This window comes from Granulicella sp. L60 (assembly GCF_009765825.1).
Taxonomy (GTDB): domain Bacteria; phylum Acidobacteriota; class Terriglobia; order Terriglobales; family Acidobacteriaceae; genus Edaphobacter.
Genome location: NZ_LMUR01000018.1, coordinates 100020 through 157690, shown reverse-complemented (window position 1 = coordinate 157690; position 57671 = coordinate 100020). Strand labels below are relative to the sequence as shown.

The window sequence follows — 57671 nt, the reverse complement described above, 5'->3', positions numbered from 1 at the left end:
CTTCCCATGCATCCCCGCCACGGCGATCCCGTACTTCAGCCGCATCAACTCCGCCAGCATCTCCGCCCGCTGGATCACCGGAATCTTCCGCGCCTTTGCCTCCACCACCTCCGGATTGTCCTTCGCCACCGCCGAACTCGTCACCACCACATCGCTCGCCGCCGCGTTACTCGCCGCATGGCCCTCAAAGATCCGCGCCCCCATCCCCAGCAGCCGATCCGTCACCGCACTCCGTCTCAGGTCGCTGCCCGAGACCGAGTACCCCATCGTCAGCAGAATCTCCGCGATCCCGCTCATCCCAATGCCGCCGATCCCAATAAAATGAATCCGCTGCGACGGCGCAAACAAAAAGTGCCCTGGCACAAACATACGTACGTCTCTCTTCTCTTCGATCTCTTTAGATAAACTTCTCGGAAACTCCCAGCACAAAACCCGTCCAGCCGCGCCAGAACGAGTCAAAACGCTAATCGGAACGATAATCTTCCACTTTATCAGCCAAACCACCCACTCGCAGACACCCGAAACAGACCGCTCATGCCCCAAAATTCCCGTCACCGCGCAGGCAACCACCTGCAAGCCCGAAATCACCAGCTACCATCCACCTTCGTGCAACAATTAGGCCGCACCCGTGTCTAATCAACTGAGCTCCTGATTGGGCAGAAAAAGTCCCGCAGAGAACAGCCCCCAGGAACTCATCCTCACTCTCCTCGAACTCCGGGCAACAAAGCAGAACCGGACAAACGAAGGCTGAGCAGGAAGGTCACTTTATGACGTCCCCCTTCAAAAACTCGATCGGCACCGCAGCCATCGTCTCCTCTCTTCTGCTTGCTTCTCTCTTCGCCCAGGCGCAGAACCAGAACCCCGGCGGCGAGAACAACGGCCAGTACGTCTCGCCGCCCGCGCCCGCATCCGACCCCAACGCCAGCCAGTACGGAGCCCCCACCGGAGATCCCAACGCCGGTCAATACGGTCAACCGGGCCAGCCCGGACAGTATGGCCAGCAGCAAGGCCAGCCTGGCCAATACGGAGCGCCCACCGGCGACCCCAACGCCGGCCAGTACGGCCCACCCCCCGCAGGCCAATACGGCCAGCAGGACGGAGCCTACCCCATGCAGAATGGCGCCCCCAGCGGCATCCAGCAGCCCCCCCCACCCATCCCTGACTACGATCAGCCACCCGCCCCCGCCGACGGTGACATCTGGACCCCCGGCTACTGGGCATGGTCCGGCGAAGGCTACGAGTGGGTCCCCGGCGCATGGGTCACCGCACCCTACTCCGGAGCCCTCTACACCCCCGGCTACTGGGGCTACAACGACGGCTACTTCTGGAACGCCGGCTACTGGGGCCCGGTCGTCGGCTACTACGGCGGCATCAACTACGGCTTCGGCTACTTCGGCATCGGCTTCTACGGCGGATACTGGGGCGGCGGACGCTTCTGGTACAACCGCGCCTACTGCAACCTGGGATTCCACGGCGGCTACGGCTATAACCGCTCCTACAGCGGCTACTCCGGACGTCCCGGCGGCGCAAGCTTCGTCCATGCCAACAGCTACGCCGGAAACCACGGCTACGGCGGCGCAGGCGGCTACAACAGCGTTCGCGGCTCAGCCATCAACGGCCGCAGCTACGCCCAAAACAACGTAGCCCACGCCTCCTATAACGGAGCGAACGGAGCGGCCCACTACAACGGATCCAGCAACTACAACGCAAGCAACTCCGGCACCCGCAGCTACGCCCAGCCAAGCCAGGGTGGCCAGTCTCACTACAGCGCCCCCAGCGGCAACTACGGCGGCGCACACCCCAGCAGCGCTCCCAGCGCCCCGGCAGGCGGAGGCGGCTACCACGGCGGCGGTGGAAGCGCCGGCGCAGGCGCATCCCACGGCGGCGGCGGTAGCGGTGGCGGACACCGCTAACCCACCACCAACTAACCACCATGAACCAGCAAAAAGACACAAAAAGGGCTGAGGATCTCTCCTCAGCCCTTTCCTCATAATTACCCACCCGCTCCCACCGACCCCACAGCTCAAACCACAGCTACAACCATCCCTCACAGTCGCAGATGCCGCTGCTGCTGCCATTTGCCATTGCAGTTGTAATTGCCGTTGCCGTTGCAATTGTTTGTTCTCTTGTTTGTCATCCCGCAGGGGATCTGCGGTTGTTGCCGTTGCCGTTATCGCTGCCGCTGCCGTTGCCTGTCCTTTTGTTTGTCATCCCGCAGAATCTGCTGTTGCATTTGCCCTTAAGGTACAGCGAGGCTTTAGCCTCGCGTCTAAAACCCCTCCACTCTGCCGAAGGCCGAAGCGAAGGCAAAGCCGAAGCGACTAAATATTGCCTTTGTTGTTGCAATTGCCCTTTGTCGTTGCGGTTGCGGTTCTTTGCCTTCTGGTTTGTCATCCCACAGGGATCTGCTGTTGCCTTTGCCCTTGAGATAGAGCGAGGCTTCAGCCTCGCGTCTAAACCCAACCCCCAAGCCCCTCCACTCTACCGAAGGCCGGAGCAAAAGGCGAAGCCGAAGCGACTACATATTGCCTTCGCCGTTGCCTGTCCTCCTCAAACCCGCCCAAACCCTGTCAACCCCCAAACCCACCAAAACCCGCGCCAAACGCGAACATTAGCATTGCGTACTAGTTACCTTCCATCCGCTAGAATAGAACTAGAGATAAAAAAGCCCCGGCAAACGCCGGGGCTTTCCCATTAACCACCTAACCCATTTAGAAAGAAATATTTACCCGAAACCCCTTTGATATGAATATTTTACAAACGCCGAAAATCGCAAGCCAATGAAAATAAATCGCTTAGCCACACCCACCCCCCAGGGGGAGGGATACCCCCAAAAACCCTCCACTCAACCCCCACCAATCCCCCGAACCATCTCCCCAATCACCCTTACCGCCTCCGGATGCGCCAGCTCCCGAGCCCTCTGCCCCATCTCCACCAGCCTCCCCGGACGCAGCAAAAGCACCGACAAGTCCCCAAGCAGCAACTCCTCCATCCCCTCATCCGAATCCTGCACCCGCAACTCCGCCGCCCCAGCCCGTGCGAAGACCTCCGCATTCTTCATCTGGTGATCGTCCGCAGCCCCCGGAAAAGGCACCAGCACCGCCGGCCTCCCCGCCGCCGCCAGCTCCGCTACCGTACTCGCGCCGCTCCGACACAGAATCAGGTCGGCATCCGCGAATCGCCTCGGCATATCGTCCAGATACGCCGCCACTGTCCAACGAGAGGCATCCGCACCGCTCACCCGATACGCCTCCTCGGTCGACTCCGCCTGTCCCTTGCCCGTCTGGTGCAGAATCGTCAACCCAGGAACATACTCCAGCAACCGCCGCACCACCCGCGGCATCACCTGGTTGAACACCCGCGCACCCTGACTCCCGCCAAACACCAGCAACCGCCGAGGCATCGCCCGTCCCCCCTCAGCAGAAACATCAGCAGACAATAGCCCAATCTCAAAGAACTCCTGCCGCACCGGAATCCCAGTCACCCGAGCCCCACGAAAGTAGCTCGTCGTCTCCTCGAAGTTCACCGCCGCAGCCGTCACCCATCGACCCACCAGACGGTTCGCCAGCCCCGGCACCGCATTCGGCTCAAACGCCAGCGTCGGAACCCGCAACAAAATAGCCGCCATCATCGCCGGTCCCGAAGCATACCCGCCAACTCCCACCACAACATCCGGCCTGAAACTCCGCACCAGCTCCACGCACCGCATCACGCCCAACGGAAGATCCGCCACCGTCCGTAGCCGCGTCGCCAGGCTCACATTCTTCAACTGCCCCACCCGAATCAACTCCAGCGGAAACCCAGCCTCGGGCACCAGCCTCGTCTCCAACCCACGCGCCGTGCCTACAAAACGCACCTCGGCCCCATGCGCATCCCGCAGCTCCCGCGCAATCGCCAGCGCCGGAATCACATGGCCGCCCGTCCCGCCACCCGCAATCAGAACCCGCAATCCCGCCACTTCAATCGATCTCTCGCGTAATGTTCAGCAACACACCCATACCCGCCAGCGTAATAAAGATCGAAGTCCCACCATCCGAGATAAACGGCAGCGGAATTCCCTTCGTCGGCAGCAACGCCAGCACCACGCTCATGTTGAAAAAAGCCTGAATCAAGATCGCACTCGTCAGACCGAACGCGAGAAACCGCGCAAACGGATCGGTCGAAAGGAACGCCGCGCGAAACCCTCGATAACCCAGCGCCACAAACAGTCCAACCACCACCAGCGCGCCAATCAGTCCAAGCTCCTCGCAGATATTCGCGAAGATGAAGTCCGTCTGAACCTCAGGCAGATAGAACAGCTTCTGCCGTCCCTCCATCAGCCCCAGCCCGCGAATCCCACCCGTTCCGACCGCAATCAGCGACTGCAGGATATGGAATCCAGTTCCCCTCGGATCCGCCTCCGGATTGACGAACGCCAGCATCCGGTCCCGCCGGAACTTCACATGGAACAGCATGTAATACATCACCGGCGAAGCCAGCGCAGCGCCGATCGCGAAGTAGCGCGTCCGTGCCCCCGCCAGATACAGCATTAACGCCGTCACCGCCATGCACACCATGGCCGTGCCCAGGTCCGGTTCCTTCAAAATCAAAGCCGCAAACACCAGCGGCACAGCAAACGCCCTCAGAATCGTGCCCTTCCAATCGTCCATCAGGTGAATCCGCGTCTGCAAAAAGTAAGCCAGAAAGAGTACGAGCACCGGCTTAGCCAGCTCCGAAGGCTGCAGCGTCACACCCGCCAGACGAATCCAGCGATGCGCTCCGTTCATACCGCTCATCGCAAACACGCCGATCAACAGCAGCGTCGTCACCGCGACGACCGGAAACACCACCCGAGGATTGTTATAGTTGCGGTAGTCCACCCGCATCAGCCCAACCATCGTCACCAGTCCAAGCACCGCCAGCAGCGCCTGCCTCATCACGTAGGAGTACGGAGATCCCATACTCGCCTGCGCCATCACCGCCGAAGCCGAAAACACCATCACCAGCCCAAACAGCACCAGCAGCAACACCACTCCGAAGAGCCACTTGTCCACCCCTACTCTCTTCGCCATGTCGTCACTTCCCGCTTCTCTGCTGCCTGCTTAATGGAGTTCGTTCACCAACTGCCGAAATACCTGGCCGCGCTGCTCATAGTTCTCAAACTGATCGAAGCTCGAGCACGCCGGAGATAGCAGCACAACATCGCCAATCGTCGCGCCCTTCGCAGCCTCTGCAACGGCCGTCTGCAGCGTCTCCGCTGCAACTATCTTTACGACTCCCTGCAGCTGTCGCCCAATCTTTTCCGCAGCCGAACCAATGGTGTAAACAACCTTCACCCGCTCCCGCAGCAGCGCAGCCATCAATCCGTAGTCCGAGTCCTTGTCCTTCCCTCCAAGAATCAGGTGAATGCCTCCCGCAAACGAAGCCACCGCCTTCATAGCCGCATCGACGTTGGTAGCCTTCGAGTCGTTATAAAACTCGACACCATTCACCACCTTCACCAGCTCCAACCGATGCTCCACCGCCTTGAAGCTCGCGACCGAAGCGCGGATACTCTCCGCCGGAACTTTCGCGAGCCTCGCCGCGCACACCGCCGCAAGCACATTCTCGATGTTGTGCGCGCCCTTCAAATGCACCTCAGACACCGGCAGCACAGGCTCCGTAACTCCATTCTCCTTCTCCACCCACACGATCACGCCGTCCCGCACAAACGTTCCTCGCCGAACCGCCTTCGTGCCGCTGAACCAGAACACATCGCTCTTCGCCCTGGCCGCACACATCTGCGTCACGCGATCGTCCGCGTTCAATACCAGGAAGTCTCCCGGCCCCTGCCTCGCGAAGATCCTCTCCTTCGCCGCCACATAGCTCTCAAAGCTATGATGCCGATCGAGATGGTCCGGCGTAATATTCAGAATCGCCGCGATGCGTGGATGAAACTCTTCCACCGTCTCCAGCTGAAAGCTCGATACTTCCAGCACATTCACCGTCTCCGGAGTACTCTTCGCCACCAGTTCAATCACTGGCAGCCCAATATTCCCGCCCACCTGCGTCGGTACACCTGCATCGGCAAAGATCTTCCCCAGCAGGGAAGTCGTCGTCGTCTTTCCATTCGCTCCCGTGATCGCCACCACCTGTCCCCGCAGATATCGGCTCGCCAACTCCAGCTCTCCAATCACGGGCAGCCCGAACGCAACCACCTGCTTCACCTCGGGCGTATCCATCGGCACGCCCGGCGACACCACAATCAGGTCCTGCCGCCGAAACGTCAGCAGCCCATGGCCGCCGGACTCCACCATGATCCCAGCTTCAAGCAACGCAGGAATCTCCTTCGCCAATGCCACCGCGCTGCGCGTATCACTCACCGTCACCCGCGCACCCTGCGCACGCAGAAACATCGCGGCGGATAAGCCAGACTTCCCCAGCCCCACCACCAGCACCCGTTTGTTCTTCAAATCCATCATCCCTTCACCCTCTCATCGCAGCTTCAAGGTAGTCAACGCAAACAGGGCAAATACCAGTGCCAAAATCCAGAACCGCGCAATCACCTTCGACTCCGACCAACCCATCAGTTCAAAGTGATGGTGCAGCGGAGCCATCTTGAAGATTCGTTTCCCATTGCGCAGCTTATAGCTTCCCACCTGCAGCATCACGCTCAAGGCCTCAAGAATAAATACTCCACCAATAAACGGCAGCAGCAGCTCCTGCTTGATCACCACCGCCACCGTCCCAATCGCCCCTCCCAGCGCAAGGCTCCCCACATCCCCCATAAAGATCTCCGCCGGATGAGCGTTATACCAAAGGAACCCAATGCTCGCTCCCACCATCGACCCGCAAAATACCGTCAGCTCGCTCACCATCGGCATACGCTGCAGCTCCAGATAATCGGAGAACACCACGTGGCCGCTTACATAGGTCAGCACCGTCAACGCGCCGGCCGCAATAATCGTGCACCCAATCGCGAGCCCATCCAGTCCATCCGTCAGATTCACAGCATTACTCGCGCCAGCGATCACCACCATCACGAAGACGATGAACGGCACAAACACCAGCCAGTGCATATGCGGAATATGCCCCATCCACTCCCACACCAGGTCCGGCCGAAAGCGCTTCGCAAACGGAACCATCAAGCGTGTCGAATAAGCGCCCCGCATATCCATCACCACCAGCGCAACCGCCACCGCGCCGCTCGCCACAAACTGCAAACCCAGCTTCGCCCTGGCCGTCAGCCCCTGATTCTGCCGATGCACCACCTTGATGTAATCGTCCGCAAATCCAATCGCCCCAAACGCCAGTGTCGACAGCATCACCAGCCACACATAGGGATTCGACAGATCCGACCACAGCAGCGTCGGCACCAGAATCGAGATGCAGATCAGCACCCCGCCCATCGTGGGCGTCCCACTCTTCTTTTGGTGTGACTCCGGACCCTCCTCACGAATGTACTGCCCGATCTGAAACTCACGCAGCTTCTCAATCACGTAAGGCCCGATCAGCAGACCGATCAACAGTGCCGTCAGGCTGGCAAACACAGTACGAAACGTGAGATAGCGGAAGATGCGGAACAGTCGAAAATAAGGAAAAAGCTTTTGATAAAGCAGCCAATAGAGCAAAACGTCTCCGCCTTGTCCCCCGCAGCTTACGTCAGATTTTTGCCGCGGGATCAGGGGCTATCTTAACAGCCCCCTGCTTATTTCTCTGTGGTTATCTCAACAGCGAACCAACCCGAGCTACCGTATACCCGCGAACTCTACGTCACAGCCCACTCTCGAGCGCGAAGCAGAGCGCATCTGCCGCCATCGCAAGCTCAAAGGCCAGATGAATATCATCGTCGATATCCTCCGCCTGCCGCAGCAACTCCTCTGTCACAGGAAACAGATCCTTGCCCTTTCCCCGTTCCCCATCCTTGACAGCCTCCAGCCTGCCGCCAACCTCTGCGACCAGACGCGCAAGCCGCTCCTGCCCCGGTTCCGACACCTTTTGCCTGTGCTTCGCCCGAGCCTCGTACAACCCGCCCATCGCCAGATGTTCCGCCGCCTTCAGCACGCCGATCGCCCGCAGAATAAACCGCTCTCCCTCATCCCCATCGGAGGCCTTGCGATACAACTTTACCCCGCGCCCCAGCAGATCCCGCAGGTCCTCTCCCGTTCCCTTCTCCATCAGCGAGATCACCGCCGAAGCCCGCTGCATATGATGAAACGCCGTCATCAATCCAAGCTGATCTGCACGTATGGATCCCACACCGGATTGCTTCTTCCCCACATGCTTCGCAGCCTTGGCGACATGCTTCTTAGCCGCGTGTTTCGCCACGTGCTTTTTCGCAACATGCTTAGCCGCCTTCTTCGCATGCTTCTTCGGCGCCGATCCGGCCTTCTCAATCGCCTCGCCTCTGCCCGCCAACTCTTTCTTTCCGCTGCGTACGATGTCGTTTGCCATAGCTATCTAGGACGCCTCCTTCACACAAAACGTTATCGAGTAACCTCACCAACCAACGTCAAAGCACGCTCCAGCCGAACTCCGCGAGACGCCTTCAACAACACCGCGTCCCCAGCACGCACATTCTCAAGCAACCATTCTCCTGCCTCCATGGCATCTTGCACAAATAGCGCCTCCGTCCCACCCACCCGCGCCGCGCTCACAAACGACTCCGCCACACCCCGCACCCCCACCACCACATCCACCCCACGCTCCGCCATCCTAGCCCCACAGGCCCGATGCAGCGCGTCCGCTCCATCACCAAGCTCCAGCATCTCTCCCGCCACAACGATGTGCCGCTCTGCCGGCATCGCCATCAGTGCGTCCACCATCGCATCCAGCGCCTGCGGATTCGAATTGTAACAATCGTTAATCAGCACCGCTCCACGCCACTCCAGCACCTCGCCACGCTTATCGCCTGCCCGCAGCCCGCCCAACGCCGTCGCGCACTCGGCCAGCCCCATCTCACTCTGCAGACCTACCGCAATCGCCGCCAGCGCATTCGGAACGTTATGCCGACCCAACATCTGCAACTGCACGCTGGCCCGCTCTCCATGCACCTCCACAGTAAAGATCAGACCTTCAGCACCCATCTCCGCAATATGAACCGCCCGCACCTCAGCGCCCGCACCCATGCCATAAAACACCCTACGCACTTCAAGCCCCGTCCCAAATAACGAAACATGCGGATCGTCAAAGTTCAACACCGCAAATCCATCCACCGGCAATGCCTTAATCAACTCACGCTTAGCCCGCGCAATCCCCTCAACTCCATCCGGGAAAAACTCCAGATGCACCGCTGCAACGTTCGTCACCACCCCCCAGTCCGGATCCGCAATCTTAGCCAACGCCGCAATCTCCCCGGCATGGTTCATGCCCATCTCGATCACCGCAACCTCATGCTCTCGCTCCAGCTTCAACAGTTGCAGCGGCAGACCAAACCCGTTATTCAAATTCCCCGCGGACTTCAGCACCTTGAACTTCGAACCCAGAACCTGCGCCACCGCCTCCTTCGTGGTCGTCTTACCCGCAGATCCAGTCACGCCGATCACCCGCCCACCCCACTCCCGCCGCACCGCATGCGCCAACTGCTGCAACGCACGCAACACGCAGTCTTCCCCATCGGCCACCCGCAGCAGCCGAGTCTCATCCACCTCCGACGGCACCACCCAGCGATTGCTCACCACCGCAGCCACCGCACCATTCGCCAACGCCGCCTGCACATACTCATGCCCGTCGAACCGCTCACCTCGCACCGCGAAGAACAGCTCTCCCGCACCAATCGTCCGCGAATCGATCGCATATCCAATCGCCTCGGCCGTCGTATCGAACTCACCATCCGCATGAATCCAATCCGCAATCCGCCCTAATGCCAGCTTCATTCCAAACCCTCATTCTTCCCTTGCTACAAATCCCGATACTCAAACATCGCTTCAGCACACGTGCATCTGCGTCTCAATCTACTCCAACTCGCGCAGCACCCCGGCAGCCACCGCAACATCATCAAACGGCACCGTTCCATCCCGCGAAATCTGCACCTTCTCATGTCCCTTGCCCGCAAGCAGCACAATATCTCCAGCCCGCGCCGCACGAATCGCAATCGCAATCGCCCCTGCCCGATCCTCCTCCACAATGCAGTCCGTTCCCGTCTCGCGCACCCCTACCAGCGCTTCCTCAATAATCGTCATCGGATCTTCGCTCCGTGGATTATCGCTCGTCAGCACCACCAGATCGCATCCCTCACCCGCAGCCCGGCCCATCCGCGGACGCTTCGTCTTATCCCGATCGCCACCGCACCCGAACAAAGTAATCACCCTGCCGCCACGCCCCTCCACCAACTCCCGCGCCAACGCAATCAAATTCCGCAGAGCATCCTCGGTATGCGCATAGTCCACCACCACCGTCACACCGTTCGTCGAAGGCACCACCTCGAACCGCCCCGGCACCTGCATCCCCGCAGCTGCACCAGCGACAATCTCCTCCAGCGTCAGACCCCGCGCAAGCGCCGCACACGACGCCGCCAGCAGGTTGTACACATTCACACGCCCCGTCAACGACGAGCGAATCAGCGCGTCCCCATGCGGTGTCTTGAAGATAAACTGCGTTTCACCCGCACCCAGCCTCACCTCCTCCGCCCTGTACTCCCCACTCTCCAACCCATACGCCATCATCTGAGATCGCAGCCGCATATCCAACAGCCGCCTTCCATACCCATCATCTCCATTGATCACAGCCACGCGCGGCGGCGCAGCTCCCACCCCTTCAAACAGCCTCGCCTTCGCCAGAAAATACCGCTCCATCGTCCCATGAAAATCAAGATGATCCTGCGTAAGATTCGTAAACATCGCGACATCCACAGGAATCCCCCACACCCGCTCCTGCTCCAGCGCATGCGACGACATCTCCATCACCGCCTCCGTCGCGCCCGCCCTCACGCCATCGGCAAAGATCTCCAGCACATCGCGCGACTCCGGCGTCGTATGCGGAGACACCCGCACCTCCATCCCCACATGCGTCTCAATCGTTCCAATCAGCACCGAAGTTCTTCCCACACTGCGCAACAGTGCCTCCAGCAGAAAGGCCGTCGTCGTCTTCCCATTCGTCCCCGTCACCGCACTCAGCGCTAGCCTCCGCTCAGGATGCCCCATCACCGTGGCGCTCACCTCAGCCAGCGCACGCCGCCCATGCGTCACCAACGCAGCCGGCAGATCCGGCCACTCCCTCCTCAGGCGCTCATACGCCTCCCGCGAGTCCGTCACCACCGCCGCCGCACCCTGCGCCACTCCAGCCTCTAGATAGCGATTTCCATCCGTCGTCTCACCCCGCATCGCGACAAACACATCACCACGCCCCACCCGGCGCGAATCGTACTGCACACCCGCAACCTCAACCGGCGCGCCAACGCACTCGATCGCGCTCAACTCCGCACATACTTTCTTCCAATTCATATCTGTGATGCTAGCTGAGAGTGCACCCTCCCGCATTCGAATGCCTACCGGGAGAACCGCACGACAACCTCGGTCCCCGCAGGCACCATCGTCCCCGCTGCAGGCACCTGCTCCCTCGCCAGTCCACTCCCTACCACCTGCACACGCAACCCAGCCGCGTCAGCCCGTTCCACGACGCCGCGCAACCCAGCGCCTTCAAACGATGGCACCGGCACATGCAGTCCCGCATCCACCACCACCCCCGAATCCGTCTTCTGTACCGCAGGCAGAGGCTTCGGCTTCAGCAAACTCGCAGAAGCGCTATCGTCACTCGACATCGCCCCTCCGCTCGTCTTGAACGCCGCCAACACCTTCGCCGGAAGCATATCCATCACACTGTTCTTCTTCTCCGCCGACATCACAGGAGCCGCCTTCACAGGAGCCGCCGCCCTCTCCTCGTCAACCGCAGCCGTCGCCCCAGGCGGAGTATTCGCGGAGGCCCGCAGCGGATCATCCGCAGGCAGATTATTCACATCGTCGAACATCGCCGTCAGGTCCGCCGTACTCTCGGATGGACCATCGCTCGCCAGATCCTTCTTCGCAACCAGCATCTCTTTGGCCGTCTTCACCGGCTGATCGTGCGGCACACCAAGATACTCCAGCACCTGCTGCGCCACATCCGCAAACACCGGAGCGCTCGTCGCACCGCCGTAGTGCTGCACCTCGCCGCCAGCCGTAGGCGTATCAATCACCACAGCAACCGAGATAGCCGGATTACTCACCGGCGCAAATCCCGCAAAGCTCGCCACCAGCTTCGTATGTGAATAAGTATGAGTCGCCGGATCGATCTTCTGCGCCGTTCCCGTCTTACCCGCAGAACTATAACCATTCAGCGCTGCCGACTTACCCGTACCCTCGGTAACAATACCCTTCATCATCATCCGCATCTTCGCGGAGGTCATCTCCGAGATCACCCTGTGCGCCCCGTCCGGCAACGTCGTCGGCAACTCGTTCGAAGGACGAAACGCCGCTGGCTTCAATCGAGGATCGCCCTTCATCTCATCTGTCGATTGCAGCAGCACATGCGGCGGCATGTACACGCCTCCGTTCGCAATCGTCGATACCATCGACACCAGCTGCACCGGCGTAACGCCTATCTCCTGTCCGATCGCCATGGAGAGGATACTCGTCGCCCCCCACCTCTTCGGATTGCGCAGCAACCCACGCGTCTCGCTCGGCAACTCAATCCCCGAGCGCTCGCCAAAGCCAAACCCCTTCATGTAGTCATAGAACTTTTGATTCCCCAACTTCAACGCCATCTTCGCCGCGCCCACGTCGCTCGAGTGCTCCAACGCGTACTGCACCGTCACCACTCCAAAGTGGTCGCTCCTGTCATCGTGGAGCGTACGTCCGAACATCGTCATCGCCCCATTCTGGCAGTCCACCAAATCCGTCGGCTGCACGCCCGCCGCATCCAGCGCCGCAGAGTACGTCACCAGCTTGAACGTCGATCCCGGCTCATACACATCGCTCACCGCCAGGTTCGTCAGCGACCCCGCATCCATATGACGGGAGTCGTTCGGATTGAAGCGCGGCGAAACGGCCAGTGCCAGAACCTGTCCCGTATGCGGGTCCTGCACCACCACCGTCCCGTGCAGCGCCTTCATCTTCTCGACCTGCGCATCCAGCGCGCGCTCGGCGATGTACTGAATATTCGCGTCGATCGACAGCACCAGATTCTCGCCCGGCATCGGCTGACTCTCTTCGCTGCCCAGCACGTGCCGCTTTGCATCGAGCGCCGTCAGCATATGCCCAGGCTCTCCATGCATATCCTCATCAAACTGCCGCTCCAACCCACCCAGCCCAATATCGTCCGTACCCACATACCCCAGCACCTGCGCCGCTAGGTCGTTGTTCGGATAGAACCGCTTGAACTCCTTCTGAAAATAAACACCCTTCAGATTCAGCTCGCGCAGCCGGTCAGCCATCTGCGGCTCGATCTTCCGCGCCACCCACGCAAAGTTTCTCGAAGCGTTGAACCGCGCCAGCATCTGCTGCTGCGACGTAAAGTTATCCCTCGGATCAGCATGAACAATCTCGGCCAGAATCTCCGCCGTACTCGCGCGGTTCTCTCCAAGCTCCGACGGCACCGCGTACACGCTATCCACCTGCACCGTCACCGCAAGCTCGCGCAGGTTGCGGTCGTACAGCATGCCCCTCCGCGGAGCCACCTCAAACGTCCTCTGCTGCTGCATCGCCGCCCGATGAACGAAATCCGAATGACGCACCACCTGCAGCCACCCCAGCCGCATCGCGATCACTACCGTCCACGCACAAAAGAAAAGCGCCACGTACGCAAAACGGATCCTCCGAATCGGAGCGGTCAACGTCTGCCGTGGCGCCTTATCCATTTCCATCCCTGCTTATCTGTATTGTTGCTGCTGATTTTTCCGCTCAGACTCTCCGTCGGACCCTGTAACTAAAACTTTAGCTTACTGAACGATCTGCAACCCCGGAACGCTAGCCTGCGCGACCACCGGAGCGTTCGGATCGCCGCCCTCAGGCCGCACCACCTGCCCAGGCTGAGGCGCATCCAGCCCAAGCTGCTTCGCAATCTTGTCGATCCGGCCCGGATCCGTCAGTTGGGCCTCCGACAGCCGAAGCTGCCGATTCGCCTCACGCAGCTGCTCCACCTGCTGCTTCTGCGCCTCAACGTGATAGCCAATCTCAATCGCCGAAAAGTGCTGCCACACATAGACCATCACCAGCACAAACAACACGCTCATCACCGCGGTAAACGTGCGCATCTCGCGACGGCGCTCCGGATCGTCCGCCTTCACAATGCGGCTGTTATCAATGTGCTTGGTGAAAAAAACCTCGGGAGTCGGGCCACGACGAGCACGCCGCTGCGCCTCGTACAGCTCGCGATTCCTCACCGCCAGCGACTCCGTACGGCTTCGCGGCTGCACCCGCGAGCCCATCATCTCCATCTGCTCTCCTGCCATCGCCGAAGCTGCCATCGCGCACCTCACTTCTCTTAACCTGCTCAGAGATCACCTGAGCGAAACTTGTGCCACTCTCCTCGAAGCGTACGAACCGGGCCGGGGTCGCTATGGGAGGAGGGGACTTGTAGTTCAAAGTTGTCTTTCGCCTGAAAGAAGGTGGGACAACCCCGGCCCGATCACTTGTTCTCTCTCTGTACTTGCCTGCGCAACCCAAAGAGAATCTTGTACCTAAACTTTTTCTGCCGCCCGCATCTTTGCACTTCGCGATCGCGGGTTTCTCATCTGTTCCTGCTCCGCCGCAACCACCGGCTTCTTCGTCAAAACCTCAAATACCTTCGCGTCCTTCGCCGCCTTGAACGCATCCTTGACCAGCCGGTCTTCCAAAGAGTGGAAGCTGATCAACACCAGCCTTCCTCCCGGCTTCAGCAGAGACCCCGCGCTCTTCAGCAGCGATTGAATCTCTCCCAACTCGTTATTCACTCGAATCCGAAGCGCCTGGAAAGTTCGTGTTGCCGGGTGAATCTTCTCGCCTTTCATTGGTGGGGCCTCGGCCGATACGATTCGAGCCAACTCTGCTGTAGTCGTAATCGGCCGGGCCCTAACAATGGCTCTGGCGATTCTCCGCGACCTCCTTTCCTCTCCGAATTCGTAAATCAGGTCGGCGAGTTCGTTCTCGTCTTCCTGATTTACCACTTGCTCGGCCGTCTCCCCGCTGCGCGTATCCATCCGCATATCTAACGGGCCATCGGTCCGAAAACTAAATCCTCTGTGCGCCTCGTCCAGCTGCAGGCTGCTCACGCCAAAGTCCGCAAGCAAACCATCCAGGCTCCCCGGCTCAATTACGCTTGCCGCCTCGGAGAACGCCTTGGCGATATACACCACCTCCGGCATCTCCGCTCCAAGCTCAGCCTTCAACTCTTCAAGCCTTGCTTTAGCCTTCGCCATCGCCTCCGGGTCCCGGTCAAAGCCAATCAACTTGCCCCTGCCACCCAGCCTCTTCGCTATCTCAGAAGAGTGCCCCGCCAGACCCAGCGTCGCGTCAACCACCACGCCGCCCGGCCGCACATTCAGATACTCCAAAACTTCGTCTAAAAGAACCGGCACATGTTGCGGACTCTTCATCTCACCGCCTCTGTGCTGCCCCTGGGGGCCTCCGTGCACTTGCTAAGCAACAATCTTTGTCTTCTCTGCGAACGCCATCAGATCAGCGTCCGTCAGCTCAACCGCTCCACTGGCCTTCTTCATCTCGGCGTCGAACAGCTCTGCATTCACAACCTCCAGCAGCGTCTGCGACCCCAGAACATTCACATCGCCCGTCACCTTCGCCAACTCCCGCAGCTTCTGCGGAATCAGCAACCGGCCCTGCGCGTCCATCTCTGCCATCTGTCCGTAGAAGTTCGTTACGTCCTGAAACTTCTTCCGAACCGGATCCATCGGGGACATCTTCGCCAGCGATGCCTCGATCTGCTCCCACTCCTTCAACGGGTAAACCTGCGCCCGCTTCCCATCCATGCTCGTTATGTAGAACTGCGGCCCATACAACTCATCCACCCGGCGCTTGAACTCAGCCGGCATCTTCAGCCGACCCTTTTCGTCCACGCGTGTTGGGTGATTTCCGCGAAACATAACAACCTCGATACCCTGCCCGACTCAACCTTGGTTCAAAACCGCTTCCGCGTCGTAAAATCTTGCATCAGGAGTTCATATTGCTCCAAAAAACTCCAAAATCTTCTACTTCGCTCCACCAGCATCGCCGAGCGCCCTCACCCTGTAAAGGGTTATTTTGTGCAACTAATGTGCAATTCCCATATTGGATTGTGGAAAACTCAGCAAGTTGGGCAATCAAGATCGATAGCCACAACCTGTAGTGTTAGCGGATCTGGTTCATAGCTTCTGGGCTACTTGCAGCATCCGAATCTATCTGCTAAAGCGAAACAAAGGCGAAAGTGTCAATTCGCCCCCAGCAACCTCTTCCGCCGCAGAAACCATACCAGGTACCAGAGTACACCGAGGTTGATCAAAAACAGACTCGCGCGGAACCAATCCGGGCGTCTGACAATCTCATACATCTCCCACGGCAAGAAGGAGATCGTCAGAATCAGCGTCAGATACTCCGCCCACACCTTCTCCATCAACAGCCCGCAGCCCTCCGTCAGCGCCAGCGCGGAGTAAGCAAACGTCGCCACGCTGATCTGCCGCAGCCGGTGAGCATCGATCAGGTCCACCTTATCCAGCAGCAGCGCAACGAACCGGCTCTCCGGATCGAACCTCAGCCGCACCGCGAGCCGCGTCACCTCGTCTCCCAAATCTTTGTGCAGCAGATGAATCGCGCCCGCGCCAATACAGAAGAAGAAGATCGCCTTCGCCAGTTTGAAGAGACCAATCAGCAACAGGCCATGGTCATGCGAAGCATGCGCCGCACCGTGCTCCCCCGTTGGCGGCAATACCGAACTGTCACTGAAATCAATTGCCATAGGCTGACCTTCAGTTGACGGGGTACCGCGATAATTGTCAACGCCTTCGACTAGGTCCCTGCGTCCAGCTCCTGCCTTCACCTCATCAACAATCCCCGCAGCGATTATGCCTTCACGATCAATCCCCAACGACCACTCCACGAAAGAAGATTCTCGCGTCATCCAACACGCTGGAGCAATCCAGTCGTTGCAGGGCGACGTAGATGCTAGTGAGTGACCTGACAGGAAGCAATACTCACAGACCTCTCGAACCACAAAGGATAACCATCATGAAGAAGACTTTCGTTGCAGCCATCGCCGTAGCTACCTTGGTTCTCTCCTCTCTCAGCGCCCACGCACAGAAAGATCCCGATGTAGGCGGCGCCGCCATGTACCCCAGCAAGACCATCGTCGAGAACGCAGTCAACTCGCCGATCCACAAGACCCTCGTCGCCGCCGTCAAGGCAGCCGGCCTGGTCGATACCCTCAACAGCGCCGGCCCCTTCACGGTCTTCGCGCCTACCGACGACGCCTTCGCCAAGCTCCCCGCGGGCACCGTCGATACCCTCGTCAAGCCCGAGAACAAAGACACCCTCGTCAAGATCCTCACCTACCACGTCGTAGCCGGAAAGATCAGCTCCAAAGAACTCGTGAAGATGATCAAGAAGGGCGGCGGCAAGGCCACTCTTAAGACAGTTCAGGGCGAAGACCTCACCGCAACCATGGCAGACGGCAAGATCATGCTCACCGACGCCAAAGGCAGCATGGCCACCATCACCACGGCAGATGTCTTCCAATCCAACGGTGTCATCCACGTCATCGACACCGTTCTGATGCCCAACTAAGTGTCTCCCTCACCTGGGCGTCCTGTCACCGGGGCGCCCAGTTTTTTTGATTAATAATATTTGCCACTAATTTAGTTACATTCATCATGTAAGCGCCAAAATTTTCACCGCACTCGGTATTTTCTCCAATTGCAACACGCCACACGTATAACCAATCCAACCCCTATGCACTTCACCTTCGACTCCGAGCAGTGGCTCCCCTATCCTGTCGAACTGGTCTTCGCCTTCTTCGCCAACCCCGAAAATCTTCCCCGCCTCATGCCGCCCTGGCAGAAGGCCCGCATCGAAGAGGCCGCCTTCGCCCCGCCACCACCCCGCCCATCTCCAACACTGCGGTCATACCCCCAAAGCATCGCCGCCGGCTCCGGCACCCGCATGACCATCAGCTTCCGTCCATTCCCCTACTCTCCCATCCGCCTTCCATGGGAGGCCGAGATCGCCGAGTTCGTCTGGAACGATCACTTCTGCGACCATCAACTCCGCGGCCCCTTCGCCTACTGGCACCACTGCCACACCGTGCGCCCGGAGACCCGCACCAGCGCCTTCGGCACCCCCATCGCAGGCACCCTCCTCGCCGATCACGTGGACTATGAGCCGCCAATGGGCAGACTAGGCAACATCGCCAACCGCATCTTCTTAGCGCGCCAGCTCAGCAGCACCTTCACCTACCGCCACAACCGCACCGCCGAACTCCTCGCCACCATCGACCCACGTTCCTAGCGCAGCGAGCAGCTCTAAAACATCTGCTTTTGTGATCGCCCAAGGCTTTAGCCTTGGGTCTCTTAGCCTCGCGAAAATGGGGCTTCAGCCCCTGAGATATGCCATTCTGCCTGCTACCAACGAACCCCAGGCAACGCGAATCGGCTCGCCAGACGCGATCTACCTCTGTTAGTGCTTCGCCAACACATGGTCGATCATCCTGCTCAGGTAAGGCCGCGCCTTCTCCAGCGCCGCCTCCGCCGTCAGGCCATACTTCTCCCGCAGCGACTCCACCTTCCCGTGCTCGATAAACTCATCCGGCCATCCCACCCGAACCACCGGCACCTGAATCTCCAGATCGCTCAGCGTCTCCATCACCGCCGACCCAAACCCGCCGGCCAGCACATGATCCTCCAGCGTAATCACCAGGCCGCATCGCCTTCCAAACTCCTCCACGCAGCCACGGTCGATCGGCTTCGCAAATCGCGGATTGATCACCGCCGCCGCAAAACCCTCACTCTCCAGCATCGTGGCCATCCGCTCCGCCTCAGGCAGCATCGCGCCCAGCCCAAAGATCGCAACCTCCGCCCGCTTCGAGTCCCGCACCACCTCAGCCTTGCCAATCTCCAGCGCCACCGGCTGCTCCTTCACCGCAACCCCCGGCCCAGTTCCACGCGGATACCGTATCGCACTCGGCCCTTCATGCAGCATCGCCGTATACATCATGTCCGCCAGCTCATCCTCATCCTTCGGCACCATGTGGATCAGGTTCGGCACACTCCGCAGATAGCTGATGTCGAACAGCCCATGGTGCGTCGGCCCATCGTCTCCGCTCAACCCGCCGCGATCCATGCAGAACACCACCGGCAGATTCTGCAGGCATACATCATGCACAATCTGGTCGAACGCCCGCTGCAAAAACGTCGAGTAAATCGCGCAGAACGGCTTGTACCCCTTCGTCGCCATGCCCGCGGCAAAGATCACCGCATGCTCCTCCGCAATCCCCACGTCGAAGTACCGCTTCGGATGATACGGCCGGAACAGATCCAGCGCCGTCCCATTCGGCATCGCCGCCGTAATCGCGACTACCTTCTCGTTCCCGTCCGCCAGCTTCGTCAACGTCTCGGCAAATATCTCCGAATACGTCTTCTGCCCCGTCGGCTTCGTCTCGCCCGTCTGCGCGTCATACGGCCCCAGCCCATGAAACTTCTTCTGCATCGCAATCGCCGGCTCGAAGCCTCGGCCCTTCTGCGTAATCGCATGCAGCACCACCGGCCTGTTCTGCTGCTTCAGAAATTTAAACGTCTCAATCAGCAGCGGCAGGTTATGTCCGTCGATCGGCCCGAAGTAGTTCAGCCCGAACTCCTCGAACAGCATGCCCGGCCCAATCAAACCCTTCGCCGCCTCTTCCGCCTTGCGCGCCACATGCGCAACTGCCTTGCCGCCAAACCGCTCCAGCAATCCCGCAGCCCGGTTATGCAAACTCGAGATCGTAGGATTCGTCACAATCTTGTGGAAGTACTCCGCAATCGCTCCAACGTTCTTATCGATCGACCATGCGTTATCGTTCAACACCACAATCAGCCGCTTCGTCTGCGCAGCAATATTATTCAGCGCCTCAAACGAGATCCCATTCGTAAACGCCGCATCCCCAGCCAGCGCGACGATATGTTCCTTCCCGCCCGACATATCCCGCGCCACCGCCATCCCCAGCGCCGCACTCAGCGCCGTCCCGGCATGTCCCGCGCCATAGCTGTCATGCTCGCTCTCGGTGCGCAGCATAAATCCATTCAGCCCACCCGGCTGACGAATCGTATGAAACATCTTCTCGCGCCCGGTCAGCAGCTTATGCACATATGCCTGGTGGCTCACGTCGAAGACAAAGCTGTCCGTCGGCGTATCGAACACATAGTGCATCGCCAGCGTCAGCTCGACCACACCAAGGTTCGGCCCGATATGTCCGCCCGTCTTAGAAACGCCGACGATCAACCGCGCCCGTATCTCCTCGGCCAACTGGGTCAGCTCCGAAATCGTCAGCTTTTTAACATCGGCGGGAGATTGAATCGCCTCAAGAAAGTTGCTCATCTAAACCTGTTCTGCAGTCGAGCGGCCAATCGCCCGTTCCTGCCCCGAAAGCACATACCGCCTACCGTCATTTGGACGGAGACCGCAGCCTTTAAGTATACCTAACGCAGCAAAACATCCCCATAACGAGACGGAACAGTCAACAACAGCAACACCGTCGCAACGACCACAGCCACGAAAGCCAGGACGCTCCCCTCCGGCCCAACCGCGCCTCCAGTAATCAACGCCGATCCGGCAGGAACAAAAGTAAAAATATGCCCCTGGTCCATATACCCACTACCAGCCGCCCCAAACAGCGGAGCACTCGCCAGGTTCCATCCCGCGTGATACCCGATCCCCCACCAGATCGCCCCGCTCCGAAACACCGAGTAAGCCAGCAACAGTCCCGCCGCAAACAAACGAACCATCCAGATAGCACTAGCCCCAGGGTTCGCCCCGTGAACAAGCGAAAACGCAAGTGCCGAGACCACCATCGCAACTCTCATCCCAAATAATCGAGCCATAAGAATCAAAATCAAAGCCCGAAACAAAACCTCTTCACCCGCCGCCCCAACGATCTCCCCCACCACCCACGCCGCCCCATACCCAACATGCACCGCAAACGAGCTCGGCGAAGTATGCAGCTGCGCATCACCAAACGCCACAATCCCGAGAACGGTCGCCATCATCACCGCAAGACCAACAGCGAGCCCCTTCAAAAAATAGCTCACCTGCCGCCTGTCGCAACGCAACACCTCGACAATCCCCGTCCGATCGATCCACGCAACCAAACCAGTAACGATAAGCCACCAACTCAGCCTCAGCACAACGAGCAGATTGAACGCAGAACAAAGAAGCGTATGCGGCACCGGCGAAGGCACGATACCGAGCATCCTCCGCGCTGCATGATACGGCACATCCAAAACCGGATCCTGCAAAAAATAGCCCGCCGCCACAACTCCCATAGCGATCACAACGCGAATCCGGCTCGCACGCGACATCGCTCTCAGTCCACTCTCGATAACCACTCCTCGCCCACCATATCTTCCCGCCGACCAACGGGAGGCCCACCTCATCCTATCCCGCCACGTCCAGGTACGTACCGGGGCCCCCACAAACAGGTCTTCGTTTGTGGGGTGGCCGAGCGCAGTGGGCCCGTCCGGCGGGACAAGCCTCTAAGGTATCCTTCCTCACATGGTCCCCGCCGTCACCACCACCGGCCTCACTCGCCGTTTCGGCAACTTCACCGCCGTCCAGGACGTCAACCTCACCGTCGCCCCCGGCCAGTTCTTCGGCTTCCTCGGCCCCAACGGGGCCGGCAAATCCACCACCATCAAGATGCTCACCGGCCTGCTCGCACCCACCTCCGGCTCCATCCAGATCCTCGGCCTCGACGCCTCCACCCATCCCCTCGAAGTCAAGCGCCAGATCGGCGTCGTCCCCGAAGGCCTCGCCCTCTTCGGCCGCCTCACCGCAGCCGAATACCTCCGCTTCGTCGGCCGCATGTACGGCCTTGACACCGCCACCACCACCGCACGCACCGCCGAACTCCTCGACTTCATGGGCCTCGCCAACGAAACCAAAAAACTCATCACCGACTTCTCCCACGGCATGCAGAAAAAACTCGCCCTCGCCGCCGCCGTCATCCACGGCCCCAAAGTCCTCTTCCTCGACGAGCCCTTCGAAGGCGTAGACGCCATCGCCTCCGGCACCCTCAAGACCATGCTTCAAGGCATGATTGCCCGCGGCGCCACCATCTTCCTCACCTCGCACGTCCTCGAGATCGTCGAGCGCCTCTGCTCCCACATCGCCATCATCGACCACGGCCAACTCATCGCCAACGGCTCCCTCGAAGAGCTCCGCGCCGGCGTCCACGCCCGCAACCTCGAAGCCGATAGCACCTCCTCCGCCAACAACCAGACCCTCACCCTTGAACAGATCTTCCTCAGCATCGTAGGCAGCGAGTCCGGCTCAAATTCCGCAGCCTCCCATCCCGAACAGGAGCTCTCATGGCTGGGCTGACGCCAATCGATGGGGTAACGCCAGTGGCCACGCTGACGCCGAACCCAACCCAGCACCCAACCCCACCACCACTCCTCGTCTGGACCCGCACCCAAAGCCGCGCCCAGTTCGCCGCCCTCGCCCAACTCCGCTGGTGCCTCTTCCGCAACAGCTTCCGTCGCAAAGGCGGCATCGGCGAACTCATCGCCCGCATCATCTTCCTTCCACTCCTCGCCGCCATCGCCCTCGGCCCCATCGTCGCCGCAGGCTTCGGCGGCTACTTCATCATCGCCGCTAACCGCCTCAACCTCCTTCCCGCACTCACCTGGGGCATCTTCGCTCTCTGGCAGCTCGTCAGCATCAACATCTCCCCACCCGCGCTCAGCTTCGACATCAACACCATCATCCGCTTCCCCCTCAGCTTTCCCCGCTACCTCACCGCGCGCCTCTTCTTCGGCCTGCTCTCTGCCGCCAACGTCATCGGCACCCTCGCCGCCCTCGCCGCCGACATCGGCATCTCCATCGCCCGGCCCTCCCTCGCCCCCTGGGCCACACTCCTGCTCGCCCTCTACGCCCTCTCAAACATCTTCTTCACCCGCATGATCTTCGCCTGGATCGACCGCTGGCTCTCCACCCGCCGCGCCCGCGAAGTCCTCACCGGCCTCGTCCTCTGCGCCTCGCTCGGCTTCCAATACCTCAACGTCACCTTCAACCCCGGCCTTCAAGGCCCGCACCACCACCCCTCCACCCACCTCCCTCTTCTGTTGAAGATCTTCCACGCCATCCAGCCCATCGCAGCCCTCCTGCCCCCAGGCCTCGCGTCCACCTCCATCCTCAGCTTCCATCAGAGCCACGTCCTCGCCGCCATCGCATCCCTGATCGGCCTCATCGCCTTCGCCGCACTCTTCCTGGCCATCTACGCCTGGCGCATGCAGCGGGAGTTCCGCGGCGAAAACCTAAGCGAACTCAACCAACCCGCACCATCATCCACGCAACCCGCACCACGCCCCAGCATCCTTCCCAACACCCAACCCATCGCAACCCATCGCAGCCCCCTCGGCCTCAGCCCCACCCTCGCCGCATGCCTGCAAAAAGAGTTCATCTACCTCCGCCGCAACACCAACCAGCTCTTCGGATTCATCGCCCCCATCTTCATGGTCTTCCTCTTCGCCAACCGCATCGGCACCAGCGGCCGCTTGGGCGACTTCATCTTCCCGGTCGCCGTCGCCTACTCCATCCTCGGCGTCTCCATCCTCTCCTACAACTGCCTCGGCATGGACGGCCCCGGCATCCAGCTCTACTTCCTCACACCCACCCGCCTGCGCGACGTCTTCCTCGCCAAGAACCTCGTCGGCTTCCTCCTCAACCTCATCGAACTCGTCCTCATCTTCGTCGTCCTCGCCTTCGTCGCCCACCCACCCTCGACCCTCATCGCCCTCGCCACCCTCTGCTGGCTCCTCTTCGCCGCCTTCACCAACGGCGCCATCGGCAACCTCCGCTCACTCTCCGCACCAAAAAAGATTGACCTCTCCAAAGTCAGCCGCAAACAAACCTCGCAACTCAGCGCCTTCATCGCCCTCGCCGTCGTGGCTGCCTGCTGCGGCATAGGCTTCGCCGTCATCGTCCTCACCCAGCGCCTCAATCGCCCCCTGCTGATGATCCCCCTCTTCCTCCTGCTCGCCCTCGCCGGTCTCATCTTCTACACGCGAGTGCTCAACCGCCTCGACACCATCGCCCTCAACCACCGCGAAGCCCTCTCCGAAGAGCTTTGCAAACCCTGACCGCCACCCGCCTTCGAAGCTCCTGCATCTTTGCAGTACAGTAAATCTGTGAGTCCAAGCACATCGAAGGTCTTCAGCTCATGGCGCTCAAACACACATGTCGTGCCGCCCTCCGCAGCCCAAGCCCAATCCTGTTTCTGGCCGTTCTCCTCACAGCCCCCCACACTCTCCAACCCCAAACTCCCGACCTCCCCACCTCCAGCAGCCGCGACGCCAACACCGAAGACGATCTTGCCAACTGCCGCGTTCACCGCGTAACCACCCTTCCCGGCAGTCACCTCTTCGCCAGCGACTTCATCGAAACCATCGCCACCGACCCCGCCACGCAAGATCCCGACACCCTCTGGGGCCTCACCGCCGACATGAGCAACCAGCTCCCCGCGCAGGATCAAGCCATCTACATCTCGAAGTCCACCAACGGCGGCGCAACCTGGACCCAGATCGCCCGCATCGACTCCAGATACTTCGACGCGAAGATCGGCGAAGGCCTCCGCAAAGGATTCATCGTATCTCCCGGCGCAGCCAACTTCGTGGTCACCACCCAGCGCGGAGCCTTCCAAATCTTCCCGCAGACCAACCCCGCCGCCACTCTGATCAAACCAATCCCCGGCCCAAGCGTCCCCGATACCCAACCCAAACTACCCATCCCCAAGAAGAGCGGCGACCCCGTACGCGCCAACGCCCTTGCCATGACACCCGACGGAAGACACCTCATCATCGGTTACGGCTACTTCGACCTCACTCCCCAAATCCTCACCTATCACCAGGACGACGACGGCTCATGGATCGAAGACGGCGCCTTACTTCATCCTCCCACCGCCATGGACATCCTCTCCATGCAGTTCGACGATCCGCAAAATCCTGACCCGAACTATCTCTACGTCGGCACCGGCGATCAGGCCTACCTTCTCAATCGCCGCAATCTAAAGTGGAGCCGCATCGAAGGCGTAGGCCCCGACTCCGCAATCCACGGAATGAGCGTCGTCGGAGGTCTTCATCTCGCCGCCTGCTGGGCACTGTACGTCCCCAACGGACCCGGCGCCGTACGAAGAGTCACCGACGCAAGATTTCTCTTCCATCGCTCCTCCGACGAGATCAGCTCCAACCTCCGCGCCTACACCATCGACGTCGATCCCTCCACGCCAACCCGCGAGGTCGTCACCGCGCTCACCGGCGTCTACACCAGCGAAGACAGCGGCACCACCTGGAGAAGGCTCAACGATCTTCCCGACGAAGAGTTCCGCTCCGCCCACTTCAACGCCGACGGCTCCATCCTCGTCTCCGGAATCGCCGGCACCTTCCTCGTCAATCCATTCTCAGACACCTGCTCCCCCCGCCTCAAAACTCACGTCAAATAACTCTGCCGCGGTCTGCTCCTTCCTCACACTCCGACCGCACCGTATGACAAGATAAAACCAGCCCCGCCCATCAAGCCTTCGAGGAAAAGCATGAACCTGTGGCCCCGCAAGACCGCCGTCGCAATCGCCCTCACCCTCTCTTCCTGGCAGATCGCCCACACCCAGACTGCAGCGCAGACCACGACCGAGCAGCCCGACAACTATCAGTGGCTCGAAGACGTCTCCAGCCCCCGCTCCACGGCCTGGGTCAAATCCGAAAACGAGCGCTCCGCCAAGATCATCACCAGCGACCCGCACTACGCCGCCCTCGCCGCCTCCGCGCTCAAGGTCCTCGAATCTCCCGAACGCCTCCAGATCCCCGTCTTCCGCGAGGGCGAGGTCTACAACACCTGGCAGGACGCCCAGCACGTCCGCGGCATCCTCCGCCGCACCACGCTCTCCAACTACCTCACCGCCAAACCCGACTGGCAGACCGTCATCGACTACGACGCCCTCGCCACCAAGGACAACGAGAAGTGGGTCCAGAAGGGCCTCAACTGCCTCTACCCCGGCAATCGCCTCTGCCTCGTCTCCCTCTCCGCCGGCGGCGAAGACGCCGAGACCCTCCGCGAGTTCGACCTCAAATCCGGCAAGACCGGAGCCTTCGTCGACAACGGCTTCGTCCTCCCCAAATCCAAGCAGGAGGTCACCTGGGTCGATAAGGACACCCTCCTCGTCGCGCGCAACTGGGGTCCCGGCACCATGACCACCTCCGGCTATCCCTTCGTCGTCAAGCTATGGAAGCGCGGCACCCCGCTCGACCAGGCCAAAGAGGTCTACCGCGGCCAGGAATCCGACGTCAGCGCCCACGCCGTCTCCCTCCACGACGCTCAGGGCCACCACGCCGTCATCTTCGAACGCGGCATCAACTTCTTCGAAGCCGAGTACTCCCTCCAAACCCCCACCGGCCCGCAGAAGATCGCCATCCCCGGCAAATCCGATCTCGGTGGCCTCCTCGACGGTCAGCTCATCCTCACCCTCAACGAAGACTGGAAGCCCTCCGGCCTCGACACCACCCTCCCCCAGGGCTCCGTCGTCTCCCTCAGCCTCGAGGCCGTCGAAAAAGATCCCACCCACCTCAAGCCCACCACCATCTTCGCCCCCACCGCCCAGGAGTTCGCCCAAGACGTCTCCATCACCAAAAATCACCTCATCCTCACCACCCTCGATCACGTCCAGGGCCGCGCCTACATCTACACCCGCTCCACCTCCGGCACCTGGACCAGCGCCAAACTCGACATACCCGACAACCTCAGCGTCGAAGTCGTCACCACCGACCACTCCAACAACCAGTTCTTCCTCGAAACCACCGGCTTCCTCAACCCCACCGCACTTCTCCTCGGCGACGCCCCCGCAACCACCCTCAAGCCCGCCAAGACCCTCCCCACCCAGTTCGACGCCTCCAACCTCCTCGTCGAACAGCTTCAGGCCACCTCCACCGACGGCACCAAGGTTCCCTACTTCGTCGTCCGCCGCAAAGACATCCCCTACGACGGCTCCAACCCCACCCTCATGACGGCCTACGGCGGTTTCCAGGTCTCCGAGACCCCGCGCTACAACCCCATCGCCGGCAAGCTCTGGCTCGAACGCGGCGGCGTCTACGTCCTCGCCAACATCCGCGGCGGTGGCGAGTTCGGCCCCGCCTGGCACGATGCCGGACTCAAAACCCACCGCCAGCGCATCTACGACGACTTCTCCTCCGTCGCCCAGGACATGTTCACCCGCAAGATCACTTCGCCCCGCCGCCTCGGCATCGTCGGCGGCTCCAACGGCGGCCTCCTCATGGGCGTCGAGTTCACCCAGCACCCCACCCTGTGGAACGCCGTCGTCATCCAGGTCCCGCTCCTCGACATGCTCCGCTTCGAGCACATCGCCGCCGGAGCCTCCTGGGTCGGCGAGTACGGCACCACCACCATCCCCGACGAGCGCAAATTCCTCGCCCACATCTCCCCCTACAACCAGCTCAACCCAAACACCACCTACCCCGAACCCCTCATCTTCACCACCACCAAAGACGACCGCGTCGGTCCCGTCCACGCCCGCAAGTTCGCCGCCCGCCTCGAAGAGTTTCACAAGCCCTTCTTCTACGACGAGATCGTCGAAGGTGGCCACGCCGCCGGAGCCGACCTAAAAGAACAAGCCCACACCTGGGCCGAGCAGTACACCTACCTCACCCTCAAACTCATGAACTAAACATCGCTTGAACTATCCACACTCCAACTTCTAATCACCCAAGGAGCTTCTCGAAGCCTAAGTTCCTTGGGTATCCTCCCTGGGTATCCAAAGGACCTTAATACCCAAGAGCTCTTGCTTCTAGGAACCCCAAGGCTTTAGCCTTGGGTCTCTCACCCTCGCCCAGAATGGGGCTTTAGCCCCTGGGGTATGCCTTTCCTTCCGCTTCCAACGTACTCAGATTCAACTCCCCAGCCCCGCACAGAAAAGAAGCCGATGCCGCAATTCTCCAACCCGCTAGCCCCCATCCAGATCCCCTCCTGGCTCCAACACCCCTGGCTCCGGCACGGCTTCAGCACCCGCCTCGGCGGCATCTCCACCGTCTACAGCGGCAACACCCTCAACCTCGGCTTCACCAAAGAAGACGACCCCGCCTCCGTCCGCGAAAACCGCCGCCTCCTCACCGACGCCGTCTTCCCCTCCGCCACCCTCATCGTCCCCCGCCAGATCCACTCCGCCCTCACCCACACCGTCACCTCCCCAACCGAGCCCCCGATCGAAGCCGACGGCCTCATCACCCACCTCCCCAACATCCTCCTCGGTATCGGCACCGCCGACTGCGTCCCCATCCTCGTCGTCGACACCCGCCTTCGCATCGCCTCCGCCTTTCACGCCGGTTGGAGAGGAACCGCCGCCCGCATCGTCGAATCCGGCATCTCCCACCTGCGCCAGACCTACAGCTCGCACCCCGAAGACCTCATCGCCGCCATCGGCCCCAGCATCGGCCCCTGCTGCTACGCCGTAGGCGAAGAGGTCCACACCACCTTCTTCGAAAACTTCTCCTACGCCCCCCACCTCTTCACCTCACCCACTGAGCCAAGCGAGACCCGCCTCAACCTCTGGGAGGCCAACCGCCTGCAACTGGCCAGCTCCGGCCTTACTCCCAGCCACATCACCACCCTCAATCTCTGCACCGCCTGCTCCCGCGACCACAACGGCCAGCGCAGCTTCTTCTCCCACCGCGCCGAACACGGCAACGCCGGCCGCATGCTAAACGTAATCGGCATCGCCCCAGCCGCATCCTGACCCATCCAAAAGACGGTAACCGTACGCCCCGATTACCTTTTCGCCCCCATCCCGTCTACAATTGGTGCCATTGCCGCACTTTGAAGCATCAAAGTGCCAGAGAAGTGACAGAGAATGACGGCAATCAGGAATAGCTTCCCTAACTCCTTTTTGTTTCAACAAAAGTTTGCATCCTTCCTCGCGGGTCTGTAATATACCGCGATTGTAGACATGAGAGTGAACGTGCCCAGCATAGCCCTACAGTTTCTTCGTTCCCGCATCGGTAAAGTCTGTGTCGCCATCATCGGCAACACGCCAGCAGAGATGCTTGAAAAAGCCAGCGCCGTCATCAAAGAGACGCCCTTCCTCGAGTTCCGCCTCGACTACCTCGAGAAGCCTCTTCTCGCCATGCCCAAGCTCAAGCAGTTCATCGCCGACAACGGTGCCGTCACCTGCATCGCCACCTGCCGACGCGCAGCCAACGGCGGCAAGTTCAAAGGCGCCCTCGCAGCCCAGCTTGAGGTCCTCACCAAGGCCGCCGAAGTCGGATTCCACATCGTCGACCTCGAACTAGAATCCGCCGAATCCCTCAAAAAAGGCGACCTCCAGAAGCTCCGCGAGACCGGTGTCGGCATCATCATCAGCCACCACGACTTCAACGCCACCAAGGATCTCGACGGCATCTACAAGCGCATCCAGCCCATGGAGCCGGACTTCATCAAGATCGTCCCCACCGCCAAGACCCTCACCGACAACGTCACCCTCATGCGCTTCATCGAACGCATGGACGACCACTCCAACATCGTCGGCGTCTGTATGGGCGACGCGGGCATCATCTCCCGCGTCCTCGGCCTCCGCGCCGGCTCTGCCTTCACCTTCGCCGCCGCCACTGCAGGCGAAGAGACAGCCCCCGGCCAGATCGCAGCCCGCACCCTCATCGAAACCTACCGCATCGATCAGGTCGACGCAGCCACCAAGGTCTACGGCGTCGCCGGAAACCCCATCAAAAGCTCGCTCTCGCCCGTCATGATGAACACCGCCTTCCGCCGCGAGACCGTCAACGCCGTCTACCTCGCCCTCCAGGCCACCAAGATCGCCGACCTCCTCAAGCTCGTCAACGAGATCCCCATCCAGGGCCTCTCTGTCACCATGCCGCTCAAGCAGGAGATCATGGCGCACCTCGAGAAGACCGACCCCCTCTCGGCCAAGATCGGCGCCTGCAACACCGTGCTCCGCGCCCAGGACGGCAAGCTCTACGGCTTCAACACCGACGTAGCCGGCATCATCGGGCCTCTCGAGAAGCGCATCTCCCTCCGCGGTGCCAAGGTCCTCGTCCTCGGTGCCGGTGGCGCCGCCCGCGCAGCCGTCTTCGGCCTCCGCGACAAGGGTGCCGAGGTCTTCATCCTCAACCGCACCCCCGAGACCGCCCAGAAGCTGGCCAAACAGTCCGGAGCCAAGGTCATCAAGAAGGAAGCCCTCGCCAAGACCCCGATGGACGTCATCATCAACGCCACCCCCATCGGCATGACCGGCATCAAGGGCGCACAGCTCCTCGAAGCCAAGGATCTCAACACCAAACTCGTCTTCGATCTCGTCTACAACCCGATCGAAACCCCGCTCATCCGCATGGCCCGCCAGCAGAACATCCCCATCATCACGGGAATCGAGATGTTCGTCCAGCAGGGCGCACGCCAGTTCGAGATCTGGACCGGTAAGCCCGCCCCCGAGGAAGAGATGCTGAAGGTCGTCATCCACACCCTCCGCCAGCAAGCCGAATCAGCCGCCGCCGAAGCCCCCCCAACACCCCCAGCCACAAAGTCAAAAAAGGCCTCCTAACAACCACGAAGAAGCCCTTAGCAAACCACCAAGAACCACACAAAAATACCCAAAAGCAAACCCCGGAACCCTCCGGGGTTTTCCTTTGACCCTTCCTTCTGCTTGGCCTTGGCATTGGCAGTACCCTTGGCATTGGCATTGGTTTTTGCTTTTGCTTTTGCTTTTGCTTTTGAGATAGCCCAAGGCTTTAGCCTTGGGTCTCACGGTCCGGAAAATGGGGCTTCAGCCCCTGAGATATGCCTTCCTACCCCCGCCAACAACCCCAAACAAATAGACCCGCCGACACTGCCCAAAATGGGGGCTTTAGCCCCTGGGGTATGCCCTCCTGTCCACGCCACGAACCAAAAACAGGACAGATCGATTCAACCCCTATCCAAACCCTGTCAAGCCCACATTAATCTAACTCATTGAAAATGAGCAAGATCCCCGTGACGTAGGAGTTATCCCTGGCAACTTATACTGGATATAGAGATTAAAAAAATCTAAACCTCTTCAAAAGCCGAGCCTAGTCCAGTAAACCCTTTAGTAAGAAATATTTAGCTATAACCCATTTAGAAAGAAATATTTACAGGAAGCAAAAACTGTAAACTATTTATTCTAATGAGTTTAGCTAATGGGAGGGGGGAGGGGTGGGGTACCCCCTCTTCCCTCACGGACGGGCTCCTATGCGACGCGGAGAGCGGTCATTCCATGGCTTTTTCTGCCGAGGCCAACACGAAGAACCACCCTCCCGTTGGTCGGAATCGACAACGAAAGAGTGGCATCAATCAGCAGATCGATGAAAAGTAGTGCTAAGTGCTCTTGCCCTCAGCCGAGGCGATCTTCTCCTCAGCCTGACGGGTAACGGCGTTGGCCTCATCGTACTTCTCGCCATCGTCACCAGCCTCCTGCCAGAGCTTCTCGCCCTCTTGCAGCTCCGTCTGGGCCTCGGCAACATTGATCTCATTCGGATGCAGCGCAGTCTCTGCCAGGATCGTCACACGCTCCGGCAGAACCTCAACGAAACCCCACGCGACGAAAAACTTCTGATCGCCCGAAGTTCCGCCGTGCAACCGCACCTCGCCCGCGCCAAGCTCCGCCAGCAGCGGTGCCGCGCCGTACAGCGCTTCAAGATAACCCGACCGCGAAGGCAGCTCCACCGCCTCCGCAGTCGCATCGAGCAGGACACGGTCCGGCGTTACCAGCCGAACCATCAACAGCCCCGAGTTGGATGTATTCTCTGCCATGATTTATGCCGTCTGCTTCATCTTCTCTGCGGCTGCAATCACGTCTTCGATGCCGCCCTTCAGGTAGAAGGCCTGCTCAGGAATATCGTCGTGCTTACCGTCGATGATCTCCTTGAAGCTGCGGATCGTGTCCTCGACCTTGACGTAAGCGCCCGGAATACCGGTGAAGATCTCGGCCACGTGGAACGGCTGCGACAGGAAGCGCTGCACCTTACGCGCACGAGCCACGGTGATCTTGTCCTCTTCCGACAGCTCGTCGATACCGAGAATGGCGATGATGTCCTGAAGGTCCTTGTAGCGCTGCAGGATCTTCTTCACGCCCTGCGCCACATCGTAGTGCTCCTGCCCAACGATGCGCGGAGACAGAATGCGCGACGTCGAAGCCAGAGGATCGACCGCAGGATAGATGCCAAGCTCCGACAGCGGACGCGAGAGCACGGTCGTCGCATCGAGGTGAGCAAACGTCGTCGCAGGCGCAGGATCGGTCAAGTCGTCCGCAGGAACGTACACAGCCTGCACCGACGTGATGGAACCCTTCTTGGTCGACGTAATACGCTCCTGCAGCTCGCCCATCTCGGTAGCAAGGTTCGGCTGATAACCCACAGCCGAAGGCATACGGCCAAGCAGCGTGGAAACCTCGGAACCGGCCTGGGTGAAGCGGAAGATGTTGTCAATGAACAGCAGCGTATCCGCACCCTCTTCGTCGCGGAAGTGCTCGGCGACAGTCAGGCCGGTCAGCGCCACGCGCAGACGCGCCCCTGGGGGCTCGGTCATCTGGCCATACACCAGCGTGGCCTTGCTCTTCGGAAGGTCCTTGAGATCGATAACGCCCGACTCCTGGAACTCCATCCAGAGGTCGTTACCCTCGCGGGTGCGCTCGCCGACGCCGGCGAAGACCGAGAAACCGCCGTGCTGGCTGGCAACGTTGTTGATCAGCTCCTGAATGATGACGGTCTTACCCACACCCGCACCACCGAACAGACCGATCTTTCCGCCCTTCAAAAACGGCTGGATAAGGTCGATGACCTTGATGCCGGTCTCGAACATCTCCTCCGAGGTCGACTGCTCATCGAACGCAGGAGCCTGCCGGTGAATCGGCATATGCACCTTCGCGTTAACCGGGCCAAGCTCGTCGACCGGCTCGCCAAGTACGTTGAGCACACGGCCAAGCGTCTCGCGGCCCACCGGCACCATGATGCCCGCGCCGGTATCGATCGCCTTCATGCCGCGAACCATGCCTTCGGTCGCAACCATCGCGATGCAGCGCACACGGCCTTCGCCAAGGTGCTGCTGAACCTCGACGACGACGTCGAGCGGGGTGGGAACGACGAAGCCTTCGCTGACGATGCGCAGCGCCTGGAAGATCGGCGGCATGTGCGCCTCTTCGAACTGAACGTCAACGGCCGGGCCGCTGATCGAAATCACTTTTCCAATATTCTCTGCCATAGGTCTCTTTCGTTACGCAGTTGCCTGTTGTTACAGAGCGGCCGCGCCACTCACAATCTCGATAATTTCCTTCGTAATCGCCGCCTGCCGCACACGATTCATCGTGAGCGAAAGTGCGTCGATCATATCTCCAGCATTGTTGGTCGCCGAATCCATCGCAGTCATACGAGCTGCATGCTCCGCCGCAGCCGACTCCAGCAGCGCATGAAAGATCTGCGTCGTCACATAACGCGGCATAAGATGACGAAACAGACGCTCAGGCTCCTGGTCGAAGATGTAATCCACCTCAGCCGTTCCAAACTTCTTCGCCTCAGCCTCGACCACTGTCTCTTCTGGCACATTGACGCTGATTCCAGCAGTCTTCGCCGCGTGAGCTGCCGCTTCCCTCTGCTCTTCGGACATCTCCTCCGCAGCAGTGATCTCGTGGGATCCGAGCTTGCGAATTGGAAGGAGCTTTTCGACGACGACGCGCTGCGCGATGACTGACTTGAACTCGTTGTAGACCAGATAGACGGAGTCGATCTCGCTACGTGTATAACGCTCAACGATATCGCGGGCCATATCACTGACATCATCAATCTGGATCTTCAACAGCATCGTCGGATGATCGCCCGTAACTTCGATCGGCGAAGCGCGGTGGCGAAGCGTCTCGAAGTGCGTCGAGAGATCGTTGTCGTAGTGCTCTTCCGTCTTCTCGTAGACAGCCGCAGGATAGCGCTTGCGGAAAGTGTCCCGCGCCTTACGGCCGACTGGCTCGACGTCCACGTTCTGTCCAGCAGCACGCCTGGAATCGATGAAGTTCTGTGCTGCCTTGACAATGTTCGAGTTGAACGCGCCAGCGAAGCCCTTGTCGCCCGCGACCACAACCACAAGGACATTCTTCTCTTCACGCTCGACCAGCAGAGGATGCATCACATCGCCTGTCTCATCATTGAAGAGGTCCGAGCGGCGCACCAGCGACTCGAGCACATTGGTCAGCATCTGCGCGTAGGGCCGAGCCTGCATGGCACGCTCCTGCGCGCGACGAAGCTTGGCCGCCGAGACCATCTTCATGGCCTTGGTGATCTGCCGCGTGTTCTTCACACTGCGGATGCGACGTCGTAAATCGAGGACGTTTGCCATGGTTTACTTATTGCCCACCATCGCGGTTGCCTTCGTGGAGTCGGGCGCAGCAGCCTTTGCACTTGCATCTGCCTGGCTCTTGCGATCGGCGAGAAAGTTGCCCTTGTACTCTTTGATCGCAGCAGTCAGACGCTTCCGCAGATCATCATCGAGCGCCTTCTTGGTGGCGATATCGGTGAGGATCGAAGCCTGCGCACCTTCGAGGTACGGATAGAAGCCATCTTCAAAGGCACGAAGATCCTTCACCTCAACGTCATCAAGCAAGCCGTTGACACCAGCGAAGAGAATCGCGACCTGCTTCTCTGCCGGGAGCGGCTGGAACTGAGGCTGCTTGAGCAACTCGGTCAAGCGCTGTCCGCGGTTGAGCTGCTGCTGGGTCACCTTGTCGAGATCAGAGCCGAACTGGGAGAACGCCGCAAGTTCGCGATACTGCGCGAGATCGAGCTTCAGCGTTGCGCCCACCTGCTTGGTCGCCTTAGTCGCAGCCGAGAAACCTACGCGCGAGACCGAGAGACCGACGTTGACAGCGGGGCGAACGCCGGAGTTGAAGAGGTCTGTCTCAAGAAAGATCTGGCCATCTGTAATAGAGATAACGTTGGTCGGAATGTAGGCCGAGACGTCGCCGGCTTGGGTCTCGATGATCGGCAGGGCCGTCAATGAACCGCCGCCGAGCTTCTCCGAGACCTTGGAGCTACGCTCGAGCAGACGCGAGTGGAGATAGAAGACGTCGCCCGGATACGCTTCGCGGCCTGGTGGACGACGGAGCAGCAAGGAGATCTCACGATAAGAAGCAGCGTGCTTGGAGAGATCGTCGTAGATGATGAGCGCATGCTTGCCACTGTCGCGGAAGTACTCTCCCATGGCGGTTGCAGCGAACGGAGCAAGATATTGCATGGGTGCAGGCTCGGATGCCGTAGCGGCAACAACGATGGTGTAAGCCATCGCGCCATGCTCTTCCAGTGTCTGCACAACCTGCGCAACCGAGGACCGCTTCTGCCCGACAGCGCAGTAGATGCAGATGAGGTTGTTCTTTGCCGAGTTGATGATCGTGTCGAGCGCGATGGCGGTCTTGCCGGTCTGGCGGTCGCCAATGAGCAACTCGCGCTGGCCGCGTCCAATCGGAATCATCGTATCGATGGCCTTGATGCCGGTAGCCATCGGCTCACGTACAGACTGACGATCAATGACGCCAGGAGCGAGCCGCTCGACGGGCAGAAACTTGTCGGTGTTGATAGGTCCCTTGTCGTCGATGGGCTGACCGAGCGCGTTAACAACGCGACCGATAAGAGCCTCGCCGACGGGCACAGACATGATCTTGCCAGTGCGCTTCACCTGATCGCCCTCGCTGATCTCGGTATAGTCACCAAGCAGTACGGCGCCGACCTGATCTTCGTCGAGGTTCATGGCAAGTCCTGCCACACCGTGCGGGAACTCGATGAGTTCGCCGGCCATGACCTTGTCGAGTCCGTGGACGCGCGCAATACCGTCGCCAAGGGAGATGACGGTTCCAACTTCATCCACCTGGATGCGCTGCTCAAAATTTTCAATCTGCTGGCGAAGCAGTTCTGTTATCTCATCCGCCTTGATCTTTGCCATGTCTTCCTTCTACTCGATTCGTGTCAAATCTGAAAAAACTTAGCGCCGTCTCCGGCAAATTTATGCGTTGATAAGCTTCTGCTTCAGCTGCTGCAACTGCGCCCGGACGGACCCATCGTATACAGTGGACCCGATCCGGACGACCGCGCCACCAAGAAGAGTTGCATCCTCACGATAGGTGGCACGTACGCTGCCTCCGGCAAGTCTGGACACCTGGGCTTCAAGTTCGACGCGATCCTGGTCGTTGAGGGGATGCGCGCTTGTAATCTCTGCCTCGGCCATACCTGCCTGTTCGTCAGCAACCAGGTGATACTCGCTCAGAATCTCATCCAGTTCGGCGAGACGCTGATGCTCCATGATGACCGCAAGGAAGTTCCGCACCTGGGGAAACATGCCGATACGGACAGAGATCGCGTCCAGCACCTTCAACTTATCCGCATTCGGAATGGAAGGATTCATCAAAACTTCACGAAGCTCACGACTATCGGCGAGAGTTCCACTGAAGTCCTGCATCTGCCGCTCTGCCGCGGCCACATCCAGATGAGCGGAGGTAGCAACAGAGGCGAAGGCATGGGCGTAACGCAAGGAGAGGACAGACATTAGTTTTGGCCTTCCTTGGAGCCGTCGCCCGCAAGCCGCCGGGCGAAGTTCTGCACCAACAGGCGGTCGGTCTCGGCCGTAATAACCAGCTTGCGAGCCGCCTGCTCAATGGCCAGTTCGGCAGCGTGCTGCTGAAGCTGGCGTTGCGCAAGAGCCGTTGCGGCTGCGATCTCCTGCTCCGCCGATGCGAGAATCTTTTGCTTCTCTTCTTCAACGCTGGCCTTGATGCGCTGCTCTTCTACCGCGGAGTCCTTCTCGGCCTGTGCGCGCATCGCCGCAATCTGATCGTCCAGCTTGCTCAATCTCTCTTCAACGCTGTTCAACCGCGCGCTCGCCTCTTCAGTAGCCGTACGGGCATCCACAAGATGCTTTTGGATCGCCGTGTTCCGCTTGCGAAAGGTCTTGGGAAGCGTCTTGATAAGAAACCAGCCGACTAGAATTGCCAAAACAATGAAGTTCGCAACAGTAAATGCCGTTGCGGCCTGTTCGGGATTCATGCCCAGCTTCGCTCCCAGGGCACGCACCGAAGGGGAATGAAGATACTCTTCATCTTCATCGGCGATCTTCTTATTTGCCTCGGGTGACTGGGCCTCAGGAGTGCTCTCCTGAGCTAGATTTGCGCTGGCAGACGCTTGCTGCGCTCTGGCATGAAACGCTGGCGCGAACAACATCGCCGCAACCGCTACTGCGAGCAGAGACCGCTTCATCTTATTCATTGCGTTCATGATTGCCGAGGGGTTCACTGTGCCACCTCCGTCGCATGAACAGTTGCAGGCAGCACCGCAGCAAGAATGCTCGCACTCAACTCGCCGCTAAGCTTCTCCACCTGCGCGCGCGCCTCTTGCGCACTCTGATCGATCTCCTGCTTCGCTCCGTTAACGCGATCTTTCGCCGCCTGCCGAACCTGCGCGAGGGCAGCCTCTCGTTCCTCATTCCACCGCTTTAGCCTCTGCTCACGCGCCTGAAAGATCTCGGCACGTGCGCTGCGCAGCTTGTCCTCATACACCGAAGTCTCGGCCTCAGCCGCCGCAATGGCGCCGCGAGCCTGCTCTACAGCGCCGGAGGTACGGGCGCGACGCTCTGCGAGGACACGATCCAGCGGGCGGCGAACAAGCAGCCCGTAGGCAGCCACCAGCAGAATAAAAAGGATCATCGTCGGCACAGAGCCGAGCACAAGTCCACCGAGTTGATTCAGTATCTGGTCCATGAATGGGGTTGGCCGAAGCCGTCTGGAAGTCCTGTCTGATCTGTCTTACACAGCTATCGTCTCCGCACAAAGAGAATAGTGCGCTAGCTGCATAATCGTTCGAGGTACACCTAGTTTTAGCAAAGCACTTACAGGAGTGTCAAACAAGCCAGATTCGATAATCGCGCAAACGGAACGATCTTCGAACATCCCGCGCGGCGAAGATCTTTCTTTGACTTCTCCTGCCAAAGGAATAGACTAAAAAATACCACCTGGACCCTAAAATCTGGGTCACATAGGTCGCGTGATTGGGGACACCACCTCCGCTCCCCGTCAGGCGGCCTATGCTAATTAAGCTCCATCTTCTCGCTCCCTGAATCTCCGGAACCGGTTCAACAGCGAAGCCGGACCCCGCGCCCTCACATGCGCCAGGTTCCCTTCGAATCTCTTATCGCCCACAATGGCTCCAGCCTCCAGCGCCGCCAGAATAGCCCCCTCCGACTGGGGCAGCCGATACCACATCTCGATCACCGGATCCACCACCAGCGCGTCGTCGATCGCCTTGAGCAGGTGCTCCAGCCCCAGCCTCTTCAGGCCGGAGACCGCGATGCTGCCAGGCGCTCCCATGGGCATCCCCTCGTCATCCGAGACCAGATCGATTTTGTTCAAAGCTTCAATAACGGGCTTCTCCGAGACATCAAGCTCCGCCAGCACCTTCTCCACCTGCGCCTTCTGCTCGTCCACCATCGGGCTCGAAGCGTCGCGAATATGCAACAGCAGTTCGGCGCGCTCCACCTCCTCCAGCGTCGCGCGGAAGCTGTTGACCAGCGTATGCGGCAGATTGCGAATAAATCCCACCGTATCCGAGAGCAGAATCTTTCTTCGCGATGGAAGCTGTAGCTGACGCAGCTTTGGGTCGAGCGTGGCGAACATCCGCGACGACTCCAACACCCCCGCCTCGGTCAGCGCATTGAATAACGTGCTCTTCCCCGCATTCGTATAGCCGACAAGCGCCACCACGGGAACCGGCACAGCCTCTCTCCGCTGCCGCTGCTGCCGCCGAATCCGCCGCACCGACTCCAGCTGCTCCTTCACATGATCGATGCGCAGGTTGATCTTGCGCCGATCCGTCTCAAGCTGCGTCTCACCGGGCCCGCGCGTTCCAATACCGCCGCCCAGCTGCGACATCGCCTTGCCCCGTCCAGCCAGCCTAGGCAGCTGATATTCGAGCTGGGCAAGCTCCACCTGCAGCTGGCCCTCACGCGTTCGCGCATGCCGGGCAAAGATATCCAAAATAAGCTGTGTCCGGTCGATGACGCGGCAAGGCAGCTTCGCCTCCAGATTACGCAACTGCGAAGGCGTCAGATCATGGTCGAAGAGCACCAGGTCAGCACCCGTCGAAGCCACCACCCCCTCGATCTCCTCCACCTTGCCCTGGCCAATCAGCGTCGCAGGATCGGGCTTCGCGCGCCGTTGCACAAGCGTCGCGACGACCTCTCCCCCAGCGCTGCGAGCGAGCTCCTCGAACTCCGCCAGCGAAGCGTCGAAATCAAGATCGGCCGCGCTTCCTGCACCAAGTACAGAATCGACAGCGCCTTCCTCAAGCGCCCTACCCGACGAAACCGCCGCCGCCGTCCGCGCCAGACGCGCCGCTGCCGTCAACTTGCGCCGCTCGCCGGTAAACTCCACCGCAATCAGCACCGCCCGTTCCGCCTGAGGCGCACCACGGCCAATCTGACGAGCCGCAGACTGACGCTGAGCATCTTCCTGGGCTTCGACCAGACTGCGCCTGACGATCTTCTTCCGATTCGCCTTCGTGTCTTCCGTATCTTCTGCAGCGGTCAACGGCTAGCGGCCCTGGGTCCCATTCGCGTCGTGCGCAGGAGTAAGCGGTGCCGGCGCCGATGCTACGGCGGGCCGCCCCTCCGGCTTGCTGTCGGAGCGCAACTCCACATGCGCACCCGCTCGTCCGCTCACAACGGTCGAGATCGCATGTTTAAAAATCAGCTGCTCCTGGCTGTTGTTCTCCAGCAGTACCGAGTATTTATCGAACGACCGAATCTTTCCCGTCAGCTTCACGCCGCTTACCAGGTAGATCGTGATCGGACTCTTATCTTTTCGCACGGTGTTGAGAAAAGTATCCTGAATGTTCTGTGCCGGCTTTGATTCCATGGGGCCGATCTCCTTTATCAATTTCTATCTGATGAGGTTCTACCGCGTTTCATTCACTTCGGAAGAAGACCCAGCCAACAAACACGCTGAGCCCGAAGCTAAGACTGTCAACCATACGAGCATCTGGGGCAATTATCAACCTGTACACCGCCCACATACAAACGCCCGCATGTCCCTGTTAGACGCAGACTCCTTCGGAACGACAGCCTGCGCTGCCTCTGCAAGTGCGACCACATCGATATACCATTGCAGATGTGACGATTCGGAACCCCCAACCCGTTCAGATGCTTGATTTCTCCCGTCAGTTCGCCAACCTCCGGCAGGAGCTGCTCGCCACCATCGAATCGGTCTGCGACTCGCAACAATTTATTCTCGGCCCGCAGGTCGCCAGCTTCGAACAAGCTGCCGCTGCTGCCTGTTCCGTTCCGCACGCTATCGGCTGTGCAAGCGGCACCGACGCCATCTGGCTAGCCCTGGCCGCAGCCAACGTCGGTCCCGGCGACGCCGTCGTCACCACACCGTTCAGCTTCTTCGCCACCATTAGCGCCATCCTTCGTTGCGGAGCCCAGCCTCTCCTCGCCGACATCGACCCAGCCACCTTCAACCTCTCCGCGGACGCCACCGAAGAGGTCATCCGCTCGCACGCCGGGTCCGCAGTCAAGGCCGTACTTCCCGTCCATCTCTATGGGCAGTGTGCAGACTGGGACGCCTTCACAGCACTGAAGCATCGCCACAACCTCGTGCTGATCGAAGACGCCGCGCAGGCCTTCGGAGCCACCTGGAACGGCACACCCGCCGGAGCCTTGGGCGACGCCGCCGCCTTCAGCTTCTACCCGACAAAAAATCTCAGCGCCATGGGCGATGCCGGTCTCGTCACCACCACCTCCGCCGCCATCGACGACCACGCCCGCGTCCTTCGCGCCCACGGCATGCGCCGCCGCTACTACCACGACGAGATCGGATGGAACTCACGCCTCGACAGCCTGCAGGCCGCCGTCCTCGAAGTAAAGCTGCGCCACCTCCCGGAGTGGAATAAGCAGCGCCGCAATCTGGCCGCACACTACGACGATCTCTTCCTCGCTTCAGGCCTCACCGGCATGACCACCGCCGAAGGCATCGTGCTCCCCGTCACCGACCTAAGAGCCGACCACGTCTTTCACCAGTACGTGATTCGCGCTCCCCGCCGCGACGCCCTCCGCCAGTACCTCACCGACCACAAGATCGGCAGCGAGATCTACTATCCGCTCCCCCTGCACCAGCAGACCAGTCTCGCCGACCTCGGCTACAAACAAGGCGACTTCCCCATCAGCGAAGCCGCCGCCACCGAAGTCCTAGCCCTCCCTATCTACCCTGAGCTCCGCGAAGACGAACAGCAAACCGTAGTCGACACCATCGCCAGCTTCTACGCCTGAAACTCCTTCCAACTGATTCCTTGTGCAAGTTCCGCAACAGCATAGTCAAAATGAATGACTCGCCTATGCCCCGGAAGGCTTGAGGCAGAAGACGCGTGCAACAAGAGTGGACGCATCATGAGAGCTCCGCCACTTTGCATCTCGCAAGTCACCACAATACTTCGGTTCGCTAATTCCTGAATCAACCGTTCGCTAAGTTTTCCATTGGTATGAGAGCCGGGAATAACACGCAGCGCTCCGTTCTCTACCGGACAATCGTCAAGATGTAGTCGAACTGAAATCATGCGCTCCAGCACAGAAGCAGGTGGTTGAACGTGCAGCACACCTGCTTTTGTGGACCATGGTCCGTATCCCACCGCTTCGACTCGCTCATTTACGGCGATGGTCACATCCTGATGCCACGGAACTTTCCAATTAGCGTCTTCTGTCTTATCAAAGAGAATTCCGCGCACAACGCGTGCTCCATCCCCTAATATCGCCTCAACCGACCTAAGAATTTCAGAGGAATTCGCCAAAAGGCGCATCCTTGGAAAGTCCAGAAGGTTTCTTACCCCTCCCCGACGACAGTCAGCGGGGAAGCCTTGCTCCACAAAATTTACCAGGTCTGCTACTTCATGCTCGGGGAGGAAGCCCTCCATCATCGAGTAGCCTTTTGAGTCAATCGAAAGGTCGATCACCTACTTGTGCCTCCGAGTCTTCGCAGTCGCCTTCTTTTTCTCGGCCACCTGCTCCGGATGAGCCTCTCCCGGAGCAGTCGTTCCCGGCTCAATCACGCGCCGCACCAGATTCCCCTCCAGCCGGTACGTCTTCAGCACCATCTTGCCCGGCACCACAGCTCCCGTAGTCGGGTCTGGAATCACAGGCCCCGCCTCATCCGACAACACCCGGTAGCTGAACGTCGGCGCGGCCACCGTAGCGGTCGGCGACTTGCCATACGGATCAGCCGCCATCTTCATCTCCACCGGCAGATATCCTTCGATGTTCCTGTCTCGGAAGCCAGTCTCATAGCGATGCTTCTTCACATTCCAGGTAAACACCCGCACCTGGTCGAAGTCGTAGGTCAACCCAGCCTTATATGGACTCAACACCGTTACATACACCGGAATATCTTTGTCGGCCTGCTCCGCCTCGGGATCGTTCACCGTCGTCAACACATACGCGCCAACGATCCGCTGCCCTTCCGCGTACCGAGTGATCGCATCCGGCGCATCCACATCCATCATCCGGCTATACAACCATCCCGTATCGCCCTTCGAGTCGCGCACCAGCCACCAATCCTCCATCGCCGGCGGAGCAGGCAGCTCCGGCGCAGCGCCCGCAGCCTTGCCGTCCTTCCCCACCACCGCAGCCGTAGCAGGAGCAGCCAGCTTCATGCCCGGAGGCACCGGCTTCGGAAGCGTCGCACGCTTCAGCAACTTCAGCTTCTCCCCCTCCGCCAGCCGATAGAACCGATCCGTATCGCGCCCCGGCCTGGCGTGCAGATACACCTCGTCCCGTACAACCGCGGAGGCCACCGCTGGATCACTCTGATGTGCCTGTTTCAACCCATCAAACTGATCGAAGATCTCTTGTGTTGCAACCACCTTCTCGTCGATCCATCCCTGTTCGCCCTTCGCCGTCTGCACTTTCACAAAGCGACGGCCATGTTCGAGCACCTGCAATTTATCGCCGTTCTCCACCGTCGCCGTGCGGTTCGATACCGCAGCCACCCGGTCCCGCAGAAACGTCTGCTTCGCCGTCACATAAACATACTGCGTCGTAGGCTTAGGCCTCAGCCGCGAACATCCTCCAAGCCCCACCCCCAGGCAAGCCGACACCACCGCCGCAGCGGCAAGCCGCGAGATCGACCGTCCTGAACCAGATTGACTCGAAGAGAGAAAGATAGCCCGAAAACTCCGCAATGCTGCAAACCCCACTCTCCCCATCTTACCCGTGGATGCGGCACACACATCGCAGAATTCCAACGCACCCGCGACCAACTCGACACTCCCGCTCAACCTCCGCCAGAAGCGCCGCCTCCATTAGTGCGTCAGTGCGTTGCCGCAACAGCAGTAGCACCCGCAGGATCTGTATCTGTCGCCACGCTGGTCGCAGGATCCAGCTCCCCCGGTGTCGTGACATCGAAGCTGTACATCGTCAGATCCGGGCTGCCCCCTATAGCCGCCGCCACCAGGTACTTATTCGTATTATCGATCGCCAGAGACTGCACCGAGATACCACTGCCATAAGGCGACCCGCTCAGCGCAGTCAGCGTCAGCCCCGCCGTCGTCGTCCCCGGAACAATCGTGTAGCCGGAGATCGTCCCATCCCCACGGTTCGCCGCATAGAGATAGGTTCCCGTCTTATCCATCACCACCGAGTACGTCCCGGTGCCTGCCGCAAACGGCGACCCGGATACCGGCGTCAATATCCCGTTCGACGCGATGCTGTACACCGCAACTCCACCATTGGCCCCGCTCCTCGCAAGGTAAGCGTAAGTTGTGGCCGAATTGATGACCGCCCCGTAGTCTCCCGTGGTCGTATTCGAGAATCCAATAGTCGAGGCTACGACAGCAAGACCCGTCGTCGTGTTGAACGTAAACACCGCATCCCCGCCAGTGCCCAGGGAGGCGATGATCATCGTCCCACTTGGCGAAATAGTTATCGCCGTCGGCTTCCAGATCCCAGCCGTAATCGAATACGTCGTAGGATTAGCCACCTGCGACAGCGCACCCGTCGAAGCATTGATCTGGTAGATATCGAGCACCTGCGTGGTGCCATCCAGCGCAATCAGCCACTGGCCGTCCGGCGAAACCGTAAGCGCAGTCGCATACGCCACCACCTGCAAAGACCCTGCGCTCGGAGCCGACAACGATCCATCCGAATTGATCAGATACACATAGATCCCGTTCAGACCACCCACATAGAGAAAACTATCGCTCGGCGTCACGACCATCGAGATCGGCGCAAATCCCGCGCTAAGCGGAGATCCATTCACTAACGTCAGCGTCCCCGTGCCAACCGTGAATCCAGCAATGGAACTTGTCGTCAGGTTCGCAACATACACCCGGTCCGTTCCAGTAGTAGTGCCGCCCCCGCCGCTTGAGTTATCCACTGGAACAAAGAAACCAGAACAGCCGGCAATCAGTGGCAATAACGTTGCGACCACGATAGCGACCCACCGACGCACACTAGCCCTTCGTTCCATCGTGCCTATGCCTCTTCCTTCGCAGCTGTCAGGTTCCTATAAGGATAATTCCAAAATCAATCTAAATCCGTCATCTATAATCTGCGCAATGTACGTATCGAAACGCCTGTACCGCCTTGTACTGACCCTGGCTGCATCTTCCCTCCTCTGCCCCTCTTCTTCCCTAGCGCAACGAGCCCACTCATTCGACGCAGCCACCGCCCAAACGACATCGTCCTCTACCATTCTTGAACGAGAAGTTCACGCAGATATGAACTTCCTCGCCGACGACGAGCTTCACGGTCGCGGCTCCGCCACACGCGACGAACACATCACCGCCCTCTTCGCCGCCTCCCAGTTCCAATCCCTCGGCCTCGAACCCGGAGGAGACAACGGCACCTTCGTGCAAAAATCCGCGCTCCCCAGCCCACTGCCCGCCCGCGCCCAGCAGCGAATCACCCGGTTCGAAGACACGCCCCGCAAAGAGACCTGGAACGCCATCGGCATCCTGCGCGGAACCGGCGCACCCAACGAAGTCATCCTCCTCACCGCTCACCTGGACCACCTCGGCATCGGCCCCGCCAACGCCTCCGGCGACACCATCTACAACGGAGCCGACGACGACGCCTCCGGCACCACCGCCGTCCTCGCCCTCGCGCACATTCTCGCCAGCGGCCCTCGCCCTCGACGCACCATCGTCTTCGCCCTCTTCGGCACCGAGGAGATGGGCGGCTTCGGCAACCGCGCCTTCCTCGCCCATCCCCCCGTCCCTCTCAACACCATCGTCGCCAACCTCGAGTTCGAGATGATCGGCCGCCCCGACCCCGCCGTTCCCGCCGGCACCCTCTGGCTCACCGGCTTCGACCGCTCCAACCTCGGCCCCGAGCTCGCAAAACACGGCGCGCACCTCGTCGCCGATCCCCATCCCGCCCAGCAATTCTTTCGCCGCTCCGACAACTACGCACTCGCACAGCAGGGCATCATCGCCCAGACCGTCTCCAGCTATGGCCTCCACAAGGACTACCACCAGCCCAGCGACGAGCTCAGCACCATCGACTTCACCCACATGACCCGCGCCATCGCCTCCATGGTCAACCCCATCCGCTGGTTCGCAGACTCTAACTGGAAGCCACAATGGAGCCCAGGCGGCCGCCCCGACACACCTCGTCCCGATACAAGCCACCCAGCCCCTACCACCCCTGCGCCAGCATCACCGAAATAGCCGCACAACGAAAAAAGCGGCCCACTCAAGGGCCGCTCTTTACGTAACCATATAAGTTACTTATAAATTTATCGCGAGTCTAATCGCGCAACATACAACTCAGTTCAGCCGCTCCGTCTTACCGAACCGCGAGTCCAGAGGTTTGCGCCCTTCAAATCCCTCTTCCTCCGTATGCCAGTGGGTAATCGCCGTCTCCCCCAACTTCCAGCACAGCAGCACCGTCCGGCCATCCATCATGCAAGGAAAGTCCAGCAATCCCTGCTCAAGATCCTTCACCTGCACCCCAATCGAGTCGATCTCCGACAGCGTATCTCTCGTCTCCTGCATCGCCTTCTCGCGCTCTGCCCTACGCCGTGCCGCGGACGCAACATCCACATGCATCCCGCCAGACAGAAAGATGCGATGGCTCAACAGCTGCATCTCGTGCTCCAGCTCGGCAGCCTTCGTTCCTGCCGTCTGAGCCCTCCGCAGCAGAGCCTCCACCACCGGCAACAGCGTCTGCGCCTCGCCCAATGTAAACGTCTTGCTCAAGCGCCCACCTTTCCAGTCGAGATCTCCAGCATGCGATCCAACGCCACCTTCGCCCACTGCTTCACATCATCATCCACCTTGATGCGATTCACCACTCGTCCCTCGACAAGATTCTCCAGCGCCCACGCCAGATGCTGCGGCGAGATCCGATACATCGTCGTGCACAGGCATCCTGCATCATCCAGCGTAATCACCCGCTTGCCCAAAGGAGCAAACCGTTTCGCCAGCCGGTTCACCAGGTGGATCTCCGTCCCAACGGCAAAGCTCGAGCCCCCCGGAGCCCGTTCAATCGCATGAATAATATGCTCAGTCGAACCCACATCATCCGCCTTCTGGCACACCTCCCAGCGGCACTCTGGATGCACGATCACCTGCATCCCCGGCTCTTCGCGGCGCACCCGGTCCACATGCTCCGGCAAAAACCGCTGATGCACCGAGCAGTGTCCCTTCCACAAGATCACCTTCGCGGCCTTCAAACGCTCCGGCGTCACACCGCCATTAATCTGATACGGATCCCAAACCACCATCTCGTTCAGCGCAATCCCCATCGCAAACGCAGTATTCCGCCCTAGGTGTTGATCGGGCAAAAACAATATCTTCTCCGCCCGCGCAAACGCCCACTCGAAGGCCCCACGCGCATTCGAAGACGTACAAACCAACCCGCCGCGCTCTCCACAAAACGCCTTGATCGCCGCAGCCGAGTTCATATAAGTCAGCGGAATCAAGTCACCAGTCAGCCCCGCCCGCTCCAACGAATCCCAGCAGTCTTCTACCTGCCCGATCTCCGCCATATCGGCCATCGAGCAGCCCGCATTCAGGTCCGGCAGAATCACCTGCTGCCACGGCCATCCCAGCACATCTGCCGTCTCCGCCATAAAGTGCACGCCGCAGAACAGCATGTACTTCGCATCCGTCTCCGCAGCGACCTTCGAAAGTTTATAGCTGTCGCCGGTAAAGTCCGCGAAGCGGATCACCTCGTCGCGCTGATAATGATGACCCAGCAAAACGACATCGGTGCCCAGCTTCTCACGCGCTGCCGCAATACGAGCATCCATCGTATGGTCAGGCTGCGCCAGGTAGTTATCGAGGGAACACGTATCTGCAACGTTCTCCGCCACGGCCGCAGCCGGTGCGATCTCCAATAGTCCGTTCAAAGTACTCCGCCTTCAGTCTCACAAGGTCGTGTAGATCAGCCAACAGCGCTGAACCTTAGCCTTCGAGACGGGGATGTTGAAAGCATGCACCGCCAGGTTGCAGCGGATTCACTGTGCCGGCCCAAGAGCCTTCACCCAATCCGCGGGGATGTTGCAACCACTTCATATTTCCTACAACTCACGCAGCCTCTTCTGCCGCGCTTAAATGATTAGACACACCTTGCGATCAAACGATGCGTCTCCGTGCAAAATCGCGCGGCGATCCATCCGCCGTACACCATAAATTTTACAACATCATCTATCACCCTCCATCCATTTGTCCCACCACCACGTAAGCCGTATCATGGGTCTTACTTATGCCTAGCTTTCCGGACACCGCCGTCATCTTCTTCCTCGCCCTGCTCCTCTTCGGGCCGAAGAAGCTGCCCGAGCTCGCCCGCCAGCTCGGCAAACTCATGGGCGAGTTCCGCCGCGCCTCCAACGAATTCCGCATGCAGATGGAGGACGAGCTCCGCGTCGCCGATCAGGAAGAGCAGCGAAAGAAGATCGCCGCCATGGAGGCCGCCGCGCCCGTCACACCCGCTATCGCCGCCGAAGCCACCATCGCTAGCCCCGCTTCCACAGAGACCACAGCGTCCGACATCCCCTCCGACGTAACCCCCGAACGGATCTCCCAATTGACCCAGGAACTCGTAGAGGACCACGCGCACCTCTCGGCCCTCCCCACCGAACCCCTGCCCATCGCCACATCCGGCGACCTCCATCTCATGCCACCCTCCACCGGCCTCCCCATAAGCAACTCCACGCTCTCCCCCATGCTCGACTCCATCCCCCACGTCTCCGAATCCGAGCCCTCCACCGTGCCTGGCCCCACGACCGAGGCCCCGCTGCATGGCTGATCTCGACCCCATCGACCGCGCCCGCGCCGCCATCACCGACCGTGCCGAACTACCCGGCATGAGTCTCATGGAGCACCTCGCCGAACTCCGCAAGCGACTCATCCATGCCACCGTCTATCTCCTCGTCGGCTTCTGCGTGGCCTATGCCTTTCACGAGCGCCTCTACGGCATCGTCCAGAAACCGCTCGACGACCTCCACATCGCGCTCAACTTCACCCACCCCACCGACGGCCTCAACCTCTACCTCAAGACCTCGCTCCTCGGCGGCGCCATCATCGCCTCGCCCTTCATCCTCTATCAGCTCTGGCTCTTCATATCGCCCGGCATGTACGCCAACGAGAAGCGCTACGTCTTCCCCTTCATGGGAGCGACCATCGGCCTCTTTCTCGCCGGTGCCTGGTTTGGCTATCACTGGGTACTCCCCGGAGCCATCAAGGTCCTCGTCCTCGATTTCGGCAAAAAGTTCAACCCTATCCTCACCATCGAGGACTACACCCAGTTCTTTCTCGCCGTCATCCTCGGCCTTGGCATCTGCTTCGAACTTCCCATCCTCGTCTTCTTTCTCTCCCTCTTCGGTATCGTCGACGCGAAGTTCCTCATCAAGCACATTCGTTACGCCATCCTCGTCATCTTCCTCATCTCCGCCATCATCTGCCCCCTGCCCGACCCCTTCAGCATGATCCTCTTCGCCACCCCCATGCTCGTCCTGTATCTGCTCGGCGTCGGCGTCGCCTACTTCGTTCACCCAAGTCGCCGCAAAGCCCGGGAGAAGACCTCCGCATGAACCTAACCCGCCGGTCTACTATCCTCCGCACCAAAGAAGATCTCCAAAAGGAACGAAATCGATCGCGCGATCCACGAACCCCGCGATCGAAACACCTTCTTCCGCTCCTATCTGTCTTTGTTCTTCTCCTAACCGCCGTCCACGCTCCCGCCCAAACAGCCACAGCGCACTTTAACGGACAAGTCGCCTACAATCTCACCGCACAGCTTCTCCAGGTCGCACCCAAACGCTTCAACGGCTCCCCCGGACACGACAAAGCCGAAGCCTTCATCAAGCAGCACTTCGCCGCCGAAGCCGCCAAAGGCAACTTCGAGACCGACACCTTCACCGCCACCACCCCCGCCGGCCTTCAGACGATGCATAACTTCATCGTCAAATATCCCGGCAAACGCGAAGGCATCATCGTCCTCGCCAGCCACTACGAGACCAACTACCCACTCCGCGACATCAACTTCTACGGAGCCAACGACGGAGCCGCCACCTCCGCCCTGCTCATCGAGATCGGCAACGTCCTCCGCACCCATCCCCCCGAAGGCTACTCCGTCTGGCTCGTCTTCGATGATGGCGAAGAGGCCGTCAAAGAGTGGACCAACTCCGACTCCCTCTACGGCACCCGCCACCTCGCCGCAAAGTGGTCTCAGGACGGCACCCTCCAGAAGATCAAAGCCCTCCTCGTCGCCGACATGATCGCCGACAAAGACCTCAACATCGACCGTGACCAGAACTCTACCCCGTGGCTGCTCGATATGCTCAAAGTCGCCGCAAAGAACACCGGCCACTCCAGCTCCGTCTTCAAGTACGAGAACGCGATCAACGACGATCACCTTCCCTTCAAACAACGCGGCGTCCCCGTCCTCGACGTCATCGACATCGACTACGGCCCCCACACCGCCTCCGCCCCAGACGGCTTCCACCACACCGAACAGGACACCCTAGACAAAATCAGCGCCCACTCCCTCCAGATCTCCGGCGACCTCTTCCTCGAAATGATCCGCCTGATCAACCAGCGCCCCTGATCATCCTCCCTCGACTGGCCCACCCATCAGCTCCCGACCAACGGGAGGGCCACCCAAAGGGGCACAAAAGTCACGAAGTGACCGCCCTCCGCGCAGGAGGCCCGTCCGGCAAGACAAGCCCAAATCCACGCAGAGAAACGCATCTACTTACTGCAAGCCTTCCCATGGTCCGGATGCGCGCCCTTGGCCTTAGCATCCGCCTCGGACATATACGCTCCAGCCTTCGTCTTCCCATAAAAATCCGTCCCATAGCAGTGATACACGTTGCTCGACGTATTCACCCACACCAACCCCGGTCCACCACCCGCAGCCAGTGGCCGCGCCGCAGCCTTCGCCGCAGGAGAAGAAGCCGAAGATGACGCAGCCTTCGTCACCGGAGCAGGCGTAGGAGCCGAGGCCGGAGAAGGCATCGGAGCCGGAGCAACAGCCGCGGGAGCAGCAGTCGCCGGAGCCGCAGCAGCCGAAGCCGCATACCATGTCTTCACACCCTGGTGTCCACGGCACGCCCCCTGCTTGCTCGCCGCCGTCGAGTACGTTCCATCCTTGCAAAGCCCCGTAGATCCTGCCGGCGGTGTCGCCTGGGCCAATGCGCACTGCGCGCCCACAAGTCCCACTGCAATCGCCATCAAACGAATCGCTGTCTTCATACACACTCCCGTTAGTTAGATTTGTGGCCCGAATCCTGAGTCTGGATACGGCAGAATCCTACGCCATCCCACTCTGGCTGTCACCCGTAACGTTACTAAAGCTCGCGAAAAATCACGCTTTCTCCCCCGGATGAGCCACCCGCTCCCCCCTTCGCGGGATAGTCCGAAATATTCTCGTAATCCTAATCTCGTTTCTGTCGATAGAGGAATCAACTATGCACACACCTTCTCTCCCATTCTTCCAGTCCCGATACAAGAGCATCATCCACCGCGACGCAACTCAGGACCCAGGCGAAGGATACTTCGATACCCACCAGGTCGGCGCCATCGTCCGCGGCCTCTTCCTGTCTTCGATCCTCTGGGGCCTGATCGCCATCACCGTCTACACCGTCTACAACATGATCGTCACCCACTGACCGATCACGTCCATCGTAGCCACGGTTAGCAGACCATCACTCATCCATCGTTGACCGTTCGTCAGTGACCACCCACCATCGGCCGACCTGACCAGCTGATCGTCGCAACGCCCGACTGTCAGCCCATCACGCGCAAACAGTCACGCATCGCGCCCTCACCGTGTAGCATCGACAGATGCCTGGCGTCACTCCCTACAGCCACTGGATAGGCTTCCACCTCTTCATCCTCATCCTCCTGGGGATCGAATTCTTCTACGCACGCCGCCAGGGCCCGGAGAAGACTTACTCCACCTCCGTCGCCTCCACCATCCTCTGGGTCGCCGCCGCCCTCGCCTTCTCCCTCTTCATCCTGCATACCCTCGGCAGCCAGTCCGCCACTCAGTACCTCGCCGGTTACGCCATCGAAGAGTCGCTCTCCATCGACAATCTCTTCCTCTTCCTCCTCCTCTTCCGCACCTTCAACATCGAACCTAGCAATCAGCCCAAGATCCTCTTCTGGGGAGTGGCCGGCGCCATCGTCATGCGCGGAGCCTTCATCATCGCCGGCATCTCCCTCCTCACCCGCTTCCACTGGGTCAGCTACATCTTCGCCGCCGTCCTGCTCATCGCCGCCGTCCGACTCGTCCTGCCATCCAACACCGCCGACCAGGGCCACGCCCCCGGCTGGATCGCCTGGCTCTCACGCGTCCACCCCGTCAGCCTCCGTCAGGACCGCTTCTTCGTCTTCGAAGACGGCCGCCGCATGATCACCGTCCTCTTCCTCACCCTCATCGCCATCGAACTCACCGACCTCGTCTTCGCCCTCGACTCCATCCCCGCCGTCCTCTCCATCACGCGCCACCCCTTCCTCGCCTACACCTCCAACATCATGGCCGTCATGGGCCTGCGCTCCCTCTACTTCCTCCTCGCCCATCTGCTCTCCAAGCTGCGCTTCCTCCACTACGGCCTCGCCCTCGTCCTTGCCTTCGCCGCTCTCAAGATGCTCGCCGCCCACTGGTTCGAGATCGGCCCCCTCCAATCACTCGCCGTCATAGTAACTATCCTTGCCGTTACCATCTGCGCATCTCTATGGATAAAGGCACCTGACACGATAGCAAGTAACCATTAAGAGCTGACCCAATAGCACTTACATCAAACAAGCACAAAAACGTTAGTCCACTCCAGAAAACAGCCATTAAAATAAAAACAGTAAAGATATTCCCATCCCGTGGAGAAAATGTCTTCTAAGCCCCTGTGATATCACAAAAAATAATTCAAACTTATTTCGAAATCGATAAATCCAGTTCGAATCCGGCCTCGTTCTAGCCCTCTCACAAAAATCTCAAAAAAGATTGCCTGAAACCATGGTTTTAGGCATGCGAATCCATCGGTAATCTTTGGCGCACAGCTTGCATTACCTCTGGCCATAAGGAGATACACCTATGAAATCGCTTGCCGCATTTCTCGCCCTGGTCATTCTTGTTCTCGCACCACTCACCGTTCACGCAGACCCGATCCTCACTCTCAAAACAGGCGTCATCTCCGATGTCCTGGTCGAAACGCCCATCCTCGGCGGAGAGCAGTTCGTCTACACCAACCTCTATACCGATATCTTCAACACCACCCTGCAAACCTTCACCGCCACCTACACCGACATCCTCGGCGTCAGCCTGCTCAACGTCACCGACGTCTGCGCTCAGGTCAACGTCGTCTTTGCCGCCAAGCCATGCAGCGCCCTCGCCTTCTCCTTTACCGACCTATCCCTCGGTAACGCCATACAGCTTGGCGCACTCGGCACACTCGGTCTGAACCTCACCGGCGACGTCGTAGGCATCAACTTCGGCGCAAGCATCGGCGGCGGCTCCGCGGAGATCGGCTTCGGAAACCCGCCCCCCTCCAACAGCCCCGTCCCAGAGCCCGGAACCCTCAGCCTCTTCGCTACAGGTCTCCTCGGCGCCGCAGGTATGGTCCGTCGCAGATTTGCCGCAGTCTAGCCATCCGCAGCACGCACACGCAGTAAAAGCAACACCGCAAGGCAGATTATGGGTCGCCACAACGTGGCGGCCCACTTTTTCGTCCGCCAGCCAGCAAGCCCGCAGAAAATCCCCGGTCCATATCCGACCGAACTTGTCGTAATTAAAATCCTTGTGTACAAAAGAAGCAGCATGTCCTCTTCTCACACTCTTTTGAAGTACATCCGCCTCGTCCATCTCTATCTCGGCGTCTTCATCGCCCCCGCGCTCCTCTTCTTCGCCTTCACCGGAGCGCTCCAGACCTTCAGCCTCCACGAGACCACCCGTGGCAGCAGCTACAAGCCACCCGCCTGGGCCGTCACCCTCGGTCAGATCCACAAGAAACAGACCACCATCGTCCCAGTAAGAAAGCTTCCCCCACCTGACAAACCAAGCGATAAATCACCCGATCATGTAGACAGGCTAAACGACAAAACTCAGCAGCCCTCCGCACCCAAACCACCGGACGCCCCCGCGCCCAAGCCCCACAACACCCTCCCACTCAAAATCTTCTTCCTGCTCGTAGCCATCGGACTCTTCCTCTCCACCCTCACCGGCCTCTACATGTCCTACAAATACGTCCGCAACCGCCTCATCATCACCGCAATCCTCGTCGCCGGCGTCGTCGTCCCAATCATCCTCGGCATCCTGTAAAAATTATGTAACCCCCACCAGCACATAACTCTAAACACCTGGCGGTCGCGCAGCCAAGTCACTCCCGACCGCCCTTCCTTCCCCATCGCAAAGCCGTAATCAGCATCAGCATCGCAACCAGCCCGCCACCAAACAATCCAGCCATCGCACCCGCCAGCACTACCGGCCCCCCATGCCGCAGCCCACTCACTCCAACTCCCGCAACCTTATAAAAGACAGCGCCCCCCACCACGCAAAAGCTAACAACCGCGCCCACCAGCGCCGCCACCACTCGCCCCAACCCCATCTCAGCACTCACCGCAACACCCTCTCTCCACGCCTAAGCCACAAACTCCACCCTCCCCTGCCGCATCACCGAGTGCTTCGCCGCCCCATCCCGCAACGGAAAATCATTCCTGTAGTGCGCCCCCCTGCTCTCCTCGCGCCCCAGCGCCGAAGCCACAATCATCTGCGCCACGCAGTGCAGATTCCTCGCCTCCAACGCCCGCCGATATAACCCCTTCGGCATACTCACGACCAGCGCATCCAACCCTCGCTGCGCCAGCCCCAACCCACCCTCATCGCGCAACAACCCCGCATATCTCCACATCAACTCCCGCAGCTCCGCAATCCACCGCTCCGTCGCCGCCTCACTCGTCACCCCCGCCGGCGCAACCGGAGCCACCCATGCCTCATCCCCCAGACCCAGCGCTCCAGTACCCCGCTCCCCCATCATCGTCTCCGCCGCCAACGCTCCAAACACCAGCCCCTCCAACAAAGAGTTGCTCGCCAGCCGATTCGCTCCATGCACCCCCGTGCAAGCCGCCTCTCCCGCCGCATAAAGCCCCGGCAGCGACGTCCTCCCCTGCACATCCGTCCTCACCCCACCCATCAAATAATGCGCCGCAGGCCTCACCGGAATCAGGTCCCTGCCCAGCTCCAGCCTGTACTTCGTCAAAAATCTCGAGATCCCCGGAAACCGCGCCTGCAGATCCTTCTTCACATGCCGCATATCCAGGTACACCGTCCCATCCATCCCCTCGCGTGTAATCGCCCTCGCCACCACATCCCTCGGCGCAAGCTCCAGCAGCGGATGATATCTCTCCATAAACCGCTCACCCTTCGCATTCAGCAGATGAGCGCCCTCACCCCGAAGCGCCTCGCTCAACAGAAACCGAGGAGCCCCCGGCTCGCTAAACGCCGTCGGATGAAACTGATAAAACTCCATATCGCTTACCTCAGCCCCCGCCCGATAAGCCATCGCAATCCCGTCGCCCGTCGCCACCGCTGGATTCGTCGTATCGCTATACACCTGCCCCGCGCCCCCGCTTGCCAGCAACACCGCACCCGCCCGCACCACGCGCAACCCACCCTCACCATCCAGCAGCGTAGCCCCCACCACGCGACCGCCATCGACGATCAGATCCACACTCGTCGTCCACTCCATCAACTCGATCCGGCCCGTCCGCACCGCAATCTCTCGCACATGCCGCAGCAGCGACACTGCAATCTCCCGCCCCGTCGCATCCCCATTCGCATGCAGAATCCGCGACAGGCTATGCGCCCCCTCCCGCGTCCGCATCAACTCACCACCGTTCCCCGCATCACTCTCCGGATAGCGATCGAACGCCGTCCCCCAAGCCAGCAGCTCCTCCACCCTCTTCGGTCCCTCAGCCACCAGCACCGCCGCCGCCGCCCGATTCACCAACCCATCCCCCGCCGCCATCGTGTCCTCCAGATGCAGCGCCACATCCTCATCCCCACCCATCGCCACCGCGATCCCACCCTGCGCATAAGCCGTATTCGACTCCGCCAGCTCTTCCTTGGTCACCACCAGCACCGAACCCACATCCACCAGCCGGATAGCCGCGCTCAGCCCTGCAATCCCTGCCCCAATCACTAAAAAATCAACACGTTCCATATATTCGATGCTACTAGAAAGACTCTGTCCTGCCGGACGGGCCGCCTGCTCGGCGAGAGGTCACTTCGTGACGCGTATACCTTGTCGCGACAGGATCATCACCCTACTCCTCCCGCTGGTCGGAATCTAAAGCCAACCAACGGAAGGCCCACCCGAAGGAGTACAAAAGTCACGAAGTGACCTCCCCGCGAGCAGCGGGGCCCGTCCGGCAGGACATAGCAGGAAAAATCTTGCGATACGATTGAAGACACCGTGCCCGTCATCCCCGTCAACACGCCCTCCGCCGCCTACAACGTCACCATCTCCCCCAACCTCCTCCCCACGCTCCACTCCCACCTCCGCAAGCTCAATCCCGGCAAACCCTTCCGCCCCTTCATCATCACCTCGCCCAACATCTGGGCCCTCTGGTCGAAGCCCTTCCTCGCCAGCTTCAAAGAATCCCCCACCGTCCTCTTCCATCCCGCAGGTGAGCGCCACAAGCGCATGTCCAGCGTCGAATCCCTCGCCCAACAGCTCTCCACCGCCGGAGCCGACCGCGACGCACTCCTCCTCGCCTTCGGTGGCGGCGTCATCGGCGACATCACCGGCTTCCTCGCCGCCATCTACATGCGCGGCATCCGCTACGTCCAGATCCCCACCACCCTCCTCGCCCAGGTAGACTCCTCCATCGGCGGCAAGACCGGCGTCAACCTCCTCGCCGGTAAAAATCTCATCGGCAGCTTCCACCACCCGCAAGCCGTCCTCGCCGACACCGATCTCCTCCGCACCCTCCCCCCACGCGAGCTCCGCGCCGGCCTGCAGGAGTCCGTCAAAGCCGCCATCATCTACGACGCAAAACTCTTCCGCTACATGGAGCAAAACGCCGAAGCCATCCTGAGCGCAAGTAACGCCAAAAAAGAGAACGCCGACACCAAAGCCCTCACAAAAGTCGTCTCTGCCTCCGTCCGCGTCAAAGCCGACGTCGTCAGCAAAGACGAAAAAGAGTCCGGCCTCCGCATGATCCTCAACTTCGGCCACACCATCGGCCACGCCATCGAGTCCGCCACCAACTACAAGCAGCTCCTCCACGGCGAAGCCGTAGCCTGGGGCAGCATCGCCGCACTCAGCGTAGCCATAGCTCGCAACACGATCAGCGAAAAAGACGCGAACCGCATCGTAAATCTGATCCTCCGCTACGGCCCACTCCCCACCTTCAAAGCCACCGCTGAAAAACTAGTAGCCCTCACCGCCCGCGACAAGAAAAACCGCAGCGGCACCCGCTCCTTCGTCCTCCCCACTGCCATCGGCCACACCGAAATCGTCCGCGACGTCACCGAACCCGAACTCCTCACCGCCACCCAATCCATGCTCTCCCTCATGCTCCAGCAGCGAAAAAATTGAATTCTTTATGATGACGCGCAGATCGTGCATTGTGGCCGCAATCCTCGCCCTAATCCCTGTACCTCTCGCTTACACTCAGGAAAAACCCGCCCGGCTAACCTTCGAAGCAGCATCGATCAAGCTCTCGAAGCCGAGCCTCCAGAACGGTGGCGGCGGTATCAAACCACTGCCCCAGGGCCAGGGATACATCGCGCAAAACATCCCCGTAAAGCTCATGATCGGCCTGATGTATCAAGTACCGCTTCGCCAGATCAAAGGCGGCCCAGCCTGGCTCGACACCGACCACTACGACATCGAAGCCCGCGCCGACCACCCCTACAACATCGACGATCTCCACATCATGTTCCAGAACCTGCTCGCCGACAGGTTTAGCCTGAAGTTCCACAAGGAGAGCAAACAAGGCAACGTCTATGCCCTGACAGTGGACAAAACGGGACTGAAGATGAAGGTCAACG

The 57671-nt window shown here is 60.1% G+C and carries 52 protein-coding genes (1 of these 52 only partly in view); 20 read left to right on the top strand and 32 right to left on the bottom strand.

Translation table 11 applies throughout. The annotated features are described in order from the left end of the window. A protein-coding gene (gene murC / locus GSQ82_RS11060; protein ID WP_158792355.1) for a UDP-N-acetylmuramate--L-alanine ligase crosses the window boundary here: on the bottom strand, nt 1-369 show its start. 1056 nt of this gene lie to the left of the window's left edge; the window shows 369 of its 1425 coding nt (coding positions 1-369); its start codon is at nt 367-369; the stop codon falls past the left edge of the window. Nucleotides 370-767: 398 nt separating this feature from the next. Here murC and GSQ82_RS24735 point away from each other — a divergent pair, with 398 nt between their 5' ends. Then, nucleotides 768-1913 carry a YXWGXW repeat-containing protein gene (locus tag GSQ82_RS24735; protein ID WP_254061582.1) on the top strand — a complete coding sequence of 382 codons (1146 nt, stop codon included), beginning with the start codon at nt 768-770 and terminating at the stop codon, nt 1911-1913. Nucleotides 1914-2845: 932 nt separating this feature from the next. On the opposite strand, the gene murG is transcribed toward GSQ82_RS24735, so the two are convergent. The 12 genes from murG to GSQ82_RS10995 form a co-directional block, all read right to left on the bottom strand. Next, complete coding sequence (gene murG / locus GSQ82_RS11050; protein WP_158793622.1) at nt 2846-3949, bottom strand: undecaprenyldiphospho-muramoylpentapeptide beta-N-acetylglucosaminyltransferase; 1104 nt, start codon at nt 3947-3949, stop codon at nt 2846-2848. A 10-nt stretch (nt 3950-3959) separates the two neighbouring features. Beyond that, nucleotides 3960-5051, bottom strand: coding sequence for a putative lipid II flippase FtsW (gene ftsW, locus GSQ82_RS11045; protein ID WP_158792354.1), 1092 nt, complete (start codon nt 5049-5051; stop codon nt 3960-3962). Between the two features lie 30 nt (nt 5052-5081). Beyond that, the gene (murD, locus tag GSQ82_RS11040) at nt 5082-6437 is read right to left on the bottom strand and encodes a UDP-N-acetylmuramoyl-L-alanine--D-glutamate ligase (protein ID WP_158793621.1); all 1356 of its coding nucleotides are present in this window, start codon (nt 6435-6437) and stop codon (nt 5082-5084) included. A 15-nt stretch (nt 6438-6452) separates the two neighbouring features. Next, the gene (gene mraY / locus GSQ82_RS11035) at nt 6453-7589 is read right to left on the bottom strand and encodes a phospho-N-acetylmuramoyl-pentapeptide-transferase (protein WP_158792353.1); all 1137 of its coding nucleotides are present in this window, start codon (nt 7587-7589) and stop codon (nt 6453-6455) included. Between the two features lie 142 nt (nt 7590-7731). Further along, nucleotides 7732-8412, bottom strand: a complete 681-nt coding sequence (locus tag GSQ82_RS11030; protein WP_158792352.1) for a hypothetical protein — start codon at nt 8410-8412, stop codon at nt 7732-7734. 32 nt (nt 8413-8444) lie between these two features. Then, nucleotides 8445-9833, bottom strand: coding sequence for a UDP-N-acetylmuramoyl-tripeptide--D-alanyl-D-alanine ligase (murF, locus tag GSQ82_RS11025; RefSeq protein WP_158792351.1), 1389 nt, complete (start codon nt 9831-9833; stop codon nt 8445-8447). Nucleotides 9834-9911: 78 nt separating this feature from the next. After that, nucleotides 9912-11399, bottom strand: coding sequence for a UDP-N-acetylmuramoyl-L-alanyl-D-glutamate--2,6-diaminopimelate ligase (locus GSQ82_RS11020; protein WP_158792350.1), 1488 nt, complete (start codon nt 11397-11399; stop codon nt 9912-9914). A 44-nt stretch (nt 11400-11443) separates the two neighbouring features. Continuing rightward, nucleotides 11444-13789: a penicillin-binding protein gene (locus GSQ82_RS11015; protein ID WP_158792349.1), complete on the bottom strand. Its 2346-nt coding sequence runs from the start codon at nt 13787-13789 to the stop codon at nt 11444-11446. Between the two features lie 81 nt (nt 13790-13870). Further along, entirely contained in the window at nt 13871-14398 is a 528-nt protein-coding gene (locus GSQ82_RS11010) for a cell division protein FtsL (protein ID WP_158792348.1), read from the bottom strand. A gap of 213 nt (nt 14399-14611) precedes the next feature. Then, a complete protein-coding gene (gene rsmH / locus GSQ82_RS11005; protein WP_158792347.1) occupies nt 14612-15505 on the bottom strand; it encodes a 16S rRNA (cytosine(1402)-N(4))-methyltransferase RsmH in 894 nt (297 codons plus the stop codon). Nucleotides 15506-15547: 42 nt separating this feature from the next. Further along, nucleotides 15548-16009: a division/cell wall cluster transcriptional repressor MraZ gene (locus GSQ82_RS11000; protein ID WP_158792346.1), complete on the bottom strand. Its 462-nt coding sequence runs from the start codon at nt 16007-16009 to the stop codon at nt 15548-15550. 323 nt (nt 16010-16332) lie between these two features. Continuing rightward, nucleotides 16333-16857, bottom strand: coding sequence for a DUF2127 domain-containing protein (locus tag GSQ82_RS10995; protein ID WP_158792345.1), 525 nt, complete (start codon nt 16855-16857; stop codon nt 16333-16335). Nucleotides 16858-17126: 269 nt separating this feature from the next. Between GSQ82_RS10995 and GSQ82_RS10990 the strand changes: the two genes are divergently transcribed. Together GSQ82_RS10990 and GSQ82_RS10985 are read left to right on the top strand one after the other, a co-directional pair. Then, nucleotides 17127-17681, top strand: a complete 555-nt coding sequence (locus GSQ82_RS10990) for a fasciclin domain-containing protein (RefSeq protein ID WP_158792344.1) — start codon at nt 17127-17129, stop codon at nt 17679-17681. Nucleotides 17682-17846: 165 nt separating this feature from the next. Next, the gene (locus GSQ82_RS10985; protein WP_158792343.1) at nt 17847-18401 is read left to right on the top strand and encodes an SRPBCC family protein; all 555 of its coding nucleotides are present in this window, start codon (nt 17847-17849) and stop codon (nt 18399-18401) included. A 168-nt stretch (nt 18402-18569) separates the two neighbouring features. Here the strand turns inward: GSQ82_RS10985 and dxs are convergent, their stop codons facing one another. Together dxs and GSQ82_RS10975 are read right to left on the bottom strand one after the other, a co-directional pair. After that, nucleotides 18570-20465: a 1-deoxy-D-xylulose-5-phosphate synthase gene (gene dxs / locus GSQ82_RS10980; RefSeq protein ID WP_158792342.1), complete on the bottom strand. Its 1896-nt coding sequence runs from the start codon at nt 20463-20465 to the stop codon at nt 18570-18572. A 101-nt stretch (nt 20466-20566) separates the two neighbouring features. After that, nucleotides 20567-21445 (bottom strand): CPBP family intramembrane glutamic endopeptidase, encoded by an 879-nt coding sequence (locus GSQ82_RS10975; protein ID WP_158792341.1) that lies wholly within the window; start codon nt 21443-21445, stop codon nt 20567-20569. Nucleotides 21446-21638: 193 nt separating this feature from the next. Here GSQ82_RS10975 and GSQ82_RS10970 point away from each other — a divergent pair, with 193 nt between their 5' ends. The 6 genes from GSQ82_RS10970 (at nt 21639) to aroE (ending at nt 30696) form a co-directional block, all read left to right on the top strand. Further along, on the top strand, nt 21639-22466 hold the full coding sequence (locus GSQ82_RS10970) for an ABC transporter ATP-binding protein (RefSeq protein ID WP_158792340.1): 828 nt from the start codon (nt 21639-21641) through the stop codon (nt 22464-22466). After that, nucleotides 22454-24226, top strand: coding sequence for a hypothetical protein (locus tag GSQ82_RS10965; protein WP_158792339.1), 1773 nt, complete (start codon nt 22454-22456; stop codon nt 24224-24226). Before GSQ82_RS10970 ends, GSQ82_RS10965 begins: the two co-directional genes overlap by 13 nt. An 80-nt stretch (nt 24227-24306) precedes the next feature. Beyond that, nucleotides 24307-25584 (top strand): hypothetical protein, encoded by a 1278-nt coding sequence (locus tag GSQ82_RS10960; protein ID WP_158792338.1) that lies wholly within the window; start codon nt 24307-24309, stop codon nt 25582-25584. Nucleotides 25585-25674: 90 nt separating this feature from the next. Further along, the gene (locus GSQ82_RS25355) at nt 25675-27816 is read left to right on the top strand and encodes a prolyl oligopeptidase family protein (RefSeq protein ID WP_158792337.1); all 2142 of its coding nucleotides are present in this window, start codon (nt 25675-25677) and stop codon (nt 27814-27816) included. Between the two features lie 255 nt (nt 27817-28071). After that, nucleotides 28072-28881, top strand: coding sequence for a peptidoglycan editing factor PgeF (gene pgeF / locus GSQ82_RS10950; protein ID WP_158792336.1), 810 nt, complete (start codon nt 28072-28074; stop codon nt 28879-28881). A 222-nt stretch (nt 28882-29103) separates the two neighbouring features. Then, nucleotides 29104-30696 carry a shikimate dehydrogenase gene (gene aroE, locus GSQ82_RS10945; RefSeq protein WP_254061581.1) on the top strand — a complete coding sequence of 531 codons (1593 nt, stop codon included), beginning with the start codon at nt 29104-29106 and terminating at the stop codon, nt 30694-30696. A 791-nt stretch (nt 30697-31487) separates the two neighbouring features. Here the strand turns inward: aroE and atpC are convergent. From atpC to hfq, 9 genes are all read right to left on the bottom strand, one after another. Beyond that, nucleotides 31488-31922, bottom strand: coding sequence for an ATP synthase F1 subunit epsilon (atpC, locus tag GSQ82_RS10940; protein WP_158792334.1), 435 nt, complete (start codon nt 31920-31922; stop codon nt 31488-31490). A gap of 3 nt (nt 31923-31925) precedes the next feature. Then, nucleotides 31926-33368, bottom strand: a complete 1443-nt coding sequence (gene atpD / locus GSQ82_RS10935) for a F0F1 ATP synthase subunit beta (protein WP_158792333.1) — start codon at nt 33366-33368, stop codon at nt 31926-31928. A 30-nt stretch (nt 33369-33398) separates the two neighbouring features. After that, the gene (locus GSQ82_RS10930) at nt 33399-34490 is read right to left on the bottom strand and encodes a F0F1 ATP synthase subunit gamma (protein ID WP_158792332.1); all 1092 of its coding nucleotides are present in this window, start codon (nt 34488-34490) and stop codon (nt 33399-33401) included. 3 nt (nt 34491-34493) lie between these two features. After that, on the bottom strand, nt 34494-36086 hold the full coding sequence (gene atpA, locus GSQ82_RS10925) for a F0F1 ATP synthase subunit alpha (protein WP_158792331.1): 1593 nt from the start codon (nt 36084-36086) through the stop codon (nt 34494-34496). Between the two features lie 60 nt (nt 36087-36146). Next, nucleotides 36147-36686 carry an ATP synthase F1 subunit delta gene (atpH, locus tag GSQ82_RS10920; protein WP_158792330.1) on the bottom strand — a complete coding sequence of 180 codons (540 nt, stop codon included), beginning with the start codon at nt 36684-36686 and terminating at the stop codon, nt 36147-36149. Beyond that, nucleotides 36686-37429, bottom strand: coding sequence for an ATP synthase F0 subunit B (locus GSQ82_RS10915; protein ID WP_254061580.1), 744 nt, complete (start codon nt 37427-37429; stop codon nt 36686-36688). Before GSQ82_RS10915 ends, atpH begins: the two co-directional genes overlap by 1 nt. Then, a complete protein-coding gene (locus GSQ82_RS10910; RefSeq protein ID WP_158792329.1) occupies nt 37426-37893 on the bottom strand; it encodes an ATP synthase F0 subunit B in 468 nt (155 codons plus the stop codon). Before GSQ82_RS10910 ends, GSQ82_RS10915 begins: the two co-directional genes overlap by 4 nt. Before the next feature lie 330 nt (nt 37894-38223). Continuing rightward, nucleotides 38224-39717 carry a GTPase HflX gene (gene hflX, locus GSQ82_RS10905; RefSeq protein ID WP_254061579.1) on the bottom strand — a complete coding sequence of 498 codons (1494 nt, stop codon included), beginning with the start codon at nt 39715-39717 and terminating at the stop codon, nt 38224-38226. A gap of 3 nt (nt 39718-39720) precedes the next feature. Further along, nucleotides 39721-40044: an RNA chaperone Hfq gene (gene hfq, locus GSQ82_RS10900; protein WP_158792328.1), complete on the bottom strand. Its 324-nt coding sequence runs from the start codon at nt 40042-40044 to the stop codon at nt 39721-39723. A 254-nt stretch (nt 40045-40298) separates the two neighbouring features. Here hfq and GSQ82_RS10895 point away from each other — a divergent pair, with 254 nt between their 5' ends. Continuing rightward, nucleotides 40299-41456, top strand: coding sequence for a DegT/DnrJ/EryC1/StrS aminotransferase family protein (locus tag GSQ82_RS10895; protein WP_254061578.1), 1158 nt, complete (start codon nt 40299-40301; stop codon nt 41454-41456). On the opposite strand, the gene GSQ82_RS10890 is transcribed toward GSQ82_RS10895, so the two are convergent. From GSQ82_RS10890 to GSQ82_RS10880, 3 genes are all read right to left on the bottom strand, one after another. Further along, a complete protein-coding gene (locus GSQ82_RS10890) occupies nt 41447-42133 on the bottom strand; it encodes a phytanoyl-CoA dioxygenase family protein (RefSeq protein ID WP_158792327.1) in 687 nt (228 codons plus the stop codon). The two genes, GSQ82_RS10895 and GSQ82_RS10890, sit on opposite strands and share 10 nt — an antisense overlap. Continuing rightward, nucleotides 42134-43405: an SH3 domain-containing protein gene (locus GSQ82_RS10885; RefSeq protein ID WP_254061577.1), complete on the bottom strand. Its 1272-nt coding sequence runs from the start codon at nt 43403-43405 to the stop codon at nt 42134-42136. An 80-nt stretch (nt 43406-43485) separates the two neighbouring features. Next, nucleotides 43486-44643, bottom strand: a complete 1158-nt coding sequence (locus GSQ82_RS10880) for a hypothetical protein (protein WP_158792326.1) — start codon at nt 44641-44643, stop codon at nt 43486-43488. A 250-nt stretch (nt 44644-44893) separates the two neighbouring features. Between GSQ82_RS10880 and GSQ82_RS10875 the strand changes: the two genes are divergently transcribed. Then, a complete protein-coding gene (locus tag GSQ82_RS10875; RefSeq protein ID WP_158792325.1) occupies nt 44894-45844 on the top strand; it encodes a M28 family peptidase in 951 nt (316 codons plus the stop codon). A 99-nt stretch (nt 45845-45943) separates the two neighbouring features. Here the strand turns inward: GSQ82_RS10875 and GSQ82_RS10870 are convergent, their stop codons facing one another. Both GSQ82_RS10870 and nadA read right to left on the bottom strand, forming a co-directional pair. Further along, complete coding sequence (locus tag GSQ82_RS10870) at nt 45944-46375, bottom strand: DUF2203 domain-containing protein (protein ID WP_158792324.1); 432 nt, start codon at nt 46373-46375, stop codon at nt 45944-45946. Beyond that, complete coding sequence (nadA, locus tag GSQ82_RS10865) at nt 46372-47529, bottom strand: quinolinate synthase NadA (protein ID WP_254061576.1); 1158 nt, start codon at nt 47527-47529, stop codon at nt 46372-46374. The genes GSQ82_RS10870 and nadA overlap by 4 nt, the downstream gene beginning before the upstream one ends. Nucleotides 47530-47885: 356 nt before the next feature. On the opposite strand from nadA, the gene GSQ82_RS25350 reads away from it, so the two are divergent. Genes GSQ82_RS25350 through GSQ82_RS10850 form a run of 3 tightly spaced genes read left to right on the top strand, consistent with a single transcriptional unit; the run spans nt 47886 to nt 50228 of the window. After that, nucleotides 47886-48428: a twin-arginine translocase TatA/TatE family subunit gene (locus tag GSQ82_RS25350; RefSeq protein WP_158792323.1), complete on the top strand. Its 543-nt coding sequence runs from the start codon at nt 47886-47888 to the stop codon at nt 48426-48428. After that, nucleotides 48421-49212: a twin-arginine translocase subunit TatC gene (gene tatC, locus GSQ82_RS10855; protein WP_158792322.1), complete on the top strand. Its 792-nt coding sequence runs from the start codon at nt 48421-48423 to the stop codon at nt 49210-49212. Before GSQ82_RS25350 ends, tatC begins: the two co-directional genes overlap by 8 nt. Beyond that, nucleotides 49209-50228, top strand: a complete 1020-nt coding sequence (locus GSQ82_RS10850; protein ID WP_158792321.1) for a M28 family peptidase — start codon at nt 49209-49211, stop codon at nt 50226-50228. Before tatC ends, GSQ82_RS10850 begins: the two co-directional genes overlap by 4 nt. 143 nt (nt 50229-50371) lie before the next feature. Here the strand turns inward: GSQ82_RS10850 and GSQ82_RS10845 are convergent, their stop codons facing one another. Further along, the gene (locus tag GSQ82_RS10845) at nt 50372-50875 is read right to left on the bottom strand and encodes a DUF3761 domain-containing protein (protein WP_158792320.1); all 504 of its coding nucleotides are present in this window, start codon (nt 50873-50875) and stop codon (nt 50372-50374) included. Between the two features lie 215 nt (nt 50876-51090). On the opposite strand from GSQ82_RS10845, the gene GSQ82_RS10840 reads away from it, so the two are divergent. From GSQ82_RS10840 to GSQ82_RS10825, 4 genes are all read left to right on the top strand, one after another. After that, nucleotides 51091-51291: a hypothetical protein gene (locus tag GSQ82_RS10840; RefSeq protein ID WP_158792319.1), complete on the top strand. Its 201-nt coding sequence runs from the start codon at nt 51091-51093 to the stop codon at nt 51289-51291. Between the two features lie 175 nt (nt 51292-51466). After that, a complete protein-coding gene (locus tag GSQ82_RS10835) occupies nt 51467-52399 on the top strand; it encodes a TerC/Alx family metal homeostasis membrane protein (protein ID WP_158792318.1) in 933 nt (310 codons plus the stop codon). 313 nt (nt 52400-52712) lie between these two features. Next, the gene (locus GSQ82_RS10830; protein ID WP_158792317.1) at nt 52713-53264 is read left to right on the top strand and encodes a PEP-CTERM sorting domain-containing protein; all 552 of its coding nucleotides are present in this window, start codon (nt 52713-52715) and stop codon (nt 53262-53264) included. A gap of 171 nt (nt 53265-53435) precedes the next feature. Beyond that, the gene (locus GSQ82_RS10825) at nt 53436-53936 is read left to right on the top strand and encodes a PepSY domain-containing protein (protein WP_158792316.1); all 501 of its coding nucleotides are present in this window, start codon (nt 53436-53438) and stop codon (nt 53934-53936) included. Nucleotides 53937-53994: 58 nt separating this feature from the next. Here the strand turns inward: GSQ82_RS10825 and GSQ82_RS10820 are convergent, their stop codons facing one another. Both GSQ82_RS10820 and nadB read right to left on the bottom strand, forming a co-directional pair. Then, the gene (locus GSQ82_RS10820) at nt 53995-54234 is read right to left on the bottom strand and encodes a hypothetical protein (protein ID WP_158792315.1); all 240 of its coding nucleotides are present in this window, start codon (nt 54232-54234) and stop codon (nt 53995-53997) included. Between the two features lie 21 nt (nt 54235-54255). Next, a complete protein-coding gene (gene nadB / locus GSQ82_RS10815) occupies nt 54256-55836 on the bottom strand; it encodes an L-aspartate oxidase (protein ID WP_158792314.1) in 1581 nt (526 codons plus the stop codon). A 252-nt stretch (nt 55837-56088) separates the two neighbouring features. Between nadB and aroB the strand changes: the two genes are divergently transcribed. Then, entirely contained in the window at nt 56089-57216 is a 1128-nt protein-coding gene (aroB, locus tag GSQ82_RS10810; protein ID WP_158792313.1) for a 3-dehydroquinate synthase, read from the top strand. A 7-nt stretch (nt 57217-57223) separates the two neighbouring features. Beyond that, nucleotides 57224-57671, top strand: a 448-nt coding sequence (locus GSQ82_RS10805; protein WP_158792312.1) for a TIGR03435 family protein, incomplete at its 3' end; no start/stop codon positions are given.

Excerpts from the sequence above, each read along its gene's own strand:
- GSQ82_RS24735 (WP_254061582.1), top strand. The coding sequence starts at position 768 with ATGACGTCCCCCTTCAAAAACTCGATCGGCACCGCAGCCATCGTCTCC.
- ftsW (WP_158792354.1), bottom strand. The coding sequence starts at position 5,051 with ATGGCGAAGAGAGTAGGGGTGGACAAGTGGCTCTTCGGAGTGGTGTTG.
- murD (WP_158793621.1), bottom strand. The coding sequence starts at position 6,437 with ATGGATTTGAAGAACAAACGGGTGCTGGTGGTGGGGCTGGGGAAGTCT.
- GSQ82_RS11030 (WP_158792352.1), bottom strand. The coding sequence starts at position 8,412 with ATGGCAAACGACATCGTACGCAGCGGAAAGAAAGAGTTGGCGGGCAGA.
- murF (WP_158792351.1), bottom strand. The coding sequence starts at position 9,833 with ATGAAGCTGGCATTAGGGCGGATTGCGGATTGGATTCATGCGGATGGT.
- GSQ82_RS11020 (WP_158792350.1), bottom strand. The coding sequence starts at position 11,399 with ATGAATTGGAAGAAAGTATGTGCGGAGTTGAGCGCGATCGAGTGCGTT.
- GSQ82_RS11015 (WP_158792349.1), bottom strand. The coding sequence starts at position 13,789 with ATGGATAAGGCGCCACGGCAGACGTTGACCGCTCCGATTCGGAGGATC.
- GSQ82_RS11010 (WP_158792348.1), bottom strand. The coding sequence starts at position 14,398 with ATGGCAGCTTCGGCGATGGCAGGAGAGCAGATGGAGATGATGGGCTCG.
- rsmH (WP_158792347.1), bottom strand. The coding sequence starts at position 15,505 with ATGAAGAGTCCGCAACATGTGCCGGTTCTTTTAGACGAAGTTTTGGAG.
- GSQ82_RS11000 (WP_158792346.1), bottom strand. The coding sequence starts at position 16,009 with ATGTTTCGCGGAAATCACCCAACACGCGTGGACGAAAAGGGTCGGCTG.
- GSQ82_RS10995 (WP_158792345.1), bottom strand. The coding sequence starts at position 16,857 with ATGGCAATTGATTTCAGTGACAGTTCGGTATTGCCGCCAACGGGGGAG.
- GSQ82_RS10990 (WP_158792344.1), top strand. The coding sequence starts at position 17,127 with ATGAAGAAGACTTTCGTTGCAGCCATCGCCGTAGCTACCTTGGTTCTC.
- GSQ82_RS10985 (WP_158792343.1), top strand. The coding sequence starts at position 17,847 with ATGCACTTCACCTTCGACTCCGAGCAGTGGCTCCCCTATCCTGTCGAA.
- dxs (WP_158792342.1), bottom strand. The coding sequence starts at position 20,465 with ATGAGCAACTTTCTTGAGGCGATTCAATCTCCCGCCGATGTTAAAAAG.
- GSQ82_RS10975 (WP_158792341.1), bottom strand. The coding sequence starts at position 21,445 with ATGTCGCGTGCGAGCCGGATTCGCGTTGTGATCGCTATGGGAGTTGTG.
- GSQ82_RS10970 (WP_158792340.1), top strand. The coding sequence starts at position 21,639 with ATGGTCCCCGCCGTCACCACCACCGGCCTCACTCGCCGTTTCGGCAAC.
- GSQ82_RS10965 (WP_158792339.1), top strand. The coding sequence starts at position 22,454 with ATGGCTGGGCTGACGCCAATCGATGGGGTAACGCCAGTGGCCACGCTG.
- GSQ82_RS10960 (WP_158792338.1), top strand. The coding sequence starts at position 24,307 with ATGGCGCTCAAACACACATGTCGTGCCGCCCTCCGCAGCCCAAGCCCA.
- GSQ82_RS25355 (WP_158792337.1), top strand. The coding sequence starts at position 25,675 with ATGAACCTGTGGCCCCGCAAGACCGCCGTCGCAATCGCCCTCACCCTC.
- pgeF (WP_158792336.1), top strand. The coding sequence starts at position 28,072 with ATGCCGCAATTCTCCAACCCGCTAGCCCCCATCCAGATCCCCTCCTGG.
- atpC (WP_158792334.1), bottom strand. The coding sequence starts at position 31,922 with ATGGCAGAGAATACATCCAACTCGGGGCTGTTGATGGTTCGGCTGGTA.
- atpD (WP_158792333.1), bottom strand. The coding sequence starts at position 33,368 with ATGGCAGAGAATATTGGAAAAGTGATTTCGATCAGCGGCCCGGCCGTT.
- GSQ82_RS10930 (WP_158792332.1), bottom strand. The coding sequence starts at position 34,490 with ATGGCAAACGTCCTCGATTTACGACGTCGCATCCGCAGTGTGAAGAAC.
- atpA (WP_158792331.1), bottom strand. The coding sequence starts at position 36,086 with ATGGCAAAGATCAAGGCGGATGAGATAACAGAACTGCTTCGCCAGCAG.
- atpH (WP_158792330.1), bottom strand. The coding sequence starts at position 36,686 with ATGTCTGTCCTCTCCTTGCGTTACGCCCATGCCTTCGCCTCTGTTGCT.
- GSQ82_RS10910 (WP_158792329.1), bottom strand. The coding sequence starts at position 37,893 with ATGGACCAGATACTGAATCAACTCGGTGGACTTGTGCTCGGCTCTGTG.
- hfq (WP_158792328.1), bottom strand. The coding sequence starts at position 40,044 with ATGGAATCAAAGCCGGCACAGAACATTCAGGATACTTTTCTCAACACC.
- GSQ82_RS10880 (WP_158792326.1), bottom strand. The coding sequence starts at position 44,643 with ATGGAACGAAGGGCTAGTGTGCGTCGGTGGGTCGCTATCGTGGTCGCA.
- GSQ82_RS10875 (WP_158792325.1), top strand. The coding sequence starts at position 44,894 with ATGAACTTCCTCGCCGACGACGAGCTTCACGGTCGCGGCTCCGCCACA.
- GSQ82_RS25350 (WP_158792323.1), top strand. The coding sequence starts at position 47,886 with ATGCCTAGCTTTCCGGACACCGCCGTCATCTTCTTCCTCGCCCTGCTC.
- tatC (WP_158792322.1), top strand. The coding sequence starts at position 48,421 with ATGGCTGATCTCGACCCCATCGACCGCGCCCGCGCCGCCATCACCGAC.
- GSQ82_RS10850 (WP_158792321.1), top strand. The coding sequence starts at position 49,209 with ATGAACCTAACCCGCCGGTCTACTATCCTCCGCACCAAAGAAGATCTC.
- GSQ82_RS10845 (WP_158792320.1), bottom strand. The coding sequence starts at position 50,875 with ATGAAGACAGCGATTCGTTTGATGGCGATTGCAGTGGGACTTGTGGGC.
- GSQ82_RS10840 (WP_158792319.1), top strand. The coding sequence starts at position 51,091 with ATGCACACACCTTCTCTCCCATTCTTCCAGTCCCGATACAAGAGCATC.
- GSQ82_RS10835 (WP_158792318.1), top strand. The coding sequence starts at position 51,467 with ATGCCTGGCGTCACTCCCTACAGCCACTGGATAGGCTTCCACCTCTTC.
- GSQ82_RS10830 (WP_158792317.1), top strand. The coding sequence starts at position 52,713 with ATGAAATCGCTTGCCGCATTTCTCGCCCTGGTCATTCTTGTTCTCGCA.
- GSQ82_RS10825 (WP_158792316.1), top strand. The coding sequence starts at position 53,436 with ATGTCCTCTTCTCACACTCTTTTGAAGTACATCCGCCTCGTCCATCTC.
- nadB (WP_158792314.1), bottom strand. The coding sequence starts at position 55,836 with ATGGAACGTGTTGATTTTTTAGTGATTGGGGCAGGGATTGCAGGGCTG.